Origin of the sequence: Actinoplanes siamensis, assembly GCF_016862395.1 — a bacterium.
GTDB lineage: Bacteria > Actinomycetota > Actinomycetes > Mycobacteriales > Micromonosporaceae > Actinoplanes > Actinoplanes siamensis.
This window is the reverse complement of the sequence record NZ_BOMW01000061.1, coordinates 1-55,522: the sequence shown is the minus strand read 5'-3', so window position 1 is coordinate 55,522 and position 55,522 is coordinate 1. Positions and strand designations below refer to the sequence as shown.

Here is a 55,522-nt window from a genome sequence, read left to right as displayed (position 1 = left end):
GCCGGCGCTGCTGCCCGTCGCCGGAGGCGTTGGCGGTGCGGCGGCTCAGCGTCACCGCGCCGTTCGCCCGGGCCAGCCGGACCAGCCCGATGTTGTCGTACCCGTTGGCGTCGGCGTCCTCCTCCCAGACGACCGTGGCGTCCCCGGAGGCGGAGACCGCCACGTCCGGCCGGTGGTGGGCGCCAGTGGTCTGCGAGGCCGTCACCTCGTAAGCCTTGGTCGTGGCGGCCGTGTAACCGGCGGCCCGGACCGTCACCGCGGAGCCCTGGGTGTCCTCCCAGACGACTGTGAAAGCCACAGCGGAGGCGCTGCCGGAGGCGCCGTCGGGGTCCACCGCGACGCGCGGCACCCGCTGGTCGCCATCGGTGTTCGCGTTGGCCCGGCCGGACGCCAGCACGGTCCCGGCCGGGGACACCACCCGGTACGGGATGTTGAACGCGCCGTTGCCGTCCGGGTCGTCGGCCCACACCACCACCGCGTTGCCCCGGTCGTCGAGCGCGACGTCCGGCGTGACGTGCTTCCAGTTCACGCCGCTGGCGCCGCCGCCGGACAGCTTGATCTCGTAGACCGGCGCGCCGTCGTCGAACAGGCGCAGGTAGATCTCGGAATGCGTGTCGTCCTCGGGCGCGCTGGTGTCCCGGTCGTCCTCCCAGACGACGGCGACCTGCCCGGTGCGGTTGGCGGCGATCGCCGGAGCGTCCTGGTCGCCGGTGGCGACGCTGTTGGCGGTGCTGAACGTGACCAGAGCCGTGGAAACAAGCGCGACGAGCGGCATCATCAGAGGGCCTCCAGCCCGGGCACACCATCCAGGACGGCGAACGATTTCAGGGTCGAGACGGCGGCGCCGTGCTCGCTCACCGCGGCCACCGAGCGGAAGTCCGCGCGGACCTGTCCGGGACTGATCGTGGTGAGCGTGTATCCGCGCCGGGCCGAGTAGAACTTCAGGTGCGGATTGGTGGCGGCATTCGGGATGGTGGTGGTCGCGCTGCCGTCACCGCCGGAGGCGATCGAGGTGCAGACCAGCTCGGTGCCGATCACCGCGGAGTTCGGCTCGGCGTAGTCGGCGAGCAGGTTGTTGGCCCACGCGGCATGCACATCCCCGGTCAGGACCAGAGGATTTCGTACGTTCCGGTCGCGCCACCCCTGCTGGATCCGCGACCTCGACGCCCGGTACCCGTCCCAGGCGTCCATGCTCGCGGCGCCGGTCGCGTCGAACTGCCGCGCGAAGAACACCTGCTGCCCGAGGATGTCCCAGGTGGCGTTCCGCTGCGCGAGCCCGTCGAGCAGCCAGGCCTCCTGCGCCGCGCCGGTCAACGTCCGGGTGGCGGTGTCCGCTGCCGGGCACACCTTCCAGCCGTCACCGCACGCCTGGTCGTCGCGGAACTGCCGGGTGTCGAGCATGTGGAACGTCGCCAGCAGTCCCCACCGCACGCGCCGGTAGAGCGGGATGCTGTTCCCGCTCGGCGCCTGCGCCGGCCGCAGCGGCATGTTCTCGTAGTACGCGCGGTACGCGGCGGTGCGCCGGGCGGTCCACTGCGCGTCGGTCAGCGCCGGGCTGCTGTCCGCGCGCACCAGGTTCGCGTAGTTGTTCTCCACCTCGTGATCGTCCGGGACCACCAGCCACGGCGCGACGGCGTGCGCGGCCTGCAGGTCCGGGTCGCTCTTGTACTGCGCGTACCGGCGCCGGTAGTCGGCCAGGCTGACGATCTCCGCGCCGGCGTGCTCGCGGACCGACCCGGTGGTGGCCGCGTCCTCGTAGATGTAGTCGCCCAGGTGCAGGATCAGGTCGGGCCGGTCCTCGGCCATCCGGCGGTACGCGGTGAAATAGCCGGACTCGTAGTGGGCGCAGGACGCGAACGCCATCCTCAGGTCCCGGCCGAACGCGCCGGTCTGCGGCGCGGTGCGGGTGCGGCCGGTCGCGGAGATGTGGCCCTGGGCGCGGAACCGGTAGTAGTACTCGGCGTCCGGGGCCAGCCCGCCGGCCACCACGTGCACCGCGTGGGCGTCGGCGTACCGGGCGGTCACCGAGCCGGACGCGATCAAGGCGGTGAACCTGTCGTCGGCGGACACCTGCCAGTCGACGGTGACGTCGGCATCGGGCATGCCGCCCTGGCCGTCGGCGTTCAGCGGGGACGGGGCGAGGCGGGTCCAGAGGACGACGCTGGAGGAGTCCGGTTCGCCGGAGGCGATGCCGAGGGTGAACGGGTACGGCACGGCGGCGCGCGCGAGGGACGGTACGGCAATCGATCCGGCGGTGGCCAGGCCGCCGAGCACGAACACCCGGCGATTGATGACTGTCATAGTCTTGTACCCTAGGCGGGGTCACGTGAACTATGGGTGACCGTCGATCGATATTGTGATCTGCGAATTCTCGGCGCGGCGTGCGCGACGGTGTCCTGAAGGGACTCGGCGGGCGGCGGCGCGGGCCGGTCGCGGCGCATCCCCGTGGTCGCCGCGATATCGCCCTGCAGGCCGTCCCGCGATCGATCGCCCACAACGCCCTGGTCGTCGTTTCCCGGCCCGGTCCGGGGCGGCCAGCCCCGGCCGGGGGTGGTGGTTGCTGCCGGAGCCGGTTGGGGCCATCTGGGTGTGTGCGTGGCCGGGAGTGATGGCTGCTTCCGGCACGGCGTGACGGGGATCAGCTCGGCGGGTGCCGACAGGGTGCTGGAGCGGTACGACGTGGTGGCGTGTGGCAGGTGCCGCGGCGACCGGCAGGATCGTGGGCGGAATCTCTTTGGCGCGGACGGTGGCGTGCCGATGGTCGGGCCATGACCGAGCAGGTGGACCGCTTCACGCTGACTACCGGCCCAGACGGGCGGGGGCTGCTGACCTTGGCGCTGCGGCGCCACCCCACGGCGGACGCCGATGGTTTCGCGCGGGCCCAGCGTTACTGGGCCTGCGCTCCCGCAGGCGCGCAGCCGCGCTGGCTCGCGCTGGCCGCCGGACCGGCCGCGAGCGGTCCGCACCGTCCGTGCGAGCACGCCGAGGACGGGCAGGAGGCGGCGGACGCCCACGCGGCCGCCGCGGTCTACCTCCCGGGCGTCGCCTGCTCCTGGTGCGGGGACCGGTGGTGGAAGCCGGCCAACCGCGAGGTGGTCACCAGGTACGTCCTCACCGGACTCACCGGCGGCTGCCTCACCTGCGGCCACCAGCCGAGCAGCCCGGAGGCGGCGGCCGCGCCGAGGTCCGCGCCGCCGAAGTCCGCGCCGCCGAAGTCCGCGCCGCCGAAGTCCGCGCCGCCGAAGGCGCCGTCCCGCGCCGACTTCGGCCCTCCGCAGACGGTGGACGCGCGTATCCTGCCCTCGGTCACGGTACGCCTGGACGGCGAGGCCGCCGCGATGCTCTGGACCGCCACCGGAGGAAACGACCTGATGATGTCGATCCTGCTGGGTGACCTGGTGATCCGCAGGTTCGGCACCGGGTTCGAACGCATGGCCTGACCGTCCGGGGACGGGCCGCGCCGGGGCCGGTCCGCGCCGTACAGTCCCGGATATGTGCATCGAGGAGAACAAAGCCGGCGGCCTGACCCGCCGGGCCGCGCTCTTCGGCGGCGCAGGCGTCGCCGCGTCCGTCGCGTTGACCGATCCGGCCCAGGCCGCGGCGGGCCACCACGGGCCGCTGGATCTCACCTACCCGCTCGGGCCGGCGTTCCCGGCCTTCACGCCGGGGGAGGAGGCGGCCCGGCGGACCGCCACCACGATCCCGGCCGACGGCTACTACATGCAGCAGTGGCGCGTGCTGGAGCACGTCGGCACGCACGTCGACGCGCCCGCGCACTTCACCACCGGCGGCCGGACGTCGACCGAGCTGCACCCCTCGGAGCTGCTGCTCCCGGCTGTCGTGGTGGACATCGCGGCCCGGGCGGCGCGCGACCCGGACACCGTCGTGACCGTCGACGACCTGCGCGCGTTCGAGCGCCGGCACGGGCGGATCCCGGACGGCGCGGCGGTGCTGATGTACTCCGGCTGGGGGGCCAAGGTGGGCGACGCCGGCGCGTACCGGGGCGCCGACAGCGCGGGAACGCTGCACTTCCCCGGCTTCGGCACGGACGCGTGCGAGTGGCTGCTGCGCAGCCGGAGGATCCGGGCGCTGGGCGTCGACACGCTGAGCATCGACCCCGGCAGCTCGGCGACGTTCGACACGCACCTGGCGCTCACCGGCGCCGACCGTTACGGCATCGAGAACCTGGCCAACCTGGGCCGGCTGCCGCGCCGGGGCGCGACGATCTTCGTGGGCCTGATCCCGTACGAGGGTGGGTCCGGAGGCCAGGCCCGCGTCCTCGCCACCTGGTAGCGCGAGCGGCGGCGCCCGGGAGAGCCCGCGCCGGGAGTGCGGGCGGCGGCGCGGAGCCGATCACCTGACGCCACCGCCGCGATCGCGCGGCGCGACGATCGCGCCCGCCCCTTTACATCTTCAGTTAACAGTCCTAATAATTGCGCATGCGTCGATCCGTCCTCCTCGCGGCCGCGGCTGCTCTGGCCGCTGCGTGCTCAACCGTCTATGTCGCGGCCACCGCGAGCGCCGCCGTGGCCTGTGCTCCGGCGTGGAGCGCCACCACTGCCTACGTCAAGGACAACGTCGTCTCCAAGGGCGGCAACAACTACACCGCGAAGTGGTGGACCCAGGGCGAGGACCCGGTCCTCAAGAGCGGCCAGTGGGACGTCTGGGCCAACAACGGCGCCTGCGGCGGGACCGGCAACCCCTCCCCGTCGGTGACCAGGCCCAGCTCCTCCCCGTCGCCCTCGGCGTCCGCGTCGCCCACCCCGTCCACCTCGCCGGGCACGCCGCCCCCGGTGGGCGGGCTGCCGAAGCACGCGCTGATCGGCTACCTGCACGCCAGCTTCGCCAACGGCTCCGGCTACCTGCGGATGGCGGACGTGCCGGCCGAGTGGGACATCATCAACCTGGCCTTCGGCGAGCCGACCAGCGCCACCTCCGGCGACATCCAGTTCCGGCTCTGCCCGGCCACCGAGTGCCCCGGCGTCGAGTCCGACGCGGAGTTCGTCGCGGCGATCCGGGCCAAGCGCGCGGCCGGCAAGAAGGTGCTGCTCTCCATCGGCGGCGCCAACGGCCAGGTGCAGCTGACCACCACCGCGGCCCGGGACAGGTTCGTCAGCTCGGTCGGCGCGATCATCGACAAGTACGGCCTGGACGGCGTCGACGTCGACTTCGAGGGCCACTCGCTGTCGCTGAACACCGGTGACACCGATTTCAGGAACCCGACCACCCCGGTGATCGTCAACCTGATCAGCGCGTTGAAGTCGCTCAAGGCCCGGTACGGCGCGGGCTTCGTGCTGACCATGGCCCCGGAGACGTTCTTCGTCCAGCTCGGCTACCAGTATTACGGCTCCGGCCCGTGGGGCGGCCAGGACCCGCGCGCCGGGTCGTACCTCCCGGTGATCTACGCCCTGCGCAACGACCTCACCGTGCTGCACGTGCAGGACTACAACTCCGGCTCGATCATGGGCCTGGACGGCCAGTACCACTCGATGGGCGGCGCGGACTTCCACATCGCGATGACCGACATGCTGCTGGCCGGTTTCCCGGTGGCCGGCAACACGGCGAACATGTTCCCGGCTCTGCGCGAGGACCAGATCGCCTTCGGCGCCCCCAGCTCGGTCAGCGCCGGCAACGGCTACGTCGCGCCGGCGGCCGTCCAGCAGGCGGTGAACTGCCTGGTCAAGGGCACGAACTGCGGTTCCTACGCGCCGCGCAGCGGCACCAACCCGAATTTCCGCGGCCTGATGACGTGGAGCATCAACTGGGACAACTTCTACTCGTGGGAGTTCAAGAACAGCCACGAGCCGTTCCTGAACGCTCTCGGCTGACCCGCCACGACCCGGCGGGCTGGCACCAGCCCGCCGGGCGTCCGCGGAGCACGTGACGGCGCGGGCGCGCGGCAGCCGCGGGGCCCGCGCGGTGCGGCCCGGCGGCGCGCGAACCGGACGCGGCCGGGTCCGGACCGGATCAGGGACCGGCCGCGGTGAAGGCGCGCAAGGTCGCGCCGTCGGTGGTGTAGAGCCAGCCGTGCGCCACCACCGCACGATCCGGGCCGCCCGCCTCGTGGACCGCCGCGGGCAGGTCGGACGGGGTGCCGGTGGCCGGGTCGAGAGCCTCCAGCTGCCAGCCGGACTCCTGGGTGCTGTGGCTGATCCAGATCACCCCGCCGGCCACCGTCGGCAGCAGCCCGGCGCCGAGCCGCCACAACGGCTCGCCGGTGGCCAGGTCGACCGCCACCACCGTCTCCGGCTCGTCGGCGTCGCCGGTGTAGATCCGGTCGTGGTCGATCGCCGGCAGGCCTCCCAGGCCGGCCCGCCGCCAGACCACCGTCCCGGAGTCGGCGCGCACCTTGAGCAGCTGGGTGTCCTCGTCCACCAGGAAGAACCGGCTGGACGGGTCGGCGGCGTACCCGAACCAGTCCTTGCCGGTCTCCCAGACCTGGTTGCCGGTGACGATGTCGGCGGCGAGCACGCCGCCGCCGTCCGGCCGGGAGAGCAGGATCCTGCCGTCGGCGACCGGCCACTGCGGGTCCACGCCGAGCCGCTGCCAGGCCGGGTTTCCGGTCGCCGCGTCGAACGCCCAGGCGCCGGCGGTCGTCGCGTCGTTGCCGCCGGCGACCACGATCCCCTGGTCGAGCAGCAACCGCCCGGCCGGCGCGGCCGACGGGACCGGCTGCCGCCACCGTACCTCGCCGGACGCGGTGTCCAGCGCGACCAGCTCGGCGCCGGTGTCGCCGCGCAGGTAGGCGAACAGGCTCGCCCCGTCGGTGGCCAGCACGGGCGGCGGGCCGGCCGAGGCGAACCGCCACTCCGCGTCGCCGGTGGCCGCGGTGTAGGCGCCGATCCCGGTGCTGTCCGCGACGAACAACTGCGAGCCGGCGACGATCGGGGCCTGCAGCTGGGTCGCGCCCGGCGCGGTGGCTACCGACCAGCGCCGCACCAGGCGCGGCAGCGTGCCGGCGGTGATCTGGTACTCGTCCGGGTTGAAGGCGTCGTGTGTGGCGTCGTGACCGTCCTGCGTCCAGTCCGCGGCGCCCGGGTGAGGCGTTGCGGCCAGGGCGGGGCCGGCGGCGAGCAGGACCGCTACGGCGGCGGCCAGCCCCGTCCCGATCGAACGCGAGGTGCGAGACATATCCGGCAGGCTAGGCCGATTCCGGCGGCGCGACCGGAGAACCGCGAGATGCGTCCCGCGCGCGGGGCCGCCGGGGAGATCCCGGAACGGGCCTTCGGATCAACACCAGATCGGGCGTACGGCCCCAGCCAGCTCCTCGCCCTGCCGGAGCCCCGCCCGGACCGCCGCGGGACGTCGCACCGGATCCATCACGTCCGGCCCGAACGCCTCGAGCGCGGCCGCGTCCGGCTCGATCAGCAGCGTCTTGCCGGCCCCGGAGGCCGCCATCTCGGCCACGATCCGGTCCCGGTCGAGCGCGGCCATCGGCGCGATCACGACCAGCCGCTCCGCCCCGGCGGCGAGGTCCGCTCCGGCGCCCAGCCGCACGCCGCCGTCCATGTACCGCCGCCCGCCGATGGTCACCGGCGGCATCAATCCGGGCACCGCGCAGCTCGCGGCCACGGCGTGCGGCAGGGGAGCGCCGGACGCCGCGTCCAGCACGCGGTCCTGCCCGTCGGCGGTGTCCACGACCACCAGCCGCAGGTCACCGGCCGGCCACTCGTGGACCGGCAGCAGCCCGCCGATCCGCGCCAGCCAGCTCGCCTCGTCCTGGGTGGACGCGGCCAGCGCCATCGCACCCACCCGGGCCCGGGCCTCCCGCGGGGGCAGGGACGGGTCGAGCAGCACCGACAGGCTGGCCAGCCAGGAACCCGGACGCGGCGCGGGCCGCCCGCCCGGCCGGGCCACCTCCTGCTGCTGCGCGTGCACCGCGGCCTCCAGGTCGGCGCCGGCCGCGACCAGCGTGCCCACCACCGATCCGGCCGACGTGCCGATGACGGTGCCGGCGTCGGTGAGGGGGACGCCGGCCCGCTGGAGTCCACAGAGCAGTCCGAGATGCCAGGCGATGCCGGTCACGCCACCGCCGCCGAGAACGAGAGTCTTGGTCACGTTCCCGAACGGTAGTGAGTGCGGGCGGCGAGCGCCATGCGTGCCGCGTGCCCGGCCGGCGCCGTCCGGTCCCGGCCCGGGGCCACCCGATCGGACGGGGCCCCTCCTGGCCTGGCCCGGTGGGGATCAGGCATCGACGGACATGCCGGCCGCGTGGGCCGTGAACCATTCGTCGAAGTCGGCGGCCGGCATCGGCCGAGCGTAGTGGTAACCCTGCGCGACGTCGCAGCCCAGCTCACGCAGCGCGGCGACCGCGGCCTCGTCCTCGACGCCCTCGGCCACCACCGACAGTCCCAGGTTGTGCGCCAGCGTGATGGCGGTGCGGACCAGCACCGCGTCGCCGTGGCTGTTCGCCATGGCCTGCACGAACGACTTGTCGATCTTCAACTCGTCGACCGGCAGGTGCTGCAGGTACGTCATCGACGAGTGCCCGGTGCCGAAGTCGTCGATGGACAGGCTGATCCCGCCGTCGTGCAGGGCGCGCAGCACGGTCAGCGCCCGGTCCGGGTCGGCCATCGCCACACTCTCGGTGATCTCCAGCTTCAGCAGGTGGGCCGGCAGCCCGGTGCGGTACAGCAGCCCGAAGACCTGCGCCGTGAAGCCCGGGTCGAGCAGACAGCGGGTGGACAGGTTGACCGCCACCGGGATCGGCGTTCCGCGCTGCGCCCAGATCTTCGCCTGCCGCACCGCCAGCTCCAGCACGTGGCTGGTCAGCGGGTGGATCAGGCTCGTCGACTCGGCCGTCGGGATGAACACGTCCGGGAACACCCGGCCGCGCTGCGGGTGCTGCCAGCGGATCAGCGCCTCGGCGCCGGTGACCCGGCCGGTGGCCAGCGAGACCTTCGGCTGGTAGTGCAGCGACAGCTGGTCGTCGGTGCCGATCGCACGGCGCAGGTCGCCGAGCAGCTCCAGCCGGCTCGCGGTGTTCCCGTCGTGTGCCGGATCGTACTGCTGCACGCCGCTGGCCTGCTCCTTGGCCAGGTGCAGCGCGGCGTCGGCGTGCCGCAGCAGCGTCTGGGCGTCGGCGCCGTGCTCCGGGGCGGCGGCCAGGCCGGCGTTGGCCTCCACGTCCACGTGGAAATCCTCGATCAGGAACGTCCGGTGCAGCTCGGCGAGCAGCGTCTCGGCCGTGGCGCGCGCCTGCGCCAGGTCCGCGCCGGGCAGCAGCACCGCGAAGTCGTCGGCGCCGCCGATCCGGGCCACCGTGGCCCCGGCCGGCGCGGCCTCGGCCAGCCGCCGGGCTACCTCCTTGAGCAGCAGGTCGCCGTGCCGGTGGCCGAGCACGTCGTTGACGTTGCGGAAGCCGCGCAGGTTGACGATCAGCGCCGCGGCGGGTCGACCGCCGCGCAGGGCGGCCTGGGTGCGCTCGGTGAACAGGGCCCGGTTCGGCAGGCCGGTGAGCGGGTCGTGGGTGGCGGCGCGGCGCACCGACCGGGAGTGGCTGCGCCAGCTCAGCCCGGAGATCAGGATGGTGACCAGGGCGCCGAGCAGCAGCGCCAGCGAGCCGACGCTGAACCCGCGGGTCCAGCCCAGGCCGTAGACCGGGGCGGAGACGGCGACGTACCAGTCGTTGGCGTTGTTCAGGGTGGCCGGCAGCCGCTGGAACGCTACCCGGCGGTCGGCCAGCGTGGTCATGCCGGCCAGGCCGCCGTGCACGGCCAGCGGGGCGAACGTCCGGTCGCCGTTGCCGCCGGCGGTGGTCTCGGCCCGCGAGTCGACCAGGACGTTGCCGGTCCCGGCGTCGATGATCGACGCGGCGCGGCCGCCGCTGGTCGCCGGCATCCGGAAGCTGTCCAGCGCGATCTCGAAGTGCACGATGCCGGTGTGCCCGTTCGCCGTCACCACTATCGAGTTGGAGATGACCGCGTTGTGGGTGTCCGGCGACTCGTACGCCTGGGTCTGGTAGACCCGCTCCGGGCCGAGGTTCAGCGTCGGGTTGAAGTACGGGGTCTTGCTCTCGTACTGCCGCAGGCCGGCGGCGGTGGTGGGCAGCCCGTCGACGACCCGGGCGATCTGCCGCCCGTCGCCGTCGACGAAACATGCCTCACCGACCCGGCCCGGGTAGAGCTGCTCCAGGTAGGCCAGGGCGTCCTGGACCCGTTGCAGCAGCGGGCCGCCGGCGGCGATCTTCTCGGCGGTGGTGCCGGGCGCCTGGAAGAAGTCGATGAAGACCGGGCTGTCGGCGAGCACCTCGGCGATCGCGCGGGACTGCTCGAAGTAGTTCCGGACCGCCGCGACCTGTTGCCCGAGCGTGAGGTCGAGCGCGTGGTCCTGCGTCGCCACCTGTTTGTCGCGGGCCGCGAGCGCGCTGGAGAACACGCTGAAGACCAGCACCAGCAGACCGGTGAGGAAGGCGGCGGCGCGGGCGTGACGGATCACCGCCGACCAGCCGATCATGCTCCTCCTCATGGGCGCCCAGTGCTTCTGGGCCCGAAGATCGGCCGCGACGGCCTCCGCTTGAGGCCCGGAGTCATCCGAGATTGCGGTGCCCGACCTTACCCGTACACCCGGACGCCCGGAGCCGGCGGTGCGTGCCGGCTCGACGGGTCCGTGCACCCGTGAAGAGGATCGTGCGCGGGCCCCTCCCCGACGGGCCCGCGCACGGGCCGGACGAGGCTCTGGGGCGTTGACCACCTCGCCCGGCGGAATCCATGCTGCCGGGCGCGGCTCTCGGATCGCTATCGGACCACTGTCGTCCCCACAAGCCTTAGGTAGGTGCTCGCGATCCGATAGGCAGGTGTCCGGCCCGCCGCTAGGAAGACCTTCCTACCGTACGGACGCACGCCCGGCCGACGCTGTCCCGGCAGAGCCCGAGACGGCTGTTGGGGGGGGAGTGGGATGTCCGCGACGATGCTGGCCGTGACGCGCGACGGCGCGCTGTCCGTCGATCCGCCGCGCACCGGACCGCGTCCGGGACGCGACGAGGCCGACGTCGCGATCCGGTCGATCCTGGAACACCTGTCGGCGGTGGCCCGCGGCGCCACCGGGCACGCCGCCGCGGCCGCCGCCCTGGAGATCGCCGCCGGGGTGACCTGGGACGGGCGGCGCCGGCTGCTGACCCTGGCCGCCGCCGACGCGCAACTGGCCGGCGAGCCACGGCGGGCAGCCGAGCTGCTGCGCCGGGCGGCCGCCACCGGGGAGCGGCTGCCGGCCCCGCTGATCGGGGAGGCGGTCCTGGCCGCCCGGCGGGAGATGGCGCACGGCCGGTGCCGGGCAGCCGCGCGGGGACTCGCCGCGGTCGTGGCGAGTCTCTGGGAGAGCGGGGCGGTCCGGCGGCTGCCGGCCGTGCTCGCGCTGCGCGGCTGGGCGCTGGGCCGGGCCGGGGATCTCCCCGGCGCCGCCGCGGACGCCGAGCAGGCACTCGCGCTGGCGTCACTGACCGGCGACCGGCAGGCCGTGAACCGGGCCGGGCAGGTGCGCACGCTGCTGGCCGTGCTGCGCGGGAACCCGGCCATGGACGTACCCCCGCGATCGGACCCGGTCGACATCGGCCTGGGGTTGCTCGCCGACCTGGCCCATCGGCGCACCGGGCGGGCCGGCGCGGCGCAGCCGGCCGCGGAGTTCCTGCCCGACCTGCTGGAATGCCGGCTGCTCCGGGACCGGGCGCTGAGCTCCCGGGGCCTGTCCACGTTGCGCGGGCTGGCCCGGTCGGACGCGGCGCCGATCGCGGCGAACGCGTGGCGGGTGCTCGGCCTGACCGCGCCGGACGACGCCGGCGGCTGCTTCGACCGGGCGACCCGGCTGCACGCCACGATGGAGCTGCCGTTCGACGCCGCGCGGGTGCACCTGTCGTACGGCGAGCGGCTGCGCCGCGACGGCGACCGCCGGGCGGCCCGCGACCAGCTGAGAATCGCCCGGGAATCGTTCGCACGGCTCGGCGCCGAGCCGTGGGCCCAGCGCGCCGACCGGGAGCTGCACGGCACCGCCCAGACCCGCGGCGCGGCCCGGCTCACCCCGGCGCTCACCCCCGCCGAGCTGGCGGTGGCCCGCATCGTGGCCACCGGCGTGTCCACCAAGGAGACCGCCACGCGCCTGTTCCTCAGCCCGAAGACCGTCGAGTTCCACCTGGGCCGGGTGTTCCGCAAACTCGGGGTGAGCAGCCGGGCTCAGCTCGCCCACGTCTTCCCGGAGCTGACGTGGACGTAAATACTGCTTCCTATGGCAGCGTCGAAAGGCTTCGTGGGCCGCGCGGCTCAGCTCGCGGCCCTGGCCGAGGCTCTCGACGACGCCGGCCGGGGCGACCCCCGAACCGTCCTGATCGCCGGCGAGGCAGGTGTCGGCAAGACCCGCCTGCTGGAGGAGTTCGAGGAGCGCTGCGCGGGGCGTGACCTGCTCCTCGCGCGCGGGGCCTGCGTGTCGGTCGGCGCCGGTGAGCTGCCCTACAGCCCCTGGCTGGCGGCCATGCAGGCGGTCGAAGGGGCGGTCGGCGCGGCGGCCCTGGTCGAGGGGGCACAGGGCGCGCTGTCCGCGTTGATCCCGGCGCTGTCCGACCCCGGCAGCCCGCGCGAGGGCGGGCAGCTGGCCCGGGCGCACCTGTTCTCGCTGTTCCTGGAGCTGCTCGGGCGGCTGGCCGGCAAGCGGCCGCTGGTGCTGCTGCTGGAGGACCTGCACTGGGCCGACACGTCGTCGCTGGACCTGCTGCTGTTCCTGAGCCGCAACCTGCGGCGCGTCCCGGTGCTGCTGGCCGGCACGTTCCGCACCGACGAACTGGACGACGACTCGCGGCACCGGGTGGTCTTCGGCGAGCTGATCCGGGGCCGGTCCTCGGTCTACCTGGAGATCGGGCGATTCGATCCCGCGGAGCTGGCCGCGTTGCTCCGGTCGGCGGCGGGCGACCTACCCGACTCGGTGATCGCCAAGGTGCACGAGCGTTCCGGCGGGAACGCGTTCCTGGCGCAGGAGATCCTCGCCGCCGAGCAGCGCAACCCCGGCGGCCCGGTCCCCGGTCACCTGCGCGATCTGCTGATGATGCGGGTCGACGGGCTGTCCGAGGCGGGGCAGCAGATCGTCGGGGTGGTGGCGGCCGCCGGCCGACCGGTCTCCGGGCAGCTCCTGGAAGCCGCGAGCGGCCTGTCCGGGCCGGCGCTGCGCTCCGGCCTGCGCGACGCGGTGACCAGGCAGGTGCTGGTGCGCACCAGCCAGCAGCGGTACCAGCTGCGGCACTCGCTCACCGCGGAGACGTTCTACCAGGACCTGCTGCCCGGCGAGCGGGCCGGCCTGCACCGCGCGCTGGCCGGCGCGCTGGCCGGCGCGCTGGCCGGCGCGGCCGGTCCGGACGCCTCGCCGATCGTGCAGGCCGAGCTGGCGCATCACTGGTTCCACGGGCGCAAGGACGACGACGCGCTGTTCTGGACGTTGCGGGCGGCCCGGTCGGCGGCGACCGTGCACGCCTACGCCGAGGCGCGCCGGCAGTACGGGCGGGTGCTCGACCTGTGGCGCCGCGTTCCGGACGCCGCCGGGATCTGCGAGTGCTCCTATCCGCGGCTGCTGGACGAGGCGGCCGAGGTGCTCGACTACGCCGGGGACCCGCGGCGGGCCGTGGAGCTGACCGGTGAGGCGATCCAGGTGGTCGGCGCGGACGGGGATCCGCAGGTCCGGGCCTCGCTGTACGAGCACCTGGCCCGGTTGCGGTGGCGGGCCAGCGACACCCCGGGCGCGCTCACCGCCGCCCGGCAGGCGATCGAACTCTCCGGCGCGGCCGGCGAGGTCTACGCGCGGGTGCTGATGCTCAGCGGGCACTACCGGCAGGCGCTGCGCGAGGCGTCGGCGGCGCTCACCGTGGCGCGGTCGCCCGTCGAGCGCGGATATCTGCTGGTCACGCTCGGCACGGTGCGGTTCCTGCTGGGGGAGCGGGAGGCCGGGGTGGGCCAGTTGCGCGAGGGGCTGGCGCTGGCGGAGAGCACCGACAGCAAGGAGAACATCCTCCGGGCGTACACCAACCTGACCTACTGCCTGCAGATGCTCAACAAGCTGGAGGAGGGGCTGGAGCTGGCCCGGCGCGGCTGCGATCTGGCGGCCGGCTTCGGGCTGCGGATGACCACCGGGATGGTGCTGGTCGGCAACGCCGCGGACATCCTGCTCGACCTGGGCCGCTGGGACGAGATCGAGCGGCTCATCGGGGAGGTGCTGCCGGACGAGGCGGCCGACGACCTGCCGCCGTACATCCAGTACGTACGGGCCGAGGTGTGCGTGGCCCGGGACGAGCGGGACGCCGCCCGCAAGATCCTCGACCTGGTGATGAGCCGGTCGGCGGGCAAGACCGATCAGGACTTCGTGGGGCACACCTACACCGCTGTGGCCGCCCTGGAGGTCGCGGACGGGAACTGGCGGGCGGCCCGTCGCGCGGTGGACGAGGGACTGGCGAAGCTGGGCGACGGGGAAGGCGCGTTCCCGGCCCTGCGGCTGGCGGTCTGCGGGCTGCAGGCGGCGGGGGAGGCGTTCGCCAGGCAGGCGGCGCCGGAATCGTGGCGGGGATGGGCCTCCGGCCTGGCCGGGCGGGTGACCGCGGCGATGGCGGTGCTCCGGGCGGCGGGGAACGGGCGGGCGCTGCCGGTCGCCGAGGCGCTGAACCTGGTGGCCGAGGCCGAGCTGGCGCGGGTGCGCGCAAAGCCGCAGGAGGCGGCGTGGGCGTCGGTGGCGGCGACCTGGGCGGAGCTGGGGCATCCGTACCGGGAGGCGCTGGCCCGGCTGCGGCTGGCGGAGTGCCTGCTGCGGCGGGGCGCCACCGCGGCTCTGCACCGGGAGATCACCACCGCCGCCCGGCTGGCCGCCGGGCTCGGGGCGCGGCGGCTGACCCGGGAGCTGGCCGGGCTGGCCGGGCTGGCCGGCGTGGTGCTGCAGGCGGTCCCGCCCGCGCCGGTTCCGGCCGAGCCCGCGCCGAACTGGGGACTGACCCGCCGGGAGACCCAGGTGCTGGATCTGGTGGCGTTGGGCTACACCAACGCGCGCGTCGCCCGTACCCTGGACATCTCGGAGAAGACGGTCAGCGTGCACGTCTCGAACATCCTGGCCAAGCTCGGGGTGGCGAACCGGTGGGAGGCCGCCCTGCTGCACCGCGGCGCCTGACCGCCGGGCCGGTGTCCGCCTCGGCCTCCGGCCGACCGCCGCGCCTGGCTGCGCCGGCCGACCAGATGCGGACCGCAGCGACACGGGTCTACATGATGTTCCCGCCGCGCCAGCGGTGGTTGAACGCCGGCATCCCGGCCGGGCGGTCCGACGAGCGGATGTCCTCGAGGTCCGTGTCCAGCCGCGACCGCAGCGCCGGATTCGCGTCCAGCGCCACCGACGACGTCACCGTGTAGGCCTCCTCGACGTAGGTGAGCAGGAATTCCGGCGACAGCCGGCGCACCCGGCCGGCGCTGCGGCAGAAGAAGTCGCGCCGGGAGAAGCCGGTGATGGCGACACAGTGGCTCGACAGGCTGCCCGGTGTCGCGTCGTAGACCGGGCCGTAGCCCGGCACGAACCACGAATCGCGTAGGTCTCCCCGGCTGTCCTTGATCGACTGCGGGAGGGCCAGGCCGGCCAGGACGCCGCCGAAGCGCAGCACCGCCTCGCGGAGCTGGTCGAGATTACGCGGCTCGATCTCCAGGAAGGCGCGGGCCTCCGGGAGCAGGCCGGCCAGCGGCTGGTCCCGGTGCACCCAGACCTTGAGCGCCAGCAGCAGGCTCGCGCCGAAGTCGTTGTGCGCCTCGCGACGGCCGGAGGTCGGCTGGGCGGCGGCGCGCGCCGCGAATCCCGGGGCCGCGTCGCGGTGGAACGGGGACACCTTCTCGTAGATCCGGAGGGTGTCCTCCAGCGTGGGGGCGAACTGTTCCTTCCCGGCCGCGTACCAGGCCTGGGCCAGCAGCGCCATGGCCGCCGGCACGCAGTTCTGGTAGCCGACGTCGCCGACCCGCTCGCCGGCCGGAGCGTCCACCCGCACGTCGCCGAGGTGGAACGTGCCGTCCGGCTGCAGGCCGTGCCGGTCGGTGGCCGGCAGGTCGTCGAGGTGTCCCAGGTATTGACTCATCTGCAGGGTGCGGATGTCGGTTTCGGCCGCCAACCGGCCGGCAAGAGCGTCCATCTCAACCTCCACGTCGACGGGGCGTGATGAGGTTATCGCCGGATGCGGCACGTCGTACTGCCGGATCAGCGACAGCGCAAACGTGTATCAACGGGCGCCGCCGCACCGTCCACAACGGGCGAGGGGGGAGGTGGCGCGCCGCTCGTGGGCGGGCGCGCCACCTCATGTCGCGGCGCACCCGCGACCGGTCCGGTGCGGGACGCCCGCGCCGCCGCCACGTCCCGGATCTGCGGCGCCGCCCGCCTCATCGCCCGTCACCCGGGGCCCGGCCATCGCCGGCCGCGATCCCCGCCGCCGGCTCGGATCGGGCCCGCGGCGGCGGTCCGGTCGTTGCGGGGAACACCCAGCTCAGCGCGGCCAGTGACCGGTCGGCATACCGCCGCTGCCCGGACTCGATCCCGTACGCCAGGTCTTCCAGCAGGCCGCACCGGGCGTAGAAGACAGCGCGCTCGCGCCGTGCCGGGTCCAGGCCGCTCAGCGCCGCCGGGCCGAGATCGCGGAAGAGCAGACCGAAGTCGTACGCCGGGTCGGTCAGCGCCGCGTCGCCCCAGTCGATGACGCCGGTGATCGCCCCGTCGCGCGGATCGGCCAGGACGTGCTCGATGCCCAGGTCGTTGTGCGAGAAGGCCAGCGTCTCGGGGCCGGGTGGGGGCGCGGTGCCGAGGAACCTCTCGATCAGCGGGCGGTGCCGGGCCGGGAGGTGGCCGGCGACCGCGTCGTAGGTTTCCGCGGCCTCGTCCAGCCACTCGGCCGGCGGCTGGGCGTCGGTGTCGACCAGGCCGGCCAGCAGGCTGGCCGGCAGCGTGTGCAGCGCGGCCAGGAACTCGCCGAGGGTGGCGGCGATCCGCTCCGGCCGGCCGGGCGCGGGCAGGTTCAGCAAGGGGGTGCCGGGGAGCTTGCGATACGCCAGGCAGCCGTGCTCGGCGGCGACAAAGACCGGCTCGGGGACCGGCAGCGGCGCGACGCCGCGCACCGTGGTGAGAAGACGTGCCTCGCGCTCTGTCCGGTCCGGATCAGGGGACTTGCTCAGCCGTACGATCAAGTCGCTGTTGATCTCGAACGCGGTGTGGTCCGTGCCCGCACCGATCAGGTCGATCGACTCGACCCGATAGCCCGGGAGGTGGGCCGTCACGAGACCGCGCACGTCGGTCAACGGCCGACGTCCGGCCTCCTCAGAGAGTGCCGCGGCGGGCCTCCCACATGGCGCGGGTCATCTCGTACTCCACCTCGCCGGCCTCCGTGCCGGGCAGCGGGTCGTCCCAGACCGGGTGGAAGGTCCGGACGTACCGCATGCCGATGCTCTCCATCACCCCGCGCGAGCCGGTGTTGACGGCCATGGTCCGGGCGAACACCCGGCTCTGCCCGACCGTGTCGAAAGCGTGCCGCAGCAGCGCCCGGGACGCCTCGCCGGCCAGCCCTTGCCGCCAGTACCGGCGGGCCAGCCGGTAGCCCAGCTCGGCGAGCGTCGGATCGTCCGGCTGATCGTCGCCGTGCGCCGGCGGCAGCATCATCAGGCCGACGAACTCGCCCTCGGTCTCGCCGTCCGGGGCCTCCGAGCCGCTGCGGCCGCCGTCGGCGCCGAACGCCGCCCAGAAACCGAGCCCGTCCACCTTGGTGCCCAGCGCCATCCGCTCGGCGTGCGAGGACACCACCTCGTCCCGGGTCCGGGCCCGCCCCGAGATGTACTTGAGGACCTCCGCGTCGGCGTCGAGCTCGACCTCGAGTTCGAAGTGCCGGTCGGTGAGGGGGACGAGCAGGAGACGTTCGGTGCGCAACGTGGGTTGGCCCATGTCGCCACCCAAACACAAGCCCCGCCCCGCCGCGACGGGATTTACCCGAAGGAAGGATCTCGATAATGGTGGGCGTTTCCGGACGCTGGTCGATGGAGCGCGCTGGGGGGCGACCGCCAGCAGTCGCGCCACGGGCCGCCGGTCGCGGAGTTGCCGGCCCGCGCCAGGCGTGGCGCCGGGCGGTGTCGGCCGGTGGGTCGGGTTCCGCTCGGTACGGGGCGCGGGCGCCGAGGATAGGACATGCGGCCGGGCGCGGTTACTCTGATCGCATGGAGCAGGACACCAGTTCCAAGTTGAGCGTCGAGGACATCCACGCCCGGATGGGGCTGGCCGTCACCGACGAGGGCAAGGCGCGGGCGCGGCAGCGGCGGCGCAAAGCCGAGCGGGCACGCGACGCCGAGGGCCGGGCGGCGTTCCTCGCCGGGCTGCGGTCGCGGCCCGCGTGACGCAGGGGCGCGACGCCAAGCTGGTTCTCGACACGTCGGCGATCACCGCGTGGGTGCGCGGCTCGGTGGCGGTCGGTGAGACGCTGGCCGAGATCAACGACGAGAACGGTGCGGTGATCATCCCGCTGTGGTGCCTGATCGAGGCCGGCCACAACACCGCGATGATCGAGCGGGAGCGACTGGAGCTGCTGATCGCGCATCCGGCCACGTTCCTGATCACCGATGACGCCGAGGACTGGGAAGCGCTGGTGGCGCTGCGGGCGCTGACCGGCCGCCCGGACTGCGCGTCGGCCGCGATGCTCGCGCTCGACCTGGGCGTGGACGTGATGACGAGTGATCCCCGCTGGTACAAGGGCGTGGCCGACGGACGCATCGTGCTCCGGATCGAGGAGTAGAGCAGACCATGCGGCGCCCGGACAGCGGACCCCCGAGGCGCTGATGGGCACGGGTCACCGGGGCGTCGCCGCGCGACCACCGCATGCCCGACCGCTGATCATCGCGGCACGTCACCGGGCCAGCGCGGCGATCAGCTCGGCGGCCGGCGTGGAGCGGGGCCGGTCGCTGACCTGGCCGTCGCCGATCTCGACCAGGCGCCACTCGCCGTCCGCGCGGCGGACCAGGTCCGCCGTGACGAACGGCAGGCGCAGGCCGCTGATCAGCGGCGCGAACCCGGCGACGTCCAGATCCGTCGGCGGCGGCTCGGACGGCGTGTCCGGATGCGCGGTGACCAGCCGGCACACCCCGTCGACCCACCAGGTCCGCACCTCGGCGCCGGTGAACTCCTCGAAGCGCCGCAGCACGAAACCCCCGGTGAAGTCGTCGTCGCGCAACTCCCGGAAGCGGCTCGCCACCCGCCACGCGGCGGTGGTGTCGGCCACCGACGGGACGAAGGCCGCCTCGTCCCAGTAGTGCTTCATCGACTTCGTGTAGTCGCGCAGCACCGCGGCCCCGGAGCCGAGCGAGGCGCACGCCGCCAGGAAGCCGGCCCGGTCGTCACCGCAGGTCCAGACCGATCGCGGGGTACGGGACGCCACCGCCGCATACCATCCGGGCAGTTCGTGCGCCCGCCGGTAGTCGGCCGGGCCGGTCCGCAACGCCACCCCGCGGGCGGCCAGCGCCGCGTACTCCGCGCCGGACATCATCCAGCCGCGGTAGACCACGTCGTCCGAAGCCGGCACCGGGGCGCCGTCGCCCAGCACCGCGACCTCGTGACCGGCGGCCAGCGCCGCCCGCGCCTCGTCCGCGAAGTGCTCGTCGGGCCGGCGCGGCCGCACCACGTCCCCTGGAACCAGTAACAGCATGCCCCGAGGCTAGAGCGTCGACGACAGCGGCCGGCGATCTGCGATCTTTCTGTGGGTTGCGTGTGTCCGGTACCCTTCGCCGCGCCGCTGAACGCATCGACGACGGAGGACTCGGGTGGTTGCACGCAGGCATGCCCTTCTGGGGTTGGTGGTGGTCCTCTCGGCCGCCGGGTGCTCGTCGTCCGGTGAGGCCGCGCAGACCCCGGGCCTGGCCGACCGGGGCACCGTGCTCACCACGGTCAAGCCTGCCCGGCAGGACCTCAGCAACAAGATCAGCCTGGCCGGCAAGGTCGCCATCAACCCGGTGTTCGGCGTCGTCGCGCCGGCCGACGGCGAGCTGCGCTGGGTGAGCCGGAGCCTGCCGAAGGAGCCGGACGACACCCCGGTCTGGGTGGCCAGCGTGTGGCACGGCGGCATCCCGCAGCGGGTGGAGATCCCGGCCGGTTCGGTCTTCGCCGGGCGCCTGATGGACGACCACGCCACCGTCACCAAGGGCATGCCGGTGGTCTCGGCCACCCACTCCGGGTACGGGATCGTCGCCGACATCGACAGCGCCCAGGCGTACCGGATCTCCGGCGCGGTCAGGCAGGTGCAGGCGCAGATCAAGAACGGTCCCGGGCCGTTCCGGTGCGCGGCGCTCGGGACGATCGCCGCGCTGCCCGCCGGCGTCGTGCCCGCGCCCCTGACGACGACCACGGCGCCCGCCCAGGGGCCGTCCGCCGCCCCGGCCCCGGACCAGGGCTCGCCGCCCGACTCCTCGTCCGCGGGCGGGTCGGAGCCGACCGGCATGCGCCTGGTCTGCGTGCCGCCGGCTAGCGTCAAGCTGATCAACGGCGCCGACGTGACGATCGAGCTGGTCACCGACAAGGCGTCGAAGGTGCTGGTGCTGCCGGTCGAGGCGGTCGCCGGCTCGCAGGGCCGCGGCAAGGTCGACCTGGTCGTGGGGGAGGGGCAGACCCGTAAGACGGTCGACGTCACGCTCGGCATCTCCGACGGCAAGGTCGTGGAGATCAAGAAGGGTCTGAAGGGTGACGAGACGGTCGCCATCCCCGGGCCGAACCTGCCGACCCCGGCTGTGACGCAGTGACCGAGCTGATCCGGCTCACCGGGATCACCAAGGTCCTGAAGGGGCAGAAGGAACCGCGCACGATCCTGGACGGGGTCGACCTGACCGTCCGGGCCGGGGAGAGCGTGGCGATCGTCGGCCGGTCCGGCTCCGGCAAGAGCACCCTGCTCAGTGTGCTGGGCCTCTTCGACCGGCCGGACTCGGGGACGTACTCGCTGGACGGGCGGGACATCAGCCGGCTGCCCGAGCGGCATGCCGCCAAGCTGCGCAGCTCCCACTTCGGGTTCGTTTTCCAGCGGTTCTTCCTGCTCAAGCACCTGACCGCCGCGCAGAACGTGGCGATGGCGCTGATCAACGGGCAGGGCTGGCTGCCGCGCCGGGACCGCCGCGCCCGGGTGATGGCGGCGCTGGAGCAGGTAGGCATCGCGCACCTGGCCAGGAACCGGCCGGTGAAGATGTCCGGCGGCGAGCAGCAACGGGTGGCGATCGCCCGGGCCCTGGTCCGCGACCCGCGGGTGCTGCTGGCCGACGAGCCGACCGGCGCCCTCGACACCGAGACCGGGTCGATCGTGATCGACGCGCTGCAGGAGGCGACCACCCGCGGGTGCGCCCTGATCCTGGTCACCCACGACCGTGATCACGCGGCCCGGATGGGACGCATCGCGGATCTGCGGTCCGGGGTGCTCACCGAGCGCTCGCACACTCTCTCCGCGGGACGGCTGTCGTGAGGCGTTTCTCCGGCCGGCTGAGGTCGGCCTCGATCATCGGGTTGCAGGGCATCCGGGCCCGCAAGCTGCGCACCCTGCTCTCCATGGTGAGCCTGTTCCTCGGCGTGCTGGCCGTGGTCGTGGTCCAGGCCGGCGCCGGCATCGCCGAGCGGCTCCAGCTCGCCGACCTGGAACTGCAGACCGGCATCGACGGCACCAAGGTGCTCTACGGCGTCCCGCCGGTCGCCGGCGCCGGCCAGGCCGTGGTCGACACGGTCCGGGGCCGCCCGGACGCGGTGGCCATGGTCGGCCTGACCGCTGTCGTCGGCGAGCCCGGGGTGCGCCCGGTCAACGCGGGCGGTTCCCCGTTCGACCAGAACTGGGGCGGCGCCTCGCAGATCTGCGACGCCACCGGCAAGTGCTACGACCCGAACGCCGGGCTGCCGCAGGGACAGGCCATCGAGCTGCGGCTGACCGCGCTGACCGGGGACGTCCGCGAGTTCCGGCCGTACCGCCCGCAGTCCGGCGCCTGGCTCGACTTCGCCTCCGCGCCGATGATGGCCCCGCGTCTGGTGCTGAACGAGGAGGCGGCGAAGGGCTTCGAGCGTTACCACGTCCCCGCGCAGATGCGCGTCAACGGCGCGTCGGCCGACATGACCCCGCAGCTGATCGGCGTGGTCAAGGACGGTGACCCGCAGCCGCACGGATACGTCCGGCTGGACGAGCTGACCAACTGGCTCCCGCTGGCCCGGCTCACCGACCCGAACGGGATGAGCGACATCCAGGTGGCGATGGCCGCCAGCACCCCGGTCGAGCCGGTGCTGACGGCCAAGCTGAAGGGCCTGGGCGGCGCCGACATGTCCATCGAGACGATCGACTCCCGCAAGGAGATGCAGGACCAGCTGAACCTGCTGCGCCTGATCTTCCTGGCGATGGCCGGCCTGGTCCTGGTCATCGGCGCGGCCGGAGTGCTCAACGTCGGACTGGCCACGGTCGGCGAGCGGGTCGAGGAGTTCGCGCTGCGTCGGGCGGTCGGCACACCCCGGGCCGTGCTGGCCGGGATCGTGCTGGCCGAGACGCTGCTGACCGGCCTGTTCACAGCGGCGGCCGCGATCGGGGTGAGCGTGGCAGCGCTCAAGGCCGTGACCGTCGTTCTCGGCCCGTCCGAGCCGTTCCTGCAGGGTGTCGAGTTCCCCTGGTCGGCCGGGGTGTCCGGGATCATCGCCGGGCTGGTGGCCGGCATCCTCGGTGGCTTCGTCCCGGCAATCCGGGCGGCCGGGATCCCGATCGCCACGGTGATGCGCGCGTGACCTTCCGCGCAGCCGGCGGGCCCGCCGGCTGCGCGGACTCATCGAGTCATACAGTCGACGGCGTGCACGTCGTGAGCCGCATGTCTGTCGAGGCCGCCCTGCGCGCAGCCGTCCGGCAGGTCTTCGACGACCAGCGCCAGCTGTTCACCGAGGGAGCGCACGAGCGCTCCGTGGTGTTCCACATCGCCGGGCATCTGGCCTCGTGGGTGCGGACGCAGCTGCCGTCGCTGGCGGTCGACGTGGAATACAACAGGTGGACCCGGAACGAGAAGGACTGGCTGGCCAAGAGGCTGACTCTGCCCGGGGGCACGCAGGTCGTCTATCCCGACCTGATAATCCACCGCCGCGGGAGGTCCCGACCGGCCGACAACGTGCTCGTCGTCGAGGTGAAACGGGAAGGCGCCGATCCCGAGGCGGTCCAGCACGATCTGGACAAGCTGCACGCGTTCTCACTGGAACCGTTCCACTATCAGCACGCCGTCCTCCTCGAGCTGCCCCGAGGCGATCGGACGCCGCGCTGGTACTGGTGCCCCGCGGCCCCGTCCCCCGCGGGGCCGCGGACCGGGACGCCACCGCTGGCACCGGTCTGGATCTAGCCGCGGTCAGGTACGAGGTGAGCCTCCGCACCGCCTGCACCGTCCCGTACCCCGCCGCTCCAGCCGCGCCCCCGCGCTCGGCGGCTCCCAGGTGACCGGGCCAGCCGCCGGCGTTGCGGTAGCCGCGCAGCACCTCCACCATCTGCCCGCGCCGGTGTCCGGGAACAGCGCGGCGAGCACGCGGCGTTCCAAGACCAGGCCTTCGGCCTGCAAGAACGACTCGGCGGTAGAAAGATCTGCGGTCATGCCCCGACGCCGGCCTGATCCGGCAGAGCGGCCGGGGCACGTTTGCGCACCGGCCCGGACACCGAGCCGGTGCCGTACGGGATGCCGCCCGGGACGACGCTGACCGGACTGCGCACCGAACCGTGGTCTCCTGGCACGTATGACGGGTGTGCTCCGGCCGGATCGCCGGAGCCGTCGCCCGCTACCGCACGCGCATCGACGACGCGCGCCACCTGGGCCGGATCAGCAGTAGCCGGACGGGCACTCGCCGCTGGCCAGCAACTCGTACTGCTTGCAGCGGGGACAGATCGGCCGGTCCGGCCGGGTCGCCGGCCGGGTCGCCTTCGGCGCGGCGGCGGACCGGGAGCCGGCGGCCCGCGGCGTCGCGGCGGCGCGCGGGGTCTTCGGCGGGCCGGACCGGCGCAGCTCGACGGCCTGCACGGCGGCGGTCAGGATGGCGTCATAGTTGGCGTCGATCAGATGGCTTTCGACCGAGACGAACGGGATCGGGTCGTCGGGGTCCTTCACCGTCGCGCCGAAGATCGTGGCGGCCACCTCGTCGGCCTGGTTGCGGGCCACCGCGATGTCGACGCCGCCGGGGTGGATGTGCACCGCCACGTTGCGGGCGCCCTGCGGGCGGATCTGGATGCTGCGGCCGGCCGGCTTGACGTCGACCCTGGCGCGTCCGCGCAGCTCCAGCAACAGCCGGGCCACCGAAGGCGCCGCCCCCATGCCCTCGGACTCGGACTCGGTCCCGTGCAGGTCCATCTGACTTGCCCTCCGCTTTCCACGACGGCCTGGTGATCGGCGCCCCCGCGCCGTCGGTGACTCGGCCGTCGATGCTGGAGCCTACCCGGCGTGGTGATCACCGAGTAGCAAGCGGGCCCCTCCCGGCCCCGCCGCCCCTCTCCCCGTACCCCGGAACCGGCTGGCCAAGCGGCCGAGATCGAGCAGGGTCACCGCGACGGTGTGCCCGAGGCGGGAATCGCGCTGGCCACCCACGGCGCCCCGCGGCGCGGGTCCGGGCGGCCGCTGGAAGGTGCGTCAGGGGAGCTGACGCGCCCGTGGCTCCCAGCCCGCCACGCCGTGCCGGCGGCTGGAGGCCGCTGCCCGGTACGGCCTCAGGCCGAGACTTTCATCCTGTCTTCCTAGGATGCCTTAGGTGTAGTGGCGCGCGGGGCGGGGGCGGGAGAAAACATCGATGGACGTTGTTGCTGGGAGCGCTCCCATGTCAACATGATGTTTCACGCCTTCCGTTCTCGAAGGAGCTCCCATGCAACACCGAAAGTGGCTGGCCGGCCTCACCGCGCTGGCCGCCGCGGCGGTCACCGCGACCGCCGTCGTCACGGCCCAGCCGGCGGCCGCCGCCGGCGGCGGGACCGGGGTCGGTTACCTGCACACCAGCGGCAACAAGATCGTGGACAGCACGGGCGCCACCGTCCGGCTGACCGGCATCAACTGGTTCGGCATGGAGACCGACAACAAGACGTTCCACGGCCTGTGGGCCAGCAACCCGTGGCGCGGCCAGCTCGACACGATGGCCTCGCTCGGGTACAACACGCTGCGGATCCCGTTCTCCGACGACGCGCTCAAGCCGGGCGCCACCGCCACCGGCATCAACGACTTCGTCAACCCGGACCTGGTCGGACTCTCCCCGCTGCAGATCCTGGACAAGGTCGTCGCGTACGCCGGCGACAAGGGCATGCGGATCATCCTGGACCGGCACCGGCCGACATCGGCGGGACAGACCGCGCTGTGGTACACCTCCGCCGTACCGGAAAGCACCTGGATCTCGGACTGGAAAGCGCTCGCCCAGCACTATGCCGGCAACACCACGGTGATCGGCGCCGACCTGCACAACGAGCCGCACGCGGAGGGCACCAACCCGGCCGCCACCGGGGCCTGCTGGGGCTGCGGGGACACCGCCCGCGACTGGCGGCTGGCGGCCGAGCGGGCCGGCAACGCGATCCTCGCGGTCCAGCCCAACTGGCTGATCTTCGTGGAGGGCGTGAGCTGCCCGAGCGGCGGCCTCTCCAACGTCTGGGACAACGACACCGGCAACGACGAGGACTGCGGCTGGTGGGGCGGGAACCTGTCCAAGGCGGGGGAGTTCCCGGTACGGCTCAACGTGGCGAACCGGCTGGTCTACTCACCGCACGAGTACGCCACCTCGGTCTACCGCCAGGCCTGGTTCGACGACCCGTCGTACCCGGCGAACCTGCCGGCGATCTGGGACAAGTACTGGGGCTACCTGTACAAGCAGAACCTCGCGCCGATCATGATCGGTGAGTTCGGCACCACGCTGGCCACCGACATCGACAAGGTGTGGCTGCAGAGCCTGATGGCGTACACCGGGACCGGTGTGAACGGGATGTCGTTCACGTACTGGTCGTGGAACCCGAACTCGGGTGACACCGGCGGCATCGCGAACGACGACTGGACCACGGTGAACCAGGCCAAGCAGGCGATCCTGCAGCCGTACCTGATCCCGCCCAGCGGTGGTGGCGGCACCTCCTCGCCGTCGCCGTCCACCTCGGGCAGCGCGCCGGCCACCGGCGCCTGCAAGGCCACCTACACCCAGGACAACGCCTGGCAGGGCGGCTTCCAGGGCCAGCTCAAGGTGCAGAACACCGGCGGCGGCGCGATCAACCCGTGGAAGGTGACCTGGACCTGGCCGTCCGGCGTGACGCTGGGCAGCGGCTGGAACGCGACGGTCACCCAGTCCGGCACGACGGTCACGGCGGCCGCGCCCGGCCACACGCCGTCGCTCGCGGCGGGCGCCTCGGTCACCGTCGGCTTCACCGCCAACGGCACGGCCAGCGCCCCGGCCACCGTGAAGCTCAACGGGGCGGCGTGCTCATGAGGCGCCTACCAGTGCTCTCCGTGGTCGCCCTGACCGGGGCCGCCCTGGGTGTCGCGGCGCTGGGGCCGGCCCGGGCGGCGGCCGCCACCTGCGCCGTCACGTGGACCGCGAACAGCTGGAACACCGGCTTCACCGCCGACGTCAAGGTCACCAACCTCGGCGCGGCTGTCTCGTCCTGGACGCTGGGCTGGACGTTCTCCGGCAACCAACAGGTCACCTCGGCCTGGAACGCGACAGTGACCCAGTCGGGCGCCACCGCCACCGCCGCGAACGTCGGGTGGAACGGCGCCCTGGGCACCGGGGCGTCGGCGAGTTTCGGCTTCCAGGGGACGTACTCGGGGACCAACCCGGCGCCGACCGCGTTCCGCTTCAACAACGTGGCCTGCGGGGACGACGTGACCCCGTCCCCGTCCCCGTCCGCGTCGTCGCCCTCGCCCAGCCCGTCGGTCAGCACGCCGCCGCCGACGCCCGGCGGTGACGGCTTCGAGACGCAGACCGGCACCGTCCCCACCGGGGCGTGGACGGTGACCAGCCCGGACTGCTCCGGAGCGGGCACCGCCGCGATCGACCGGACCGTCGCCCACAGCGGCACCACCTCGCTGCGGATCAACGGGGCGGCCGGCTACTGCAACCACGTGTTCGCCCGTAACACCTCGCTGGTCGGCGCGGTGTCGAAGGCGTGGTACGTCCGCTACTGGGTGCGGCACACGACCGCCCTGCCCGCCGCGCACGTCACCGCGGTGGCCCTGGCCGACGCCAACGACGGCGGCCGGGACCTGCGGTTCGGCGGGCAGAACGGTGCGCTGCAGTTCAACCGGGCCTCGGACGACGCCACGCTGCCCGAGCAGAGCCCAGCCGGGGTGGCGCTGTCCAGGCCACTGCCGGTGAACACCTGGAACTGCGTCGAGTTCAAGGTGGACGGCGCCAACGGCACCATCGAGACCTGGTTGAACGGCGCCTCGGTGCCCGGCCTGATTGAGGACGGCACACCGACGCACGACATCGACAGCCAGTGGCTGAACAAGACGTGGCGGCCGGCGCTCACCGACCTCAAGCTGGGCTGGGAGAGCTACGGCGACGGCGCGGACACCCTCTGGTACGACGACGTCGCGGTCTCCGCGGCCCGCAACGGCTGCTAGCGGGACGGGTGGCCCGTGTTCTCGCGGGCCACCTCCAGCAGCAGTCCCGCGGCCACGGCCGCGCCGTCGCCGCGGATCGTCCCGGCCATCTCCCGGGCCCGGACCGCGGTGGCCGTGCCCAGCGCCGTGCCCAGCGCGTGCGACAGCGACGCCACGGTCGGCACCGGACCGTCGTGGGCGACGCCGACGCCCAGCTCGGCGATCCGGGCGGCCCAGTGCGGCTGGTCGGCGATCTGCGGGACGATCACCTGCGGCGTGCCGGACCGGGACGCCGTCGTGGTGGTGCCCGCGCCGCCGTGGTGCACGATCGCGGCCACCCGGCGGAACAGCTCCTGCTGGTTCACCTCGCCGACGACGAAGCAGTCGGCCGCGTCGTCGGTCGCGGCCAGCCCGGCCCACCCGCGCGCCAGTACGATGCGCCGGCCCTGGGCACGCACCGCCTCGATGGCGACCTGCGCGATGTCCTTCGAGACATACGCCGCCATGCTGCCGAAACCGACGTACACCGGAGGCTGGCCGGCGTCCAGGAACGCCAGCAGGTCCGCGGGCAGCGGCCGGTCGTCCGGCAGGATCCACGCCCCGGTCTGCACCACGTCGAGCTCGGTGCGGCCCGGCTGCCACGGGCAGAGCACGGGGTCCGCGGCCAGCCACGGCCGGTCGGTGAACACGTAGTCGCGGACGTTACCCACCGGCGGCAGGCCGATCAACGCCCGGTGCCGGTTGACCGCCTCGCCGTACAGCCCGTTCACCCGCTCGGCGTCCTGGGCCCACTGTCCCGTCAGGTCCGTCTCGTCCGCGGTGAGCGGCGGGCCCGGCCGCCGGCCCGGCGGGAGGTGCCGCGAAGGCAGCCCGAGCAGATGGAAGGCGGCCAGCACGTACCGGATCCCCAGCTTGTCCGCCACGTCCCGGGCCCCGGCCGGCATCAGCCCGGTCGCCACGATCGCCCGGCACCCGGGCGCCACCGCGCCCAGCGTCTCGAACCGGGCCGCCACCAGCTCCGGCGCCAGCTTGAACGCGGCCGCCGCGCCGGGCGGCTCCCGCCTGGCCACCACCGACTTCACGGTCGGCCCGAGCGGTACCAGCGGCACCCCGACCCGGTCCAGCAGGGTCACGAAATCGTCGTCCGGCGGGGCGCACACCACTGCTTCCCCGCCCTGTTCCCGGATGGCCACGGCCAGCGCCGCCAGTGGTTCCACATCTCCGCGCGATCCCCAGCTGGTCAACAGCACACGCACTTCGCCAAGCCCCCATTTCCGCACGTCACAACAGTGTGAGGGGCAATTCTGCGGCACTGTGGGCGCCTTGCCGCAAGCCCTGTGTACCGAGCTATGTTTGAAGTGGAGGAGAGCGCCGGGTCCGCGCGACGCCTGCCCGCTCCCGGTTGCCGTCAGCCGCCGGCCACTCTTCTTGCTGCCCGCGCTGCTCGATGCCGCGGCCGCGCTCCCGAGCCCGGGCTGGGAGCCGTGGTTGTCTCGAAGGCCTTGATGACGACCATGACTCCCAGCCGAAAGCTGGCGGCGCGGCCGGAGCCGGGAGCGGGCTGGGGGTCGCGGCGTACCGCCGGAAGAATGGAGGGAAGGGCCGCGCGTGTCGGCGCGACCCTTCCCGCGGGTGCCGGGAATCAGACGGCGGTGCAGCTCACGGCCGGGACGGAGTTCGTGCCGGTCCAGGAGCCGAGGAAACCGAAGGACGTGCTCGCGCCGGCGCCCAGGCCGCCGTTGTAGCCCACGTTCTTCGCGGTGATGCTGGAGCCGCTGCTGGTGACCGTGGCGCCCCAGGCGTTGGAGACGGTCTGGCCGTTGGCGTACGTCCAGGTGACCGTCCAGCCGCTGATCGCGGAGCTGCCCGCGGTCACCTTGACCTCACCCTGGAAGCCGCCCGGCCACTGGCCGGTGACCGTGTACGCCGCCGTGCACTTCTTGCCGGGCGAAGGCGGGCTGCTACTGGTGGACGGCGACGGGCTGCTCGACGACGGGCCGGTGCTGGGCTGCGCGCCGAAGATCGTCGCCTGCCTCGCGGTGGCGGTGATGCCGTTCGGGCCGTCGAAGACCCGGTGGTACCAGGTGGTCTTCTGGTTGACGTCGAAGTTGAGCACCATGTCCAGGATCGGGTCGGTGTTGCCCGACCAGGACCAGCCGAGGTAGCCGAGGTTGCGCTTGACCGCCTCGGCCAGGATCGTCTGGTCGTCGACCTCGCCGCTGGCGAACTGCCAGCCGAACTCGCCGATCACCAGCGGCCAGCCCTTGGACTTGAAGGTGTCCAGGTAGGAGGTGATGGTCGAGGCCTGCGCGTAGACCGCGTACATGTGGATCGACAGCACGGTGTTGTGCTGGGCGTCCGCGTCGAGCACGGTCTGGCCGTTGGCGAGCATCACCTGCTGCCAGTCCTGGCCCCAGTTCGGCGCGTCGATCATCAGCAGGTGCTGGAACCCGTTGTCACGCATTTTCTTGATCGCCGCGGTGGTGGCGGCCGTCCACTGCGCCGGGTTGGTGTTGCCGATCGGCTCGTTGCCGATGTTGATCGCGATGTAGTCCTCCTGGCCGACCAGGACACTCTTCAGGCCGATCCAGTAGTTGACCGCCTGGTCCAGGGTGTACGCGGCGCTGTCCTCGCCGTACCCGGTGGTGTCGTGGTCCTCGAGGACGCAGATCAGCTTGTTGGCCTTGCAGAGCGAGATCACGTTGGCGACGTCGCTCGCGCTGTTCGCCGTCCACCGCCCGCCGCTGAGCACGACCCGGACGGTGTTCGCGCCGGCCGCCTTGATGGCGGCGAACGAGCTGGTCTGACTGGTGTACCAGGTGTGCGCGTGGTTGACGCCACGCATGACGAACTTGGCGCCGTTGGCCTCGTAGATGTCGGTGCCGGAGACGTGCAGGCCGGTGGCCGCGTACGCCGGGTTCCCTAGCGCGAGGACGGCGCCGGCGGCGGCGAGCAGGGCGGCACAGAGCGCGACCAGGACTCTTCGCATGGTCTGCCTCCCCTTCCTGGGGGATCGATGGGGGTCGTTCGGGAGCGCTCCCATAAGGTTGGGGATGTTTCTTCATTTGGTCAAGATAGTCACGTCTGGATTTCGTCCCACCCGCCAAGGCGGCCGATCGGTGCGGCGGACCTCCCGGCCGTACCGGAGAATCGGCCCTGTTCGTAGCGGAGATCTTCGGTCCGGGTGATCCGGCGGGCGGCCGGGATCAACATCGCCGCGGTCGTCAGTAGGACCAGGGCCGCACCGGTCGTGGCGGGCGTGAGAACCGTCGCGGCACGGAACAGGATCGGGTCCTGGTCCACGCGCATCAGCAGCACGCCCAGCGCGACCCCACGCCGGTCCGTCCTGCGATCATGGATGACCATGTGGATCCCCAGCGACACGGAAATCCGGCGGCTGCACGAGCGGGTCGCGCCGACCCCGGAGGCGTTCGACTCGGTGTGGACGCACTGCGAGATCGTCTGCCGGATCGCGGAGCGCCTGCTCGACCGTCTCGATCTCGCGGTGAACATCGACCTGGTACGGGCCGGCTGCCTGCTGCACGACATCGGCGTCTACCGCCTCTACGGCCGCGACGGCGTACTGGACCACCCGAACTACATCCGGCACGGGCTGCTCGGCCACGAGCTGCTGCGGGACGAGGGCTACCCGGACTACCTGTGCCGGTTCTGCTCGTGCCACACCGGGGTGGGCGTGACCCGCTCCGACATCCTGGACCAGGGGCTGCCGCTGCCACCCGGCGAGTACGTCCCGGCGACCGGGGAGGAGGAGCTGGTGATGTACGCCGACAAGTTCCACAGCAAGAAGAGCCCGCCGACGTTCGTGTCCGCCGGCGCGTACTCGGTCGGTGTCGGCCGCTTCGGCCCGGCGAAGGTGGCGCGCTTCGCCGAGCTGGTCGGCACGTACGGCGAGCCGGACCTGTTTCCGCTGGTGGAGGCATATGGGCACGGCCTCGCCTGACCGCCGGCCGCCCGTTGTGGGGCCGGCGTCATCCGTCCGCGGGTGTCGTGAAATAGGTGAGCCGGGTTACCTTCTTTCCGGCAGGCCACTCCTGCGAGGCGTGAGAAATTCTTGCGTCGGCCCTGAGTGAAAAAGGCATCCGCCCGACGGCCGGGGCGGATGCCTTTTCGTGTTTCCGCAGTGATTACCGGCTGTCGGCGATCCGACCGGACTATGCGAGCAAGCGCCACAAAATGGACAATTCAGGTCTTTTTTGCGTCGATCACTGGATCAGGGGAAAAGGCTCTGATCGACTTGAATCGCACCGGACACGGGACGATAAGGTCTCGCCGCAACGCTATTTCTGGTGGCGATTCAACCTTTGCCGAAAGGGCCCCGATCTTGGCTGCCGCCGTCATGATTTCCATTTCTCTCGTCCTCTCCGCATTCGCCGCGGTGACGCTGTGGTGGACGATGCACGCCTGGCGCACCCCGGAGACGCTGGCCGCGACCCGGTTCGCCGAGCCGGACGGCGACCACCGGGTCACGTTCTCGCTGCTCGTGCCGGCCCGGCACGAGCAGGCCGTGCTGGAGCACACGGTGGAGCGGCTGCTGCGCTCCACCCACCAGGGCTACGAGATCATCCTGATCATCGGCCACGACGACCCGGAGACGGCCGAGGTGGCCCACCGGGTCGCGGCGACGGCGCCGGAGCGGATCCTGGTGGTCACCGACGAGAACGCGGTGAAGAACAAGCCACGCGCGCTGAACACCGCCCTGCCGTACGTGCGTGGCGAGGTGGTCGGGGTCTTCGACGCCGAGGACCAGGTGCACCCGGACCTGCTGGAACACGTCGACCACGCGTTCCGCAGCACCGGAGCCGACGTGGTCCAGGGCGGCGTCCAGCTGATCAACTACCACTCCAGCTGGTACAGCCTGCACAACTGCCTGGAGTACTTCTTCTGGTTCCGCAGCCGGCTGCACCTGCACGCCAGCAAGGGTTTCATCCCGCTCGGCGGCAACACCGTGTTCGTCCGCACCGACGTGCTGCGCGGCGCCAACGGCTGGGACGGCACCTGCCTGGCCGAGGACTGCGATCTCGGGGTGCGCCTGTCCAGCCGGGGCGCCAAAGTGGTCGTCGCCTACGAGGCGTCGCTGGTCACCCGTGAGGAGACGCCGGACTCGCTGGGCAGCCTGCTCAAGCAGCGCACCCGGTGGAACCAGGGTTTCCTGCAGGTGCTGCGCAAGGGGGAGTGGCGGCGGCTGCCGCTGCGCCAGCGGCTGCTCGCCCGGTACACCCTGACCGGCCCGTTCCTGCAGGCGTTCTCCGGCGTCGCGATCCCGATCGGCATCGCCCTGGCCCTGCTCGCCGACCTGCCGGTCGGCATCGCGCTGCTCACCTTCGTGCCGGTGGTCCCGATGGCCGCCAACATCGTCTTCCAGACCGTCGGCCTGCGCGACTTCGGCATCCAGTACGGCCTGCGGGTCCGGTGGCGCCACTTCGCCTGGCTGATCCTCGGCGCGTTCCCGTACGCGCTGCTGCTGAGCGTGGCCGCGCTGCGGGCGGTCTGGCGCGAGTACACCGGCCGCCGCGACTGGGAGCTCACCGCGCACGTCGGGGCGCACCTGGGCAACGCCGAGGCGGGCGCCGCGTGACCACCACCAGCGAGTCGCAGCAGACCACCGCGATCATCCCGAAGGCGCGGGGAGGCGTCGTCCCGGCGTCCCGGCCGCGCCTCCCGCTGCCCGATCCCGATGCCGGGCAAAGGCTTGCGAGGGTACGCCGGCGCCGCCTGACCCGCCGCGAGGCCCTGCTCGCCGTGGGCCTGACCGCGCTGGTGCTGCTGGTGCTCGGCGCCAACATCAGCGGCTACCCGATGATCAACGACGACGAGGGCACCTACCTCGCCCAGGCCTGGGCGGTCGCCCACGGGCACGGCCTGGCCCACTACACCTACTGGTACGACCACCCGCCGCTGGCCTGGATCCAGCTGGCCGGCCTCTCCTGGCTGCCCGGCCTGGCCGGCTCCGACGGAGCGACGGTCGCCACGGTGGGCCGCATCGCCATGCTCCCGGTGGTCGGCGCCGTCCTGCTGCTGGTCTACGTGATCTCCCGCCGGCTCGGCATGGCGGTCTGGTCGTCCGCGACCGCCCTTGTCGTCTTCGGGCTGTCCCCGCTCACCGTGGTCATGTACCGCGGCGTCTACCTGGACACCTTCGCCGTGGTCTGGATGCTCGCCGCCCTCGCCCTGGCGCTGTCCCCGCACCGCAACCTGTGGGCCTTCACCGGCGCCGGCGCGGCCACCGCGATCGCGGTGCTCAGCAAGGAGACCATCGTCGTGGCGCTGCCCGCGGTGGTCCTGGCGCTCTGGCAGCACACCGCGCGCAGCTCCACCCGGCCGTGGGCGGTCGGCGGCTACACCAGCGGCCTGGTCCTGGTCGGCGTCTTCTACCCGCTCTACGCGACGCTGCGCGGCGAGTTGTTCCCCGGCGCCGGGCACGTGTCGCTGATCGGCGCCTGGCAGTTCCAGCTGGGCGACCGCGCCGGCAGCGGCAGCATCTTCCACGCCGGTTCGATCGCCAACGGGCTGGTCCGCTCCTGGCTCGACCACGACTGGTTCGTCCTGCTCGGCGGCCTGGCCGCGACGGCCGTCTGCCTGTTCGTACGGCGGCTGCGCCCACCCGCCGTGGCCGGCGCGATCCTGGTGCTGGTCGCCTGCCGGCCCAGTGGCCACCTGCCGGTGATGTACGTCGTACAGCTGCTGCCGTTCTTCGCCATCGCCCTGGCCGGAGTGCTGGACCTGCTGGTCAAGCTCACCCCGGCGGGGCGGTCGCGGCCGGCCGTGCTGGTCGCCCTGGCGCTGCTCGCCGCCACCCTGGTCGCGCCCCGCTGGTATTCCGGCAACAAGCTGGCGGTGACCGCCAACTATCACTCCGGGTACGTGGCCGCCGCTCGGTTCCTGCGCGAGGAGGTGCCGGACCGGGCGCACACCCGGGTCGTCGCCGACGACGTGCTCTGGCTGGAGTGCGTCGACGCCGGATACCAGCCGGACCGGGTCATCTGGTTCTACAAGCTGGACCTGGACCCGGGCGTCGCGGCCACGCTGCCGAACGGCTGGCGCGACGTCGACTACATCGTCTCCACCCCGGCCCTGCGGGGCGACTCGAAGACCCTGCCCGCCGTGAACACGCTGCTGACGAACTCGACGCTGGTGGCCCGCTTCGGCGAGGACGTCGGCCGCATCGAGATCCGCCGGATCACCAAGGAGGCTCCGTGACCACCCAGGCACACGGCCGGGCCGCGGTCGGAGGGCGCCATCAGGCCCCCGTCACGCCCGGTGAGAAGACCCTCTCGCTGGCGGCGTACCGCCGGCCCGGCCGGACCCGGGCGGTGCTGCCCGGCGAGATCGGCGTGCGCCCGGCGCCCACGGTGCTGCGGCAGAGCATCATCGTGCCCACCTACAACGAGCGCGACAACGTCCCGGCGCTGCTGGCGCGGCTGGCGAACGCCCTGCCGCACGACGGCACCGAGATCGTCTTCGTCGACGACAGCACCGACGGCACGCCCGAGGTGATCGTCGCGCATGCCGCGCACTACCCGATCGCGATCACCGTGCACCACCGCGACCAGGGCGTCGGCGGCCTGGGCGGCGCCGTGGTCGAGGGCATGCGGATCGCCCGCGGCGAGTGGATCGTGGTGATGGACGCCGACCTGCAGCACCCGCCGGAGATCGTGCCCGACCTGATCGCGGCCGGGCTGCGCGACGGCGCGGACCTGGTGGTGGGCAGCCGGTACGCCAGCGGCGGCAGCACCGGCGGCCTGGCCGACGGCTATCGCAGACTCGTGTCCCGCGGGTCGACGCTGCTGGTCAAGACCCTGTTCCGGAACAACCTGCTGTCGGTCAGCGACCCGATGAGCGGCCTGTTCGCGATCCGCTCCAGCTCCCTGGATTCCGGGCAGCTACGCCCGCTCGGCTACAAGATCCTGCTGGAGCTGATCGTCCGCAACCGTCCCGGCCGGATTGTCGAGGTGCCGTACACCTTCCAAGCCCGGCACGCCGGCGAGTCGAAGTCGACAGCCGCCGAGGGGATCCGCTTCCTCAAGCACGTCGGCGGGCTGCGTTTCGGCGCCGGCCGGCTGCGGATGCTGGCGTTCGCGCTGATCGGCATCTCCGGGCTGCTGCCCAACCAGGCCGTGCTCTGGTTGCTGCTGACCTGCACCGGGGTGCACTACACGGCCGCCGCGGTGGTGGCCAACGTGGTCGCGGTGGTGTGGAACTTCGCGCTGGCCGACACGCTGCTCTACCGCAACCACCGCAGCCGCGGCCCGGTCAGCCGGTTCAGCAGGTTCCTCCTGATGGGCAACGCCGACCTGCTGCTGCGCATCCCGCTGCTCGCCCTGCTGGTCAGCGGGCTGAGCCTGGGCGTGCTGCTCGGCAACCTGCTGACCCTGCTGGCCTCGTTCGTCGTCCGTTTCCTGATCTCCGACAGGCTGATCTACCTGACCGGGAGGAAGTCTTGACGCCTCACCCGCGGCCGCGTCTCCGGAAGGCCGACCCACCCGGCCGCAAGGAAGCCCCGGCGCCTCGCCCGCGGCCGCTGCTGAGCCGCGCCAACCGGGCGCACATCGCCCAGGTGCTGGTGCTCACCCTCGTACTCACGCTGGCTCTGCCCGGACGCCCGGCGTCAGCCGGCGCGAACCTGATCGCCAACCCCGGCCTGGAGTCCATCGCCGGCGACGGCTTCCCGGTCTGCTGGGAGCAGTCCGGGTACGGCAACAACGGGCACACCTTCGAACTCAGCGCCGACGCGCACAGCGGCGGCCGGTCCATGGCGGTCACCCTGGCCAACGCCGGCGAGGGCGACCGCAAGGCGATGATGCTCGAGGACGCCTCGTGCGCGCCCAACGTCACCCCGGACCACCAGTACGACCTGTCGGTCTGGTACAAGACCAGCACCCCGAGCACGGTCATGACGATGTTCCGGCACGATGTCGCGCGGGGTTGGGTGTACTGGACCGACCTGGCCAGCCTGCCGGTCACAACCGAGTGGGCCAGGCAGACCGTGCGCACCCCGCCGGTCCCGCCGGACACCGACCAGATCGTCTGGGGCGTCACGATCTACGGCAACGGCACCCTCAAGACCGACGACTACACCATGGTGGACGCCACCCAGGCCGCCCCGGAGGGCGCGTGCAGCGCCGGCGACAAGTGCGTCAAGGGCTCCTGGGCGGTGATGCCGTTCCCGTCCACGGTCCGTGCCATCCACGCCGTCCTGCTGCGCAACGGCGACGTGCTGCTGATCGCCGGGTCCGGCAACGACCCGGACGCGTTCGCCGCCAAGACGTTCAAGACCGCGATCTACCGGCCGGGCAGCGGGACGTTCACCCCGGTGGCCACGCCGGAGGACCTGTTCTGCTCCGGGCACGTCCAGCTCAGGGACGGCCGGATCCTGGTGATGGGCGGTAACAAGGACTACTCGGCGGCCGACGGCAGCCACGGGTACAAGGGGCTGCGCAACTCGTACGTCTTCGATCCGGAGACCAGCTCGTACCAGCGGGTCAACGACATGACCGGGGGCAGCTGGTACCCGTCCGCGACGATCCTGGGCAACGGTGACGTGGTCAGCCTCGGCGGCCTCGGCGAGGACTCCAGCGGCACGGTGCTCACCCAGTACTTCTCCGACCGGCAGCAGCGCTGGCTCGGCGTCGGCGAGGCCAAACAGACCTGGGCGTTCTGGGGCCTGTACCCGTCGATGATCCTGATGCAGGACGGCCGGCTCTTCTACACCGGCAGCCACGTCTTCGGCAACGGCCTGTCCGGCACCGGTTCGTCGATCTACGACTACGCCGCCGGCACCGTCACCGAGGTCCCCGGCCTGCGCCGCAAGGACGAGCGGGACCAGTCGATGAGCGTGCTGCTGCCGCCCGCCCAGGACCAGCGGGTGCTCACGCTCGGCGGCGGCAACAACGAGACGAACGTCGACGCGCACCGGCTCACCGACCTGATCGACCTCAAGCAGGCCTCGCCGGTCTACACCGCCGGCCCGCAGATCCCGCAGGGCACGCTGACCGGCGGCACGCCGCAGACCGGGGCGCAGGGCAAGATGTACGTCTCCGCGGTGATCCTGCCCGACGGCAAGGTCTTCGAGACCGGCGGTGGCCTGCACAACCGGGCCGACCCGGTCCACGAGGCGTCGATGTACGACCCGGCCACCGACACGTTCACGCCGGGCATGGCCGTCGACCCGGTGCCGCGCGGTTACCATTCGTCGGCGTTCCTGCTGCCGGACGGCCGGGTCATGGCGATCGGTGACAACCCCGGCAACGGCACCTTCGACATGCGGATCTCGGTGTACTCGCCGCCCTACCTGTTCCGCGGCGCCCGCCCGCAGATCACCGGACTGTCCGGCACGGACTGGACGTACGGCAGCTCCAACACGATCACCGTCGACCAGCCGATCGTGAAGGCGGAGCTGATCCGCCCGGCCGCGGTGACCCACTCCAGCGACCCGAACCAGCGGTTCGTCGACCTGCCGATGACCGTCGACGGCAACCGGATCGCGCTGAACCTGACCAGCAACCCCAATCTGGCGCCACCGGGCTGGTACATGCTCTTCGCGGTCGGCGCCAACGGTGTCCCGTCGGTGGCGAAGTGGGTGAAGGTCGGATGAGCCGGATGCGTCTCACCGCGATCGTGCTGGCGGCCGCGACCCTGTGCGGGGCGGCGGCGTGGACGGTGGTGGCCGACCAGAGCGACGCGCGGGTGGCGAGCACACCGGCCGCGGCCCAGGGGCGGTTGCCGGTCGGCCGGGCCGATCGCGACGGCCGGCAGCGGGCGGGTCTGGGCGCGGCCCCGGCCCCGCCGGTCAGCTCCGCCACGCCGGTCGCTTCGGCGACGCCGGTCACCGAGAGCGCCGTGCGGCCGAGGGCCCACGCCGCTCCGGCTCCGTTCGTCCAGTCGTTCGCCGGCCAGCCCGGCCGGGCCCGGATCAAGCCCGGCAGGTCGCCGAAGAACCCGGTGAAGGTGGCTCCCACGGTGGACGGCTGCGACCGGAACTACGGCACGCGGGCCCAGTGCGTCCCGCTGAACTTCCCGAAGGGCGTGCGGGACCGCTGCGCCTGGCTGAAGGCGCACGGCTTCAGCCGGGTCAAGGTGGTGGTCGAGGACCGCCAGAAGCTCGACCCGGACCGCAACGGGATCGCCTGCGGCTGATCCTCCGGGGCGTGGCCGGGACCCGGTCCGGGTTCCGGCCGCTTCGGGTCGTGCCGGCTTGCTGGTGGTACGCCCGTGCCGGCCGTGCCCGGCTCGGCTCGCGCCGGGCCGACTCCGCTCAGGGCTGGATGTTCTCCAGATCCGCGAGCAGGCTCGGGTGCTCCGGCCGCCAGCCGAGCGCCGCGCGGGTGTGCGCGCTGGATGCCGGCTGGTCCATCGCGAAGATCGGTCCGAACGGGCCGAAGGTCTCCTCCGGCACGGGCCGCACCGGCAGGCCCAGTCGCCGGCCCACGACGGCGGCGATGTCGCGTACCGCGTCGCCCTCGTCGGCCACCGCGTGCCAGGCGGTCCCGGCCGGCGCCGACTCCAGGACCAGCCGGAACAGCACCGCCGCGTCCAGGGCGTGGACGGCCGGCCAGCGCTGGGCGCCGTCGCCCGGGTAGCCGGCGACGCCGGTCCGGCGCGCCGTTTCGGTCAGCAGCCCGGCGAACCCGCCCTGGCCGTTGTGGTGCACGGTGCGCGGCATGCGCACGGCCGTCGCGCGGACCCCGCGCGAGGCCAGCGCCAGCATCGCGTTCACTGACCGGCCGCGCCCGCCGACCGGTCCGTCGGTGGGCAGCGGGTCGGCCTCGGTGGCGGCGCGGCCGGGCGCCCACGGGGTTCCGGAGACCGTGACGATGGGCCGCTCGCCGCCGACCAGCGCCTCGCCCAGCGCGGTCATCGCGGCGCTCTCCTCGGCGATGGACGCGGCCAGGCTCTCCGCGCTGCCGTAGTCGCGCCCGAACGCCAGGCTGACCACGCCGTCGGCCCGGGCCGCCCCGGCGCGCAGCACGTCGAGGTCCGCCAGCGTGCCGCGCAGCACCTCGGCGCCGGCGTCCCGCAGTGTCCGCTCCGAGCCGTCCGACCGTGCCAGGGCCAGCACGGTGTGCCCGTTCGTGAGCAGTTCGGTGACGACGGCCGAGCCGATGGTGCCGGTGCCGCCGGTGACGAAGACGTGCATGGGGGTCTCCTCAAGTGATGGGAGTGTTGTCCCATCACCGTAACAGCGTGACGGGACACTTGTCCCGTCACCGTGAGATTTTGCGGGACACTTGTCCCGTCACCTACGATGGCGCCGTGGCCCGCTGGCAACCCGAGACGACGCAGCGCCTCGTCGTCGCGGCCGTCGACCTGTTCACCGAGCAGGGGTACGACGCGACCACCGTGGCGCAGATCGCCGAACGTGCCGGGGTCACCAAGAGCACCTTCTTCCGGCACTTCGCCGACAAACGGGAACTGCTCGTGGCCGGGCAGGAAACCCTGTGCCGGCTGCTCACCGAGGGCATCGCCGAGGCGCCGGCGGGCGCCGGCCCGCTCGACGCGGTCGCCGCCGGCCTGGAACGGGCGTCCAGCGCGCTGGGCCCGGCGAACCGGGCGCTGGGCCCACGGCTGAAGGCGGCGGTGGCGGCCAGCACGGAGCTGCAGGAACGCGACGCGCTCAAGAGCGTGGGCCTGGCCGCCGCGATGACGGCGGCGCTGGTGGCCCGCGGGGTGCCGGAGCTGGTCGCGCAGCTGGCGGCCGAGCTGGGCGTGCTGGCCTTCAAGCGGGGGTACGCCCAGTGGTCGGAGATCGACCGCGACGAGACGACGGGCCTGGCGGAGCACGCCCTGGCCGCCCTCAACGACCTCCGCCAAGCCACCACCGCCCTGACCTGACCAGCCGCCGCCCGCGGCGGGCACAGTCCACCGCCGCGGCACAGCTCGTCGTGCCGCGCGCCTGATGGGGATGGGCGGGCGGAGATCAGCGGGAGGGCAGGCGGAGGCCGGACATTCCGCCGTCCACGGCCAGGGACATCCCGGTGGTGGCGCCGGACGAGGGGCTGACCAGGTAGGCGACCGCGGCGGCCACCTCCTCCGCGGTGACCAGGCGCCCGGTCGGCTGGCGGGCGGCGAGCCGGGCCTTCTCCGCGTCCGGGTCGTCGGTACGCGCCAGCAGGCGGGCCACCCACGGCGTGTCGACCGTGCCCGGCGCCACGCAGCACACCCGGATCCCGTCGCCCACCAGATCGGCGGCCATGGCCAGGGTCAGCGCGTGCACCGCCCCCTTGGAGGCGCAGTAGAGGGCCCGCTCCACCAGCCCCGCCGTCGCGGCGATGGAGGACAGGTTCACGATCACCGGGGAGCGGCTGCGGCGCAGGTAGGGCAGGGCGGCACGGCTGGTCCGGGCCACGCCTGTCACGTTGACGTCCAGGACCCGGGACCACTCGGCGTCGTCGTTGGCCTCCACGGTGCCCACCGCGCTGATGCCGGCGCTGTTGACCAGGATGTCGACGCCGCCGTACGCCTCGGCCAGCGCCCGCATGGCGTCGTCCACCGACGCCGGGTCCCGCACGTCGGTGGTCAGCGGCAGGCCGGGCCCGCCGGCCGGGTCCAGGTCGAGGATTCCCACCCGGGCTCCGCCGGCGGACAGGCGCCGGGCGCACGCGGCGCCGATGCCGGAGCCGCCGCCGGTGATCGCGGCGACCATTCCCTCCAGGTCGGTCATCGCCGGGCCGCGCCTTCCGGGTAGGCGTATCGGGACAGAAGGGCTGGAGCCGCCCGGCACAGCTCGTTCCGGCGCCCGGCGGTCAACGTGAACCCGTGCCCCTCGGACCCGTCGTCCGCCCGCGGCACCGGGTACGCCGCGGAGTGGTCCGGATCCGGGTTCATCGCGTCGGACCCGTCGAGCGCGCGCGAGGCGCGGAAGCGCAGGTCGTACGACCGGATCGACGCGACCCTCATCCCTTGACCACGTTGCGCTGCCGCCCCAGGCCGTCGATCTCCATCTCCACCACGTCACCGGCGCTCAGGTACGGGAAGCGCCCGCTCAGCGCCACCCCCTCCGGCGTCCCGGTGCTGATCAGGTCACCCGGCTCCAGGACGGTGAACTGCGAGAGGTGCCAGATCAGGAAGGCCACGTCGAAGATCATGTCGGCGGTGCTGGAGTCCTGCCGCGGCTCGCCGTTGACCCAGGAGCGCAGCCGCAGCGGGAAGGTCAGCTCGTCCGGGCTGACCAGCCACGGCCCGAGCGGGTTGAACGTCTCGCAGGACTTGCCCTTGGACCACTGCCCGCCCGACCTGTCGAACTGGAAGTCGCGTTCCGACACGTCGTTGCTGAGCACGTAGCCGGCGACGTGCCCGAGCGCCTCCTCGGGGCCGCTCAGGTAGCGCGCCGTGCGGCCGATCACGACGCCCAGCTCCACCTCCCAGTCGGTGCGCCGCGAGCCGGGCGGGATCAGGATGTCGTCCTCCGGGCCGACCACGGTGTTCGGCGCCTTGTAGAACACGATCGGCTCGGCCGGCGGCCGGTTGCCGGACTCGGCGGCGTGCGCGGCGTAGTTCTGCCCGATGCAGAGCACCACGCCGGGCCGGGCGATGGGCGGCCCGATCCGGTGGTGGTCCAGGTCGGCGGGGGGCAGCTCGTCCGGGTCGCCGGTGTAACCGCCGCCGGCCAGGAACGCCGCGTCGATGTCCGGCGTCACCTCGGACAGGTCGCGCAGCACGCCGTCGGCGTACAGGATCGGGCGTTCCGCGCCAGGTGCTCCAGCACGCAGATACCTCACTGACACTCCAATCGGTAGACGCGGATCGCGGTCGCGCCGAACACGTCGCCGGGGCGCCCGCCGAGGATCCCGGTGAGCACGGCGACCACCTCCTCGTACGTCGCCACCACCTCGCACACCGGCCAGTCCGAACCGAACATCAGCCGGTCCGGACCGAAAAGGTCAAGAGCGAGATGGACGTACGGCCGGAGCACCGCCCGGGTCCACCCGGCTCCCGCCTCGGTCACCAGACCGGACAGTTTCGCCACCACGTTCGGGCGGGCGGCCACCGGAGCGATCAGCCGTGCCCAGCCGGCCAGGTCGTGCATCGGCGGCTTGCCGAGGTGGTCCAGCACGAACGTGGCGTCCGGCAGCGCGGCGGCCGCCCGGGCCACCGACGGCAGCTGGGTGGCGCGCACCACCAGCTCGTTGACCAGTCCCGCCTCCGCGACCGTGGCGAGCCCCGCCCGTACGCCCGGTCGGTCCAGAAGGTCGTCGGGGCCGGCCTGAACCTGGTCGCGGACCCCGACCAGCCGGTCGCCGCCCGGCCCGGACCGGTGCCGGGCCAGCATGGCCCGCAGGTCCGGGTCGGCCAGGTCGGCCCAGCCCACCACCCCGGCGATCTCGTGCGTGCGCGCGGCCAGCGCCAGGAAACGGCTGGTCTCGGCGGCCTGACGGAGCCCCGCCTCGACCAGCACGGTGCGCTGCACGCCGGCCGCGGCCAGGTGCGGGCGTAGGTCGGCCATGGTGTAGTCGCGCCGGATCGGCGCGAGGCCGTCCGCGGCCAGCCACGGATAGTCGGCGGTCCACAGGTGGTGGTGCGCGTCGATGATCATGGGAGGGGCACTTCGGCGTCCAGCAGACCGTTCTTGATCAGGTCGTGCCAGAGCTCGCCGGGGATCTCCAGGGCGGCCATCGCGGCCGCGTCCGCCGCCTCCGCCGCCGAGCGCATGCCGATCAGCACGGACGCGACGGCCGGATGCGCCAGCGGGAACTGCAGGGCGGCAGCCCGCAGCGGCACGCCGTACCGCGCGCACACCGCGGCCATCGCCCGTGCCCGGACGAGGATCTCCGGCGGCGCGCTGCGGTAGTCGTAGGTGCCGTTGCGCTCCGGGTCGGCGAGGATCCCGGAGTTGTAGACGCCACCGCAGATCACCGAGATGCCGCGCCGCGTGCACTCGGGCAGCAGATCCCGCAGGCCCGACTGGTCGAGCAGGGTGTACCGCCCGGCGAGCAGGAAACAGTCGAAGTGGCCGGTGCGCGCGAACTCGGTGAGCATCGCCGACTGGTTCATCCCGGCGGAGACGGCGCCGATCCGGCCCTCCTCGCGCAGCTCCACAAGGGCGGGCAGCGCCTCGTGCAGCGCGGCCGGGAAGTGCTCGTCGGGGTCGTGCAGGTGCAGCACGTCGACCCGGTCCAGGCCCAGGCGCTCGAGGCTCTGGCGGTGCTGCGACCGTACCCCCTCAGCGGTGAAGTCCCAGAGCGGTGCGGCGCCGGACGGCTCGGACCACGTGCTGTCCCCGGCGTCGCCGCCGGCGACCAGCCGGCGGCCGACCTTGGTGGACAGCGTGAAGCCGCTCCGGCCGCGCAGCGCGGCGCCGGCGCGGCGCTCGGAGAGGCCGGCGCCGTAGAGCGGCGCGGTGTCGAAGAACCGGATGCCCAGCTCCCAGGCGGCGTCCACGGCGGCGGTCGCGCCGACGTCGCCGACCGGCGCATACAGCCCGCCGATCGGGGCCAGGCCCATGCCGAGGCGGGTGACGGTGACGCCGGTGCCGCCCAGCGGCACACGCTCGAACGGATCCACTTCCCGGTCCTTTCGTAGATCCTATGGGATCCACGTATCTGTCCAATCCCTTCGCGGGCACTGGTCAGCTTATCGGGAAAGCTCGATGTGCCGGGGCCGATCCGCCGCTGAGTGCTCAGCGACGACGTGTACGAGTCGCTGAGGTCGCTGATCCTGGAGCACCGGCTGGCCCGGCCCACCTTGTCGGCAGTCCTCGCCTCTTGGCCGCGCTGGCCTGCGGGCCGTGCCCGGCGGCGCTCGCCCTCCGCCGTGCCCGGTCGTGCCCGGCCGGTTTCCGGGTGCCGGCGCCTCTGTCGCTGGCCGTGAGTTCGCCCGGGAGGGCGGACCTTCGGTGCGCCGGGAAGCGATTTCTCCGGCGCGGATCGAACAGGTCCGTGGCCGGCGGCCGGTGACCGCCCAGGATCAGCGTTCGGCCGCCCGGGCGGGTCGGCGCGCCGGCTCGGCGCGGTGGACGCTGATCCATTCCTCGATGTCCTCGGCGAGCCAGACCCGGCCCTGGGACAGGACGGCGGCGGGCTTGGGGAAGTGGGTCTTCGCGGTCAACTGATTCACCCGTTGCCGGCTGATCGACCCCAGCCGGATGCCGATCTCAAAGGTTCCCATCAATCGAATCCTTTTTGCCTTCATGCAAGCGACTATAGGCACAGAGCAACCCTGTGAGTAGCCCATGAGCCCAAGATATTGCGGAAACTTTGGCGCGCGTCCCACCGGTGGTGCGTCGATCCGTCGCTTGTCACGAGGCCAGATGCCCTGTGACAGGTTCAAACGTGCTCTTGCCCGGCCGCCCGGACCGTCACCGTTTCGTGTGCCCGGCCGCCCGATCCGGTGATCCCGCCGCTTCGGCTGCGCCGCGCCCTTCGCTCCGCGGCCGCCCGTGGCGCGGCTCAGCCCTGCCTGGCTGGCGCTCACGGGCGTCCAAGACGAACAGTTCTCGTCCTATCCTCCTAGGATGGCTAAGGCGGCGCAGCGCCGAACACAATGGCGGCCAGGGAACAGCGACGAGCCGGGCTCCCGTCGCGGTACGGGCCACCGGAGCGGTGGCGTCGCCGACTCCCCGTACCTGCTCGGCGGGCCACCGGAGTAGAGACGTCGTCGGTTCCCCGCTCAAGCTCGGCGGGGAACCGACGATGCCACCGCATCGACGGCGGGTCCGTCAGGCGGGGGCGGCCACCAGGATGCCCAGGCACATCTCGTCGCTGGTGCCTTCGCCCCACACCACGTACCGCGGCGGGAGCTTTTGCAGCTGCGGCAGCAGTTTGCGCAGTTTGGCGTCATGGGTGCAGGTCACCCGCACGGTGTCGCCCGGCTTGACCGCGATCGGCTTGGGCAGCGGGACCAGCGCCTGGTTGTCGAAGTTGTACTGCGGGACGTCCAGGATCGTCTGCGCGCCGGGCTTCCCCGGGTTCAGCTCGATCTTGATGGCGCGGCCCAGCAGGTGCATGTGACCGGCCGCCATGTAGATCGTGCCGGGCTTCTGGATGGGCTGGTCGCAGTGCTGGGTGTCGCCGGGCCGCACCTTGCCGCCGCTGCAGCCCTGGATCAGCTGGCCCTCCTGCTGGCCGGCGTCCGCGCCGAAGCGGCTGCCCACGTCGGCGATGGCGGCGTCGCGGTCGCAGAGCGGGCCGGACTCGCCGGGGGCGCAGGGCAGTTCGATCGGGGCCGGGAACAGGTCCGTGGTGAGGCCCTTCAGCGAGGACGTGCCGCCGGCCACGCGCAGCTGGATGCCGGACCGGTCCGTCTGGCCGGCCGTGCCGGTCTCCAGCAGGTTGTAGTGCACCTGCATGACCAGCTTGCTGCCGGGCGGCATGGAGAAGCCGTAGCCGGCCGGCATCAGCGTCTCGCCGGCGCCCGGCGCCCAGTGCGCCACCCACGCGGTCTGGCCCTGCACGCCGGCGTCGCCGAAGCAGGTCCAGCCCTCGCCGGGGGTCCGCGCGTCGGCCTCGGCGGCCTCGGTGGCCTGCTTCGGGTCGAGCCGGTAGAAGATCGCGTGGTGCACGATGGCCGCGTTCTGCGGGAGGAACCGGCTTCCGGTCAGGTACGACGTGGCGCTCAGCCCGGGGTCGACCAGGAAGCAGCGGTAGTCGTCGGTGCCGCCGTTCGGCGCCTGCGGCGTGTACGGCTGGGGGAGGGCCAGGTCGACGAACCGTTCCCCGTCGCGCAGCGGCGCCGGTGGCGGCGCCGAGCCGGGCGAGTGCCCGGTGTGCGGGTTCGAGACGGCCGGCGCGGCGGCCGGGGTGCCGGTCGTGGTTCCGCAGGCCGCGACCAGCAGCAATGCGGCGACGGGGAGCAGGAGACGGTGCACGGCGCCCTCCAGATCACAAAGACATCGAGACATCCGGAATCGTGCCGATTCACCTTCTTGATCACATCCGGGATGACCCGGAGGGGATCCCGCAGGGGCCAGGGGTGAGCTTCGTCAATTCGGTCTCTTGATCTTCCTGAGACAATGGATCCTCGACTTCGAGGAAGGATCTGATGGCAACCGAAGGCAGTACTAGGGCCGTGGTGACGGCGCTGAGCGCGAACCTCGCGATCGGTGTATCCAAATTCGTCGCCGCGGCCGTCACGGGCTCGGCCTCCATGCTCGCCGAGGGCGTGCACTCGGTGGCCGACTCGACCAACCAGGTGCTCCTGCTCGTCGGTGGCCGCCGCGCGAAACGGCCGGCCTCGGCGCTGCACCCGTTCGGTTATGCCCGGGAGCGCTACGTCTACGCGTTCCTGGTGGCGATCATCCTGTTCAGCCTCGGCGGGCTGTACGCGGTCTACGAGGGATATCACAAGATCGTCGATCCGCATCCGCTGGAGTCCCCGCTGGTCGCGGTGATCGTGCTGCTGATCGCCGCGGTGCTGGAGGGCTACGCGCTGCGGACCGCTGTCGGGGAGGCGAACCGGGTGCGCGGCAAGCGCAGCTGGTTCCGGTTCATCGTGCGCAGCCGCAACCCGGAGCTGCCGGTGATCCTGCTGGAGGACAGCGGCGCCCTGCTCGGCCTGCTGTTCGCGCTGCTGGGGGTGAGCTTGAGCGTGGCCACCGGCAACGGCATCTACGACGGGGTGTCGACGCTGCTGATCGGCGTGTTGCTGGTGAGTGTGGCGGTGGTGCTGGCGGTGGAGACCAAGAGCCTGATCATCGGTGAGTCGGCGGTTCCGGAGCAGCTCACCGCGATCGAGAAGGCGCTGGTCAGCTCACCGGGCGTGCTGCGGGTGATCCACCTGCGCACCATGCATCTGGGCCCGGACGAGTTGTTGCTGGCGGCGAAGATCGCGGTCGGTGAGCACGACGAGGGCCGGGACATCGCGGCGACCATCGACGACGCCGAGGCCCGGGTCCGGGCGGCGGTGCCCACCGCGAAGGTGATCTACCTGGAGCCGGACATCTACCGTCCGGCCTGATCCGTCGCGGACCCGCGATCCGCCGTCACCGGCGGATCGCGGGCCGGCGGGGACGCCTACCGGGTGCGAGTGTGGTGGGCGAGCACCCAGAGCGGCAGCGGGTCGGTGGTGGAGGCGACGACCTCCCAGCCGGCCCGCTGGTACATCGCGACGTTGCCCTCGGTGGAGGTCTCCAGGATCGCCGGGAGCCCGGCCGCGGCGGCGCGCCGGAGGCCTTCGGCCATCACGGCGTGGCCCAGGCGGCGGCCCCGGTGGTCCGGGTGGGTGCCGAGGACCCCGAGATACCAGTACGGCCCGTCCGGCAGCAGGGCGTGGACGGCGTGGTCGTACGCGTCGATGCGCTTCTCCACGTCGGCGGGCAGGCCCCGGCCGGGCGCGGCCGGCGGGGTGCCGTCGGCGGGCGGTTCCCAGATGGCGACGGCGTTGCCGCCCTCGGCGATCCAGATCGCGTCGCGGCCGACCCGCTTGTCGAAGAGGCCGCCGAAGAAGGCGGCGGCGTGCTCCGGGTAGGTGTCGTCGTCGGGGAACAGATGGCGCAGCACCGGATCGTTCTCGAACGCGGGGACGAGACTGGCGAGCACTTTCGTGCGATCGGCCGGAGTGGCCAGGGCGATCTCTGTCACGGACGGACTCTATCCGGGCGCGGCGGCCGACCGGTGGCCACGGCGTACCTCATGAAGCTGGTGAATGTCTCTCACCCGGTCGTGCGGGCGGGGGAGACGCGCAGGTGCTGCTCGGCGCCCGGGTGGGTGTCGGGGGTGGCGTGCACGGTGGCCCCGGTGAGGCGCGGGACGTGGTGGGTGAGCTGGTGCTCGGCGTCGGCGGCGATCTCGTGGGCGGCCATCAGGGTCAGCGCGGCGTCGACCACGATTGCGGCCTCGGCGTGCAGGTGGTGTCCGATCCAGCGCAGACGCAGGCCGCAGACGTCGCGGACGCCGGGGACCAGCCGCAGCTCGCGCTCGGCGCGGCCGGCGAGCTCCGGGTCGACGCGGTCCATCAGCCGCCGGCAGAGGTTGCGGCCGGTGTCCTTGACGACGAGCACGACGACGAGGGTGAGCAGGAGCCCGACGACCGGATCCGCCCAGTGCCAGCCGAGTGCCGCACCGGCCGCGGCCAGGACGACGGAGAGTGAGGCGAAGCCGTCGGTGCGGGCGTACAGTCCGTCGGCGACCAGGGCGGCCGAGCCGATCCGGCGGCCGACGGCGATGCGGTAGCGGGCGACGAGCTCGTTGCCGGCGAAACCGGTCACGCCGGCCGCGAGCATCCAGGGCAGGTGGGTGACGGTCCGCGGCTCGGCCAGGCGGTGGACCGCGAAGGCCGCGGAAACCGCGGCGGATGCCGCGATCACCAGGACGACGGCGACGCCGGCCAGGTCGCCGGCGCGGCCGAAACCCTGGGTGTACGACCGGGTGGCGGCCCGCCGGCCCAGCCAGAAGGCGATTCCCAACGGTACGGCGGTCAGCGCGCCGGCGGCGTTGTGCAGGGTGTCGCCGAGCAGCGCGGCCGAGCCGGCGAACCAGAAGATCACGGCCTGCGCCACGGCTGTGGCGCCGAGCACGGCCAGCGAGATCCACAGCGCCCGCACGCCGGCGCGCGACGACTCCAGCTCCGCGTCGACCCGCTCGGCGGTGTCGCGGGCGTGGGGCCAGCGAAGGTACGGCATGGAGGTCTCTTCTCATCGGCGTCGCCCGCCCACAATATGTGCTCGTGCGTGCGCGCGACGGCGTTGCGGATGCAGGTTACCTGCAGAAACACTCGTCCGGTGACACCAACGCAGTGGCAACCACGGTGCCGGGGACGCTGCGGGCTGGTCGGGTCCGCCGGCGGGTGCACGCGTGGCCGGCGACGACCTCGTCCGGCTGGTCACCGAGGTGCTGTGCGCGGCATTGACCGGTAGGCGTCAGCCGCCCGGCGTATCGATGGGCTCGCGTGGTCGTGGAACACTCGCGTCATGGCGGAGCGGCGGCGCCTCAGGGCATGGGTCGTCAAGCATTGGCGGATCGTCTTCGCGGTGTGCGGCGCGCTGATCGCGGCCGTGCTCGGCGCCGCGGTGCAGGAACTCGCCGACAACCAGCTACGGCTGGCCGCAGCCGCCGCGATCGTGGTCTGTCTGCTTGTCGTGGCACTGCTGACCGGGCTGACCGCGACCATCGACAGCCGACTTCAGGCCGACCGGGAGCTGCTCACCACGATCCGCGGCACGACAGTCGAACACAGGCGTCTGGCGGGCTCCACCGATCGCCGGATCGCCGCTGTCAGGCGGGAGATCGCGGCGATGGCGGCGAATGTCGGCATGCGAGCCGACGCGTTGACGCTCAGCGAGCTGAACGAGGCGAAATCCGTCGAGACCGATCGGACGCGTCAGCTGATGGGAGCCGCGAAGGAGGAGATCCTCATCCTCGACCTGCTGCTCGAGGATGGTAGCTGGCCCAACGAGGCGATGGACGCGCAGTACCAGGCCGACGCGTTCGAGTCCTTCGACGCGCTGGTGCGGCAAACGAGTCCGGGTATCTCGTACCGCCGGATCATCCAGGTGGTGGAACCGGAATCGTCGCTGCGTCACGCGCGCACGCCGCAGCTGGTCAAGCACTGTCACCACATGGTCGGACTGCAACGGGCGCGAGCCGGCAAGGTGTCACTGCGGGTGACCCGGCGGCGGTTCCCCTTCAAGTTCATCATCGTGGACCGTACGGCGGTGGTGTTGCAGCTGCAGGAGTACGGCGACGACCCGGGCGCCCTGCGGATCTGGGGTGAGGTGCTGATCAACGATCCGGGCGGCCAGTTGGTAGCCGTGTTCCGCGCGATCTGGGACGAGTTCGTGGATCATCCGTCGACTCGTACCGTCACGGTCGCCGATCTGCCGCCGCCCGGTGACGCCGCAGCGTGACGACCGCCGCCATGCTGAACCCGAGCAACGGCTGGATCTCGCGGCGGGCGGATCTGTAGAGGTAGGAGCCGGCGCCGAGGCAGTTGAACGCGAGGGCGAGGAACACGAATGCGGACGGAAGCACGGACGCTCCTTGCGGGTCCGCGGCCAGCGTACCGGGCCTGATCCAGGAATCTTCACGCTCACCCGGTCGTGCGACAACTAGTCGTATGTGGGGTGTGCCCTGTACCCTGGTCAACATGTCGCATGACAACATCCTTCAAGAAGCTGCCCGGCATCGGCAGTTTCAGGAACTCTTCTGTGCGGAGCTGGGACTGCCCGCACCGAAGCCGTGGACCGAGGACGACGAAGGGCGCTACCGGGCGTGGATCGAGAACAGCAACCGCCGCTTGACGGAATGGGCGGCACGGCGGAAGGCCATCGCCGGATGACCGGGACCCAGCCCTATATCCTGGACGCCTCCGCGCTGGTGGAACTCTTCAACGGGCACCCCGCGGTGATGAACATGCTGGCGGATGCGGAGGTCGACAGGTTCAGTGTGGTCGCTCCGGCCGCCGCTGTCCTGGAGGCGCAGGTGGTCCTGAAAGCCACGCCGGCGATGTGGGAGTACATGCTGGATCGCCGGGTCGTCGAGTTGCCGCTGCACGGGGAGGCCTCGGTGGAGGCGGGGAACTACGCCCGGCCGCGGCTGGAGCATCACCCGATGTGCCGGCTGCTCACCGGTCCGCCGATGGTCGGGCACGTCCTCCGTGAGGCCAAGGAGATGGGTGGCGCGATCGTCACCGTGATCCCGGAGAACTACGGGGGTCACGACGTCGCGGTGACCGTCCTGGACTGAGGTGAGCCCCCGGCCCGCCCGGCCGGGGGTGTGCTCCTGAAGAGTGCGCCGCGTTGCTCACGGCGATGCAGAATGCGGGCCGTTCCAGCACGTCGCTGTTGTCGCAGAGCTGATCGATGGACCCGATCGGGGCTTGGCCGTCGAGGAGCGCGGCGGCGAACCGTCCGGCGTCGATCACCGGATAGCCGCGGTCGAAGAACGGCCTGCGCCGCGTTTCCTGGGGCGCGCAGAGCCGCAGGGCGTTCTGCCGGCGGGCGGCTTCCTCGTAGGCGTCGCAGAGGGCCGCGGATCTGCGATCCGCATCGTCTGCCGACAATGCCCGGGTCAGGTGGTTCGCCGCCGGGTCGTTCCGGATCGCGGTGGTGAGCCATTTGCCGTACGGCGGCCAGCGCCGTTGCTGCAACAGCAGCAGGCGGGCCAGATCGCGGGCGAGGCAGGCGGTCACGATCCGCGATCCCGGGTCGTCGCCGAGCTCCGCGGTGCGGCCCACGAACGCCTCCTCCCGGCCGATCCGGGCCCACTGGCAGCCCAGCACGTACCGCCAGAGCTCGTCCGGGTACCAGGTGAGCCGGTCGCGGACCGCGGTGAGCTCGCCGCGCGGGTCGTGGAAGACGGCGCCGCCGGTGATCTCGGCGAGCCGCTGCCAGGGGATCGCCAGCCAGTGCGGGTCCGCGCCGATCCGGGTGCGCAGCCAGCTGTCCAGGCGGGTCACGGTGACGTAGTGGTCGACCGGGCCGTCGGTGGCGGCCATCGAGCGGACCCGGGCGCCGGGCGGGGCGAAGTTGACCGGCCAGCCCAGGAAGCTCTTCGGCAGCCGGTGCCGCAGTTCCTCGCCCAGGTCGCCGGGGTCGTCGAGGAACAGGTCGACGCGGGGACCCCAGTCGTGGTCGGTGGAGCGTTCGGTGTCGTAGCCGAGCACGTCGCTGCCGGGGCCGATCCGGGCGGCGATGTGCGGGCGGTCGCCGAGCAGCGGGCGGACCGCCTCGAGGTAGAAGCGGCGGGCCAGTTCCACGCCGGGCCGGAATTCGGGCATCCGGCAGGTCTACCATCCGGAACCATGTGGATCACCCGGATTTCTCGGCCGTGAGCGCACCCGAGGAGCAATTGACGTACGGCACTGCCAATGAGGTCACCGGCGGGGTGTGGCGCGTTCCGTGGGCCGGTGGGACCGCGGTGCGGAAAATGGTCATGCGGCGGCGTCCCGGGGCGGCCGCGCATCTGGCGGCCAGCGATGACCCCGGTCATTTCAACTATTGGCGGCGGGAGCCGATCGCGTATCAGGAGGGGCTGGCGCGGACTGCGTTCGCCGCGGGTGGACTGGCGGTTCCGGAACTGTACGAGATCGAGGAGCGCGCCGACGGCTCGATCGTGATGCTGTTCGCCGATGTGCGCGGGGCGCCGATGCGGGTGTGGCGGCCGGCGGATCTGGGGAATGTCGCGTACCGGCTCGGGGTGGCGCAGTCGCGGTGGATCGGCAGCCCGCCGGGATTCGCCTGGCTGGCCCGGGACTTTTTGCGCGACTACACGCTGGCCCAGCCCGTACCCCCGGAACTGGATTGGGATCATCCGGTGGTGGTGTCGGCCTGGACGCCGCAGTTGCGCGCCGGGCTACGGGAGATGTGGGCGCGGCGCCATGATCTGTTGGCGGTGGCCGGCGCCCTGCCGCGGACGTTGTGCCATCACGACGTGTGGCCGATGAATCTGGTGCTCGCCGAGTCCGGGCCGGTGCTGCTGGACTGGGCGTTCACCGGGCCGGGCGCGATCGGGGAGGACGCGGCGAACCTCGCGCTGGACACGTTCCTGGACGGGCTGGTCGACCTGTCGCTGATGGACGGGGTGCTGGCCGCGGTCACGGAGGGCTACGTACGCGGGATGTCCGATGTCGATCCTGCTCTGGTGCAGCGGGCGATCATGGTCACCGGGGCGGCCAAGTACTTCTGGCTCGCGCCGCGGATGATCGACGCGTTGATGCGGGATCAGCACGCGGCGGCCTACGACTCGCGGAGCTGGCCGGAGAGGTTCGCCGGGCGGGCGCGGGTGCTTGAGGTGGTGGCCCGCTGGGCCGGCGAGGCGCTGCGGTAAGGGTCTGTCCTATCATCCTAGGATGCCATAGAGGCAGTGCGGCAAGCCGCACCAACCCTAAAAGGACGGCTTCGCCGACATCCCCGAGGCAGAGCAGGATCACCCTCCGCCTCGCGTTGCGTTCTCATGCTCAAGCGTCTTGTGAGCGAAGATCGGATCTGTGGAGATCGTGGAACAGCTCGTACTCGGCAAGTACGGGGATTCCGAAGTGTGCGAGCACGCGGCCGCTATCGATGGCGCCACGGACGTGAGCGGCCGGCGTTACGGAAGCGTGGCTGGCGGCTGGTGGGCCATGGCGGCTTGCCGGGACGCGGTGCGGCGGCTTCCGCGCGACGTCGACGCGCACACCGCGGTTGCCGCCATGACCGCGGAGCTGGCGGGCCGCGTCGACTCGGAGTTGATCGCATCGGAACGGCCGAGCGCGGCGGTAACCGCCTCTTCCCGAGCGCGCCGAGAGGTCTGGCAGGTCGGTGACGCCGGATTCGGGTATCGAGGACTCCCCGCGTCGTTCGGCAGGTCCGGGCGCAGGCCACGGACCGGCTGCACGAGCGGCTGTCGTGCCTGGTGTCGGCTGATCAGGTCCGGCTGTTGGAGGGGCTGCTCGATGTGCCGGACGGTTCCCGGTTTTCGCAGTTGGAGCGGTTGCGCACGCCGGTCACGAGGACGTCGGGCACGGGGATATTCCGTGCCCTGCAGCGGGTCGGTGAGGTCGCCGGGCTGGGCCTGGGCGCGCTCGACGTGGGGGTGGTGCCGCGCCGGCGGGTGTGGGAGCTGGCCCGGTACGGGTTGGAGGCGAAGGCGCCGACGTTGCGCCGGCATCCGTACGCGCGCAAGCTGGCCACCCTGCTGGCGACGGTGCGCGCGTTGGAGGCGCGCTCGGTCGACGATGCGCTGGATCGGCGCGGCTGAGCCGGGTGTGGTCGTAGCGGGCCTGGGCGGCCAGGGCGCGCAGGCTTAGCCCGGCCTCGGTGCGCAGGTGGTGCAGGACCACGCCGAAGACGTGGCGTACGGCGTCGCTGTCGGCGTCCATCACCAGGCCGCCCCCTCGGGATCCGTTGCCGTCGATGTTGCCGCAACACCGGAGGGGTTCTCAACCCGCAGCCGTCCGGTGACGCTGGGTGCATTGGCCGCCGACGTGCTTCACGCCGGTTCGGCCGGATCCTCTCCCCTCATCGGAAGGAGCACCGCTATGACCACCGACCTGGACATCCCCGCCGTCGGCGCCCGGGCCGCCGAGATCCTCGCCCAGATCGAGGCGCACCCGCTCTACACCCACCTGACCGAGAGTTCGCTGAAGTACACGTGTTGCTGGTTCACCACGACCGGCTACGCCACGATCAACGACTGGAACGTGGAGCAGGACTCGCCGAAGCTGGCGGTCGAGGGCCTGCGGGTGCTCGCGCTCAAGGCCGCCGTGCTGGAGGCCACCGGCGACGAGGATCGGGCCGAGCTGCTGGTCGCCGCGCCGGTCGACGAGATGGTCCACGCGATCCTCGCGCAGTGGAACGTGATGACCAAGATCCAGGAGGACCTCGGGATCCGGTTCAACCACGCCACCGACCTGGAGGAGTTCGGCTACGAGGTCGGCGGCGAGACCGACCAGCTGTACGCGGCGGCCGGCTGGGGCCCGAAACCGATGCGGTACTGGCTGCCCACCAGCGAGGTCAACCGCCGCCTCGACGTGCTCGGCCGGCTGTACGAGTCGATCGGCATCCAGGGCCACGGCGCTACGACGAGCATCAACTTCGACGAGCCGGTTCCTGCCGCCGGCTGAGCGGCTCAGGCCCGGGTCAGCTCCCGCGACAACACCTTGCGCATCGCCTTCACCACCTCGCGCGAGGCGAACCGGGTGCCGGCCTCACGTTCGGCGCGGGCGACCGCGCCGAACATCCGCTCCTGCGGCACGCTACGCAACATCGCGACCAGCCAGCCTTCAAGGTCCTCCAGCCGCTCCGGCAGCTCCAGGGCCTCCGGCGTGGGGGCCGGCGCCGGGCTGTCGAGGTCCGGCACCGGCACTCCAGCCGACTTGTACTCACCGACGGGCATCCCCACCCGGTACGGATGTTCTCCAGAATCCGACTGTCTCATGAGACAGTCGTCGACCTGCTGGCCAAGCCGAGAAGGGAGAGGCTCTCCGCGGGAGGCGTAGCGCCCTGGCGGCAGGCCGACTCTCCAGGGATGTATGCACAGCGGCGTGCCCAGCGAGGCGATGATCCGAACGCCGTCAACGAAGGCTTGGCCGGCGAAGGGCGGCTCGGCGACGTT

The 55,522-nt window shown here is 72.5% G+C and carries 54 protein-coding genes (1 of these 54 cut by a window edge); 28 read left to right on the top strand and 26 right to left on the bottom strand.

Going from position 1 to position 55,522, the window contains the following annotated elements; genetic code table 11:
• Together Asi03nite_RS29095 and Asi03nite_RS29090 are read right to left on the bottom strand one after the other, a co-directional pair.
• On the bottom strand, positions 1–778 hold the 5' portion of the coding sequence (locus tag Asi03nite_RS29095; protein ID WP_239103009.1) for a hypothetical protein. The gene continues 425 nt to the left of window position 1, outside the view; 778 of the gene's 1,203 nt are visible here — the first part of the coding sequence; the start codon lies at positions 776–778; its stop codon lies beyond the left edge, outside the window.
• Complete coding sequence (locus Asi03nite_RS29090; RefSeq protein WP_203683677.1) at positions 778–2,301, bottom strand: alkaline phosphatase D family protein; 1,524 nt, start codon at positions 2,299–2,301, stop codon at positions 778–780. Before Asi03nite_RS29090 ends, Asi03nite_RS29095 begins: the two co-directional genes overlap by 1 nt.
• A 467-nt stretch (positions 2,302–2,768) precedes the next feature.
• Between Asi03nite_RS29090 and Asi03nite_RS29085 the strand changes: the two genes are divergently transcribed.
• From Asi03nite_RS29085 to Asi03nite_RS29075, 3 genes are all read left to right on the top strand, one after another.
• Entirely contained in the window at positions 2,769–3,440 is a 672-nt protein-coding gene (locus tag Asi03nite_RS29085; protein WP_203683676.1) for a hypothetical protein, read from the top strand.
• A gap of 52 nt (positions 3,441–3,492) precedes the next feature.
• Positions 3,493–4,293 (top strand): cyclase family protein, encoded by an 801-nt coding sequence (locus Asi03nite_RS29080; RefSeq protein ID WP_203683675.1) that lies wholly within the window; start codon positions 3,493–3,495, stop codon positions 4,291–4,293.
• A 146-nt stretch (positions 4,294–4,439) separates the two neighbouring features.
• Positions 4,440–5,828: a chitinase gene (locus Asi03nite_RS29075; RefSeq protein ID WP_203683674.1), complete on the top strand. Its 1,389-nt coding sequence runs from the start codon at positions 4,440–4,442 to the stop codon at positions 5,826–5,828.
• A gap of 139 nt (positions 5,829–5,967) precedes the next feature.
• Here the strand turns inward: Asi03nite_RS29075 and Asi03nite_RS29070 are convergent, their stop codons facing one another.
• The 3 genes from Asi03nite_RS29070 to Asi03nite_RS29060 form a co-directional block, all read right to left on the bottom strand.
• On the bottom strand, positions 5,968–7,131 hold the full coding sequence (locus tag Asi03nite_RS29070) for an outer membrane protein assembly factor BamB family protein (RefSeq protein ID WP_203683673.1): 1,164 nt from the start codon (positions 7,129–7,131) through the stop codon (positions 5,968–5,970).
• Between the two features lie 99 nt (positions 7,132–7,230).
• The gene (locus Asi03nite_RS29065; protein WP_203683672.1) at positions 7,231–8,058 is read right to left on the bottom strand and encodes a patatin-like phospholipase family protein; all 828 of its coding nucleotides are present in this window, start codon (positions 8,056–8,058) and stop codon (positions 7,231–7,233) included.
• 126 nt (positions 8,059–8,184) lie between these two features.
• A complete protein-coding gene (locus tag Asi03nite_RS29060) occupies positions 8,185–10,455 on the bottom strand; it encodes a putative bifunctional diguanylate cyclase/phosphodiesterase (RefSeq protein WP_203683671.1) in 2,271 nt (756 codons plus the stop codon).
• A gap of 441 nt (positions 10,456–10,896) precedes the next feature.
• Between Asi03nite_RS29060 and Asi03nite_RS29055 the strand changes: the two genes are divergently transcribed.
• Both Asi03nite_RS29055 and Asi03nite_RS29050 read left to right on the top strand, forming a co-directional pair.
• Entirely contained in the window at positions 10,897–12,204 is a 1,308-nt protein-coding gene (locus Asi03nite_RS29055) for a helix-turn-helix domain-containing protein (protein WP_203683670.1), read from the top strand.
• 12 nt (positions 12,205–12,216) lie between these two features.
• Positions 12,217–15,123 carry a helix-turn-helix transcriptional regulator gene (locus Asi03nite_RS29050; RefSeq protein ID WP_203683669.1) on the top strand — a complete coding sequence of 969 codons (2,907 nt, stop codon included), beginning with the start codon at positions 12,217–12,219 and terminating at the stop codon, positions 15,121–15,123.
• Positions 15,124–15,211: 88 nt separating this feature from the next.
• Here Asi03nite_RS29050 and Asi03nite_RS29045 read toward each other — a convergent pair whose 3' ends face one another.
• From Asi03nite_RS29045 to Asi03nite_RS29035, 3 genes are all read right to left on the bottom strand, one after another.
• Positions 15,212–16,120, bottom strand: coding sequence for a hypothetical protein (locus Asi03nite_RS29045; protein WP_203683668.1), 909 nt, complete (start codon positions 16,118–16,120; stop codon positions 15,212–15,214).
• Positions 16,121–16,364: 244 nt separating this feature from the next.
• Entirely contained in the window at positions 16,365–17,252 is an 888-nt protein-coding gene (locus Asi03nite_RS29040; protein WP_239103008.1) for a phosphotransferase family protein, read from the bottom strand.
• 40 nt (positions 17,253–17,292) lie between these two features.
• Positions 17,293–17,910 carry a GNAT family N-acetyltransferase gene (locus Asi03nite_RS29035; protein WP_203683666.1) on the bottom strand — a complete coding sequence of 206 codons (618 nt, stop codon included), beginning with the start codon at positions 17,908–17,910 and terminating at the stop codon, positions 17,293–17,295.
• 269 nt (positions 17,911–18,179) lie between these two features.
• Here Asi03nite_RS29035 and Asi03nite_RS29030 point away from each other — a divergent pair, with 269 nt between their 5' ends.
• Together Asi03nite_RS29030 and Asi03nite_RS29025 are read left to right on the top strand one after the other, a co-directional pair.
• Positions 18,180–18,356 (top strand): hypothetical protein, encoded by a 177-nt coding sequence (locus Asi03nite_RS29030; protein ID WP_203683665.1) that lies wholly within the window; start codon positions 18,180–18,182, stop codon positions 18,354–18,356.
• A complete protein-coding gene (locus Asi03nite_RS29025) occupies positions 18,353–18,751 on the top strand; it encodes a PIN domain-containing protein (protein WP_203683664.1) in 399 nt (132 codons plus the stop codon). The genes Asi03nite_RS29030 and Asi03nite_RS29025 overlap by 4 nt, the downstream gene beginning before the upstream one ends.
• A gap of 111 nt (positions 18,752–18,862) precedes the next feature.
• Here Asi03nite_RS29025 and Asi03nite_RS29020 read toward each other — a convergent pair whose 3' ends face one another.
• The gene (locus tag Asi03nite_RS29020) at positions 18,863–19,657 is read right to left on the bottom strand and encodes an ATP-grasp domain-containing protein (RefSeq protein WP_203683663.1); all 795 of its coding nucleotides are present in this window, start codon (positions 19,655–19,657) and stop codon (positions 18,863–18,865) included.
• A 115-nt stretch (positions 19,658–19,772) separates the two neighbouring features.
• Between Asi03nite_RS29020 and Asi03nite_RS29015 the strand changes: the two genes are divergently transcribed.
• The 4 genes from Asi03nite_RS29015 to Asi03nite_RS29000 all read left to right on the top strand — a co-directional run bounded on the left by Asi03nite_RS29015 (position 19,773) and on the right by Asi03nite_RS29000 (position 23,336).
• A complete protein-coding gene (locus Asi03nite_RS29015; RefSeq protein WP_239103007.1) occupies positions 19,773–20,744 on the top strand; it encodes an efflux RND transporter periplasmic adaptor subunit in 972 nt (323 codons plus the stop codon).
• Positions 20,741–21,451, top strand: coding sequence for an ABC transporter ATP-binding protein (locus Asi03nite_RS29010; protein WP_203683662.1), 711 nt, complete (start codon positions 20,741–20,743; stop codon positions 21,449–21,451). Before Asi03nite_RS29015 ends, Asi03nite_RS29010 begins: the two co-directional genes overlap by 4 nt.
• On the top strand, positions 21,448–22,740 hold the full coding sequence (locus Asi03nite_RS29005) for an ABC transporter permease (protein ID WP_203683661.1): 1,293 nt from the start codon (positions 21,448–21,450) through the stop codon (positions 22,738–22,740). The genes Asi03nite_RS29010 and Asi03nite_RS29005 overlap by 4 nt, the downstream gene beginning before the upstream one ends.
• Positions 22,741–22,802: 62 nt before the next feature.
• The gene (locus Asi03nite_RS29000; RefSeq protein WP_203683660.1) at positions 22,803–23,336 is read left to right on the top strand and encodes a hypothetical protein; all 534 of its coding nucleotides are present in this window, start codon (positions 22,803–22,805) and stop codon (positions 23,334–23,336) included.
• A 468-nt stretch (positions 23,337–23,804) separates the two neighbouring features.
• Here the strand turns inward: Asi03nite_RS29000 and Asi03nite_RS28995 are convergent, their stop codons facing one another.
• Positions 23,805–24,329: a hypothetical protein gene (locus Asi03nite_RS28995; RefSeq protein ID WP_203683659.1), complete on the bottom strand. Its 525-nt coding sequence runs from the start codon at positions 24,327–24,329 to the stop codon at positions 23,805–23,807.
• Between the two features lie 505 nt (positions 24,330–24,834).
• Between Asi03nite_RS28995 and Asi03nite_RS28990 the strand changes: the two genes are divergently transcribed.
• Positions 24,835–26,424, top strand: coding sequence for a cellulase family glycosylhydrolase (locus tag Asi03nite_RS28990; RefSeq protein ID WP_203683658.1), 1,590 nt, complete (start codon positions 24,835–24,837; stop codon positions 26,422–26,424).
• A complete protein-coding gene (locus tag Asi03nite_RS28985; RefSeq protein ID WP_203683657.1) occupies positions 26,421–27,563 on the top strand; it encodes a cellulose-binding domain-containing protein in 1,143 nt (380 codons plus the stop codon). The genes Asi03nite_RS28990 and Asi03nite_RS28985 overlap by 4 nt, the downstream gene beginning before the upstream one ends.
• On the opposite strand, the gene Asi03nite_RS28980 is transcribed toward Asi03nite_RS28985, so the two are convergent.
• The 3 genes from Asi03nite_RS28980 to Asi03nite_RS28970 all read right to left on the bottom strand — a co-directional run bounded on the left by Asi03nite_RS28980 (position 27,560) and on the right by Asi03nite_RS28970 (position 30,908).
• A complete protein-coding gene (locus Asi03nite_RS28980; protein ID WP_239103006.1) occupies positions 27,560–28,759 on the bottom strand; it encodes a glycosyltransferase in 1,200 nt (399 codons plus the stop codon). The two genes, Asi03nite_RS28985 and Asi03nite_RS28980, sit on opposite strands and share 4 nt — an antisense overlap.
• 425 nt (positions 28,760–29,184) lie before the next feature.
• Complete coding sequence (locus Asi03nite_RS28975; protein ID WP_203683655.1) at positions 29,185–30,531, bottom strand: cellulase family glycosylhydrolase; 1,347 nt, start codon at positions 30,529–30,531, stop codon at positions 29,185–29,187.
• Positions 30,532–30,620: 89 nt separating this feature from the next.
• Entirely contained in the window at positions 30,621–30,908 is a 288-nt protein-coding gene (locus Asi03nite_RS28970) for a hypothetical protein (RefSeq protein ID WP_203683654.1), read from the bottom strand.
• On the opposite strand from Asi03nite_RS28970, the gene Asi03nite_RS28965 reads away from it, so the two are divergent.
• The 6 genes from Asi03nite_RS28965 (at position 30,907) to Asi03nite_RS28940 (ending at position 38,696) form a co-directional block, all read left to right on the top strand.
• Entirely contained in the window at positions 30,907–31,503 is a 597-nt protein-coding gene (locus tag Asi03nite_RS28965) for an HD domain-containing protein (RefSeq protein ID WP_203683653.1), read from the top strand. The two genes, Asi03nite_RS28970 and Asi03nite_RS28965, sit on opposite strands and share 2 nt — an antisense overlap.
• A gap of 396 nt (positions 31,504–31,899) precedes the next feature.
• On the top strand, positions 31,900–33,138 hold the full coding sequence (locus Asi03nite_RS28960) for a glycosyltransferase (RefSeq protein ID WP_203683652.1): 1,239 nt from the start codon (positions 31,900–31,902) through the stop codon (positions 33,136–33,138).
• The gene (locus Asi03nite_RS28955) at positions 33,135–34,760 is read left to right on the top strand and encodes a glycosyltransferase family protein (protein WP_239103005.1); all 1,626 of its coding nucleotides are present in this window, start codon (positions 33,135–33,137) and stop codon (positions 34,758–34,760) included. The genes Asi03nite_RS28960 and Asi03nite_RS28955 overlap by 4 nt, the downstream gene beginning before the upstream one ends.
• A complete protein-coding gene (locus Asi03nite_RS28950; RefSeq protein WP_239103004.1) occupies positions 34,757–36,004 on the top strand; it encodes a polyprenol monophosphomannose synthase in 1,248 nt (415 codons plus the stop codon). Before Asi03nite_RS28955 ends, Asi03nite_RS28950 begins: the two co-directional genes overlap by 4 nt.
• A complete protein-coding gene (locus Asi03nite_RS28945; protein ID WP_203683651.1) occupies positions 36,001–38,154 on the top strand; it encodes a galactose oxidase early set domain-containing protein in 2,154 nt (717 codons plus the stop codon). The genes Asi03nite_RS28950 and Asi03nite_RS28945 overlap by 4 nt, the downstream gene beginning before the upstream one ends.
• The gene (locus Asi03nite_RS28940) at positions 38,151–38,696 is read left to right on the top strand and encodes a hypothetical protein (RefSeq protein ID WP_203683650.1); all 546 of its coding nucleotides are present in this window, start codon (positions 38,151–38,153) and stop codon (positions 38,694–38,696) included. The genes Asi03nite_RS28945 and Asi03nite_RS28940 overlap by 4 nt, the downstream gene beginning before the upstream one ends.
• Before the next feature lie 118 nt (positions 38,697–38,814).
• On the opposite strand, the gene Asi03nite_RS28935 is transcribed toward Asi03nite_RS28940, so the two are convergent.
• Positions 38,815–39,696: an SDR family oxidoreductase gene (locus Asi03nite_RS28935; protein ID WP_203683649.1), complete on the bottom strand. Its 882-nt coding sequence runs from the start codon at positions 39,694–39,696 to the stop codon at positions 38,815–38,817.
• A gap of 116 nt (positions 39,697–39,812) precedes the next feature.
• On the opposite strand from Asi03nite_RS28935, the gene Asi03nite_RS28930 reads away from it, so the two are divergent.
• On the top strand, positions 39,813–40,391 hold the full coding sequence (locus tag Asi03nite_RS28930; RefSeq protein WP_203683648.1) for a TetR/AcrR family transcriptional regulator: 579 nt from the start codon (positions 39,813–39,815) through the stop codon (positions 40,389–40,391).
• Positions 40,392–40,476: 85 nt separating this feature from the next.
• Here Asi03nite_RS28930 and Asi03nite_RS28925 read toward each other — a convergent pair whose 3' ends face one another.
• From Asi03nite_RS28925 to Asi03nite_RS28895, 7 genes are all read right to left on the bottom strand, one after another.
• Positions 40,477–41,220 carry an SDR family NAD(P)-dependent oxidoreductase gene (locus Asi03nite_RS28925; protein ID WP_203683647.1) on the bottom strand — a complete coding sequence of 248 codons (744 nt, stop codon included), beginning with the start codon at positions 41,218–41,220 and terminating at the stop codon, positions 40,477–40,479.
• Positions 41,217–41,456: a hypothetical protein gene (locus Asi03nite_RS28920; protein ID WP_203683646.1), complete on the bottom strand. Its 240-nt coding sequence runs from the start codon at positions 41,454–41,456 to the stop codon at positions 41,217–41,219. The genes Asi03nite_RS28925 and Asi03nite_RS28920 overlap by 4 nt, the downstream gene beginning before the upstream one ends.
• The gene (locus Asi03nite_RS28915; RefSeq protein ID WP_203683645.1) at positions 41,453–42,277 is read right to left on the bottom strand and encodes a fumarylacetoacetate hydrolase family protein; all 825 of its coding nucleotides are present in this window, start codon (positions 42,275–42,277) and stop codon (positions 41,453–41,455) included. Before Asi03nite_RS28915 ends, Asi03nite_RS28920 begins: the two co-directional genes overlap by 4 nt.
• On the bottom strand, positions 42,274–43,092 hold the full coding sequence (locus tag Asi03nite_RS28910) for an amidohydrolase family protein (RefSeq protein WP_203683644.1): 819 nt from the start codon (positions 43,090–43,092) through the stop codon (positions 42,274–42,276). Before Asi03nite_RS28910 ends, Asi03nite_RS28915 begins: the two co-directional genes overlap by 4 nt.
• Positions 43,089–44,060, bottom strand: coding sequence for an aldo/keto reductase (locus Asi03nite_RS28905; protein WP_239103003.1), 972 nt, complete (start codon positions 44,058–44,060; stop codon positions 43,089–43,091). Before Asi03nite_RS28905 ends, Asi03nite_RS28910 begins: the two co-directional genes overlap by 4 nt.
• 402 nt (positions 44,061–44,462) lie before the next feature.
• Positions 44,463–44,663, bottom strand: coding sequence for a MerR family transcriptional regulator (locus Asi03nite_RS28900; protein ID WP_203683643.1), 201 nt, complete (start codon positions 44,661–44,663; stop codon positions 44,463–44,465).
• 550 nt (positions 44,664–45,213) lie between these two features.
• Positions 45,214–46,362: a monooxygenase gene (locus Asi03nite_RS28895; RefSeq protein ID WP_239103002.1), complete on the bottom strand. Its 1,149-nt coding sequence runs from the start codon at positions 46,360–46,362 to the stop codon at positions 45,214–45,216.
• Positions 46,363–46,535: 173 nt separating this feature from the next.
• On the opposite strand from Asi03nite_RS28895, the gene Asi03nite_RS28890 reads away from it, so the two are divergent.
• Positions 46,536–47,450, top strand: coding sequence for a cation diffusion facilitator family transporter (locus Asi03nite_RS28890; RefSeq protein WP_203683641.1), 915 nt, complete (start codon positions 46,536–46,538; stop codon positions 47,448–47,450).
• Positions 47,451–47,506: 56 nt separating this feature from the next.
• Here the strand turns inward: Asi03nite_RS28890 and Asi03nite_RS28885 are convergent, their stop codons facing one another.
• Together Asi03nite_RS28885 and Asi03nite_RS28880 are read right to left on the bottom strand one after the other, a co-directional pair.
• Positions 47,507–48,073, bottom strand: coding sequence for a GNAT family N-acetyltransferase (locus Asi03nite_RS28885; RefSeq protein ID WP_203683640.1), 567 nt, complete (start codon positions 48,071–48,073; stop codon positions 47,507–47,509).
• Positions 48,074–48,144: 71 nt separating this feature from the next.
• A complete protein-coding gene (locus Asi03nite_RS28880) occupies positions 48,145–49,113 on the bottom strand; it encodes a cation diffusion facilitator family transporter (RefSeq protein WP_203683639.1) in 969 nt (322 codons plus the stop codon).
• A 288-nt stretch (positions 49,114–49,401) separates the two neighbouring features.
• On the opposite strand from Asi03nite_RS28880, the gene Asi03nite_RS28875 reads away from it, so the two are divergent.
• Complete coding sequence (locus Asi03nite_RS28875) at positions 49,402–50,337, top strand: hypothetical protein (protein ID WP_203683638.1); 936 nt, start codon at positions 49,402–49,404, stop codon at positions 50,335–50,337.
• Here Asi03nite_RS28875 and Asi03nite_RS28870 read toward each other — a convergent pair.
• A complete protein-coding gene (locus Asi03nite_RS28870; protein ID WP_203683637.1) occupies positions 50,294–50,461 on the bottom strand; it encodes a hypothetical protein in 168 nt (55 codons plus the stop codon). The two genes, Asi03nite_RS28875 and Asi03nite_RS28870, sit on opposite strands and share 44 nt — an antisense overlap.
• 115 nt (positions 50,462–50,576) lie before the next feature.
• Between Asi03nite_RS28870 and Asi03nite_RS28865 the strand changes: the two genes are divergently transcribed.
• Positions 50,577–50,768, top strand: coding sequence for a hypothetical protein (locus tag Asi03nite_RS28865; RefSeq protein WP_203683636.1), 192 nt, complete (start codon positions 50,577–50,579; stop codon positions 50,766–50,768).
• Entirely contained in the window at positions 50,765–51,175 is a 411-nt protein-coding gene (locus Asi03nite_RS28860; RefSeq protein ID WP_203683635.1) for a hypothetical protein, read from the top strand. The genes Asi03nite_RS28865 and Asi03nite_RS28860 overlap by 4 nt, the downstream gene beginning before the upstream one ends.
• Here the strand turns inward: Asi03nite_RS28860 and Asi03nite_RS28855 are convergent.
• The gene (locus Asi03nite_RS28855) at positions 51,117–52,208 is read right to left on the bottom strand and encodes a DUF4037 domain-containing protein (protein ID WP_203683634.1); all 1,092 of its coding nucleotides are present in this window, start codon (positions 52,206–52,208) and stop codon (positions 51,117–51,119) included. The two genes, Asi03nite_RS28860 and Asi03nite_RS28855, sit on opposite strands and share 59 nt — an antisense overlap.
• A gap of 50 nt (positions 52,209–52,258) precedes the next feature.
• Here Asi03nite_RS28855 and Asi03nite_RS28850 point away from each other — a divergent pair, with 50 nt between their 5' ends.
• From Asi03nite_RS28850 to Asi03nite_RS28840, 3 genes are all read left to right on the top strand, one after another.
• A complete protein-coding gene (locus Asi03nite_RS28850; protein ID WP_239103001.1) occupies positions 52,259–53,257 on the top strand; it encodes a phosphotransferase in 999 nt (332 codons plus the stop codon).
• Positions 53,258–53,821: 564 nt separating this feature from the next.
• Positions 53,822–54,166 carry a hypothetical protein gene (locus Asi03nite_RS28845; protein WP_203683633.1) on the top strand — a complete coding sequence of 115 codons (345 nt, stop codon included), beginning with the start codon at positions 53,822–53,824 and terminating at the stop codon, positions 54,164–54,166.
• 280 nt (positions 54,167–54,446) lie between these two features.
• The gene (locus Asi03nite_RS28840) at positions 54,447–55,031 is read left to right on the top strand and encodes a hypothetical protein (RefSeq protein WP_203683632.1); all 585 of its coding nucleotides are present in this window, start codon (positions 54,447–54,449) and stop codon (positions 55,029–55,031) included.
• Positions 55,032–55,036: 5 nt separating this feature from the next.
• Here the strand turns inward: Asi03nite_RS28840 and Asi03nite_RS28835 are convergent, their stop codons facing one another.
• Positions 55,037–55,303, bottom strand: coding sequence for a hypothetical protein (locus tag Asi03nite_RS28835; protein WP_239103000.1), 267 nt, complete (start codon positions 55,301–55,303; stop codon positions 55,037–55,039).
• 15 nt (positions 55,304–55,318) lie between these two features.
• On the opposite strand from Asi03nite_RS28835, the gene Asi03nite_RS28830 reads away from it, so the two are divergent.
• Positions 55,319–55,522, top strand: a 204-nt coding sequence (locus Asi03nite_RS28830) for a hypothetical protein (RefSeq protein ID WP_203683631.1), incomplete at its 3' end; no start/stop codon positions are given.

Bases quoted from the DNA above. Each gene is read 5' to 3' on its own strand.
- Asi03nite_RS29090 (WP_203683677.1), bottom strand. From the start codon at position 2,301: ATGACAGTCATCAATCGCCGGGTGTTCGTGCTCGGCGGCCTGGCCACC.
- Asi03nite_RS29085 (WP_203683676.1), top strand. From the start codon at position 2,769: ATGACCGAGCAGGTGGACCGCTTCACGCTGACTACCGGCCCAGACGGG.
- Asi03nite_RS29080 (WP_203683675.1), top strand. From the start codon at position 3,493: ATGTGCATCGAGGAGAACAAAGCCGGCGGCCTGACCCGCCGGGCCGCG.
- Asi03nite_RS29075 (WP_203683674.1), top strand. From the start codon at position 4,440: ATGCGTCGATCCGTCCTCCTCGCGGCCGCGGCTGCTCTGGCCGCTGCG.
- Asi03nite_RS29070 (WP_203683673.1), bottom strand. From the start codon at position 7,131: ATGTCTCGCACCTCGCGTTCGATCGGGACGGGGCTGGCCGCCGCCGTA.
- Asi03nite_RS29060 (WP_203683671.1), bottom strand. From the start codon at position 10,455: ATGATCGGCTGGTCGGCGGTGATCCGTCACGCCCGCGCCGCCGCCTTC.
- Asi03nite_RS29055 (WP_203683670.1), top strand. From the start codon at position 10,897: ATGTCCGCGACGATGCTGGCCGTGACGCGCGACGGCGCGCTGTCCGTC.
- Asi03nite_RS29050 (WP_203683669.1), top strand. From the start codon at position 12,217: ATGGCAGCGTCGAAAGGCTTCGTGGGCCGCGCGGCTCAGCTCGCGGCC.
- Asi03nite_RS29045 (WP_203683668.1), bottom strand. From the start codon at position 16,120: ATGGACGCTCTTGCCGGCCGGTTGGCGGCCGAAACCGACATCCGCACC.
- Asi03nite_RS29035 (WP_203683666.1), bottom strand. From the start codon at position 17,910: ATGGGCCAACCCACGTTGCGCACCGAACGTCTCCTGCTCGTCCCCCTC.
- Asi03nite_RS29030 (WP_203683665.1), top strand. From the start codon at position 18,180: ATGGAGCAGGACACCAGTTCCAAGTTGAGCGTCGAGGACATCCACGCC.
- Asi03nite_RS29020 (WP_203683663.1), bottom strand. From the start codon at position 19,657: ATGCTGTTACTGGTTCCAGGGGACGTGGTGCGGCCGCGCCGGCCCGAC.
- Asi03nite_RS28995 (WP_203683659.1), bottom strand. From the start codon at position 24,329: ATGGACCTGCACGGGACCGAGTCCGAGTCCGAGGGCATGGGGGCGGCG.
- Asi03nite_RS28990 (WP_203683658.1), top strand. From the start codon at position 24,835: ATGCAACACCGAAAGTGGCTGGCCGGCCTCACCGCGCTGGCCGCCGCG.
- Asi03nite_RS28985 (WP_203683657.1), top strand. From the start codon at position 26,421: ATGAGGCGCCTACCAGTGCTCTCCGTGGTCGCCCTGACCGGGGCCGCC.
- Asi03nite_RS28975 (WP_203683655.1), bottom strand. From the start codon at position 30,531: ATGCGAAGAGTCCTGGTCGCGCTCTGTGCCGCCCTGCTCGCCGCCGCC.
- Asi03nite_RS28965 (WP_203683653.1), top strand. From the start codon at position 30,907: ATGTGGATCCCCAGCGACACGGAAATCCGGCGGCTGCACGAGCGGGTC.
- Asi03nite_RS28970 (WP_203683654.1), bottom strand. From the start codon at position 30,908: ATGGTCATCCATGATCGCAGGACGGACCGGCGTGGGGTCGCGCTGGGC.
- Asi03nite_RS28960 (WP_203683652.1), top strand. From the start codon at position 31,900: ATGATTTCCATTTCTCTCGTCCTCTCCGCATTCGCCGCGGTGACGCTG.
- Asi03nite_RS28940 (WP_203683650.1), top strand. From the start codon at position 38,151: ATGAGCCGGATGCGTCTCACCGCGATCGTGCTGGCGGCCGCGACCCTG.
- Asi03nite_RS28935 (WP_203683649.1), bottom strand. From the start codon at position 39,696: ATGCACGTCTTCGTCACCGGCGGCACCGGCACCATCGGCTCGGCCGTC.
- Asi03nite_RS28925 (WP_203683647.1), bottom strand. From the start codon at position 41,220: ATGACCGACCTGGAGGGAATGGTCGCCGCGATCACCGGCGGCGGCTCC.
- Asi03nite_RS28920 (WP_203683646.1), bottom strand. From the start codon at position 41,456: ATGAGGGTCGCGTCGATCCGGTCGTACGACCTGCGCTTCCGCGCCTCG.
- Asi03nite_RS28910 (WP_203683644.1), bottom strand. From the start codon at position 43,092: ATGATCATCGACGCGCACCACCACCTGTGGACCGCCGACTATCCGTGG.
- Asi03nite_RS28900 (WP_203683643.1), bottom strand. From the start codon at position 44,663: ATGGGAACCTTTGAGATCGGCATCCGGCTGGGGTCGATCAGCCGGCAA.
- Asi03nite_RS28890 (WP_203683641.1), top strand. From the start codon at position 46,536: ATGGCAACCGAAGGCAGTACTAGGGCCGTGGTGACGGCGCTGAGCGCG.
- Asi03nite_RS28880 (WP_203683639.1), bottom strand. From the start codon at position 49,113: ATGCCGTACCTTCGCTGGCCCCACGCCCGCGACACCGCCGAGCGGGTC.
- Asi03nite_RS28875 (WP_203683638.1), top strand. From the start codon at position 49,402: ATGGCGGAGCGGCGGCGCCTCAGGGCATGGGTCGTCAAGCATTGGCGG.
- Asi03nite_RS28865 (WP_203683636.1), top strand. From the start codon at position 50,577: ATGTCGCATGACAACATCCTTCAAGAAGCTGCCCGGCATCGGCAGTTT.
- Asi03nite_RS28860 (WP_203683635.1), top strand. From the start codon at position 50,765: ATGACCGGGACCCAGCCCTATATCCTGGACGCCTCCGCGCTGGTGGAA.
- Asi03nite_RS28855 (WP_203683634.1), bottom strand. From the start codon at position 52,208: ATGCCCGAATTCCGGCCCGGCGTGGAACTGGCCCGCCGCTTCTACCTC.
- Asi03nite_RS28840 (WP_203683632.1), top strand. From the start codon at position 54,447: ATGACCACCGACCTGGACATCCCCGCCGTCGGCGCCCGGGCCGCCGAG.
- Asi03nite_RS28835 (WP_239103000.1), bottom strand. From the start codon at position 55,303: ATGCCCGTCGGTGAGTACAAGTCGGCTGGAGTGCCGGTGCCGGACCTC.